The organism is Glaciecola sp. HTCC2999, assembly GCF_000155775.1.
In the GTDB taxonomy this organism is placed as follows: domain Bacteria; phylum Pseudomonadota; class Gammaproteobacteria; order Enterobacterales; family Alteromonadaceae; genus Opacimonas.
On the sequence record NZ_DS989810.1, the window covers coordinates 296683 to 348395 of the forward strand.

Sequence of the window (51713 nt, forward strand, 5' to 3'; positions counted from 1 at the left end):
CGAAGGGGACAGAAACTTTTACATTCCTGTTAGAGATAATCTCTAACCTAGGTACAGTTATTATAACTGCATGTGGCAAATTGGTGGAGCCAGGCGGGATCGAACCGCCGACCTCTTGCATGCCATGCAAGCGCTCTCCCAGCTGAGCTATGGCCCCGTGTAACTAAACTGGAGTACCATGTTTTGTGCTTCAGTTCCGTGACAGCGATGCGCATATTAAGGACATGGACGCAGAGTGTCAACGCTTTTTTTAAGAATTTTCTCTGATTGCAATAAATTCGAGCGCTTTGTCGATTCTTTCGCCGATTTTAGTCTGTTCCATCAGTACTAAAGTCACATCTAACGAAGGTGAATTGCCTGAACCAGTGCACGCCACACGTAATGGCATCCCTACTTTCCCCATACCGACATCCAAAGTTTCAGCCGTTTGGTTTATCGCAGTTTGAATATGTTCACTCGTCCACTCATTCAATGCTAATAAGTTCTCTTTTACTAACAACAATGCCTCTTTGGCTACCGGGCGTAAGTGCTTTTTCGCCGCGTTAGCATCAAACTCTGCAAAGTCTTGATAAAAATACGTACTGATTTGTGCCATTTCTACCAGATTTTTCACACGGTCCGCTTGAATGGCAACAACATCGCTTAATGCGGGTCCTGCATCAGCTGTATTTACACCCATTTGCTCAAAATGCCATGCTAATGCAGCAGCCACTTCTTCACCAGGTAACGTTTTCATGTAATGTTGGTTTAACCAAATCAATTTTTCTGTATTAAAGGCAGATGCAGATTTACTGATGTTGTCTAAAGAAAAGTGCTCTATCATCTCATCAACACTGAAAATCTCTTGGTCACCATGAGACCAACCTAAGCGCACTAAGTAATTTAATACCGCTTGTGGTAAATAACCTTCATCACGGTATTGCATAACACTTACCGCGCCATGACGCTTAGATAGTTTTTTACCATCATCGCCTAAGATCATCGATACGTGTGCATATTCGGGGATCGGTGCATTTAACGCTTCAAGGATATTGATTTGACGCGGGGTATTATTAATATGGTCTTCACCGCGAACCACATGCGTTATGCCCATGTCCCAATCATCCACTACGACACAGAAGTTATATGTCGGAGCACCATCAGTACGCATGATAATCAAATCGTCCAACTCGGTATTACTGATGCGTATTTCACCACGTACGTGATCTTGAATGACTACATCACCGTCTAATGGGTTTTTAAACCGTACAACGTAAGGTGCATCAGCAGGATGATCAGTACGATCGCGCCATGTACCAGGGTAGCGCGGTTTCTCACCCGCTTGTTCTTGGGCTTCACGGATCGCGTCTAATTCTTCGACACTCATAAAACATTTATAGGCTTTACCTTCGTCCAGTAATTGCTGTATTAATGCTTTATATCGATCAAAACGATCGGTTTGATATATAGGACCCGTATCATGGGTTAAGCCTAACCAGGTCATGCCATCTAAAATGGCTTGTTTGGCTGCATCAGTAGAACGTTCAATATCAGTGTCTTCAATACGTAAGACAAATTCCCCGCCTTGGCTTTTGGCATATAACCAAGAATACAGCGCGGTACGTGCGCCACCAACATGAAGATAGCCCGTTGGGCTAGGTGCAAAGCGAGTCACTACAGACATGAAAGTTCCTAATCAAAATTTTTTAAGGCGCATATTTTAGCAAGAACTCTGCGCTAAACCTAACTAAATTTTTACCGAAATAGAGAGAAATCGGCAGCGCCAAACCGATTCAGATTAGGAAAGACATCATTAATTTCACTGGTTCCTAAACCAAACCACTGCGCAATTTGAGCGCCAAATTGGTCGATAGACGTCGTCGGGATCATGCGTCCATCCCCAAAATCATCAACAGTATTAATCACTTGCTCAGGCATATGCCCAAATATTCGACCACCATCAATCGCATCGCCCATGATAATTTGATGCCCTGCCCAACCATGATCAGTGCCATCTCCATTTGATGTCAACGTACGACCAAATTCAGACTGTGTAAAGGTCACTACATTTTGAGCTATGCCGCGTGCTTGTAAATCCGCATCAAAACCGGCTAGCGCATGAGACAATGTTTGTTGTAGACGTGGAAGCAGGTAAGCTTGATCATCGTGTGTATCAAAACCACCAAGTGAAGCGAAAAATATCTGTCGCGGTTGATTTAATGATGCTTGGGCTTCAATCATGCGGGCAATCATTTTGAGTTGGTCACCAAGATCGCCGGCTTCACGGTAATCGATGTCAGTGTTTGCTACCGAAGATAATCCGCTGTTGAGCAGCGTATTATTAGTTCGCACGTTTTTAAGCTTTTGGGCATAGGTCCTTGTGAAAGGATCATCGGCAGCTTCAAGGACCCGCAGATAATGAGCTATCCGCGTGTCATTCCAACTATGCTCAGGATTAAGTGCACCAAACTGCTCTACCCCGTCTTTATTCATAGCATACTGCTGAGCAATACGCCCACGTTGAAACAAATTGGTCCCGCCCAACGAAAAGCTCAGTGGTAAGCTGGTATCTGTATCCATGACTAAATCAGCCATCCGCCCGCCCCAACCGGACACGATATTGGTATCGGCTAATCCCGATTGCCATAGGGTTTGTTGGTCGTTGTGAGAAAACAGTTGAGGGGGTTGTAAACGCGTATTATTGAGCAATTCAGATTTAGTCGCAGGTGCGATCATCGGCCCCATGTTACTCACCACAGATGCTCGTCCACGATTAAATAAATCAGCTAACGCATCCGCCGATTGAGGAACGCCTAGATGCATCACATCGTTTTGTTGTAAATCAATCAGTTCCTCAAGCGGTATCGCTAAACTTTGGCGCGTCTGCGCATAATTGTTATATTCACCACTAGCGGTCGGCACCAACAAATTAAAACTATCATGACCACCATATAAGAAAATACATACGATAGCTTTGTGATCATTAAAACGTGCGGATGATTGTGCACCTAACGCATTAGCCAGTTGTAACTGTGCCGCCAAACCGGTAGACGTCGTTAATGCCCCAATGCTAGCTAATGATGTTTTTAAGAACCGGCGACGTGAAAATGAAGTTTTAGTAATCATAATGTTCTCCTAACGTTGCACGGCAAATTGCGGTGAACCTGTCACCATAAATGTCATTTCTTTGACCCGTTCAACATCACTCAACCACTCTTTAGCGACCTGATCATAATCCAAAATCGCTTCACGCATCGTATCGTTCATCCCGCCAGATAATAAGACTAAGTCTAAATAATCCAGTAGCTCCGCTGGGTCATTTTGCAACATCGATATAAAAGGAGTGAAATCGATAGTCATGGCTCGTTCATGTCCGGCATCTATCTCTTGAGTGGATGGCGTCCACATCGACCACCAGGCAGCATGATTAGAATTACGTACCATGTAAGTATCATTAATTATTTCTAACTCAGGCGCGACTAACCCCATTTCATTGAGCTCACCGGCAGGAGTAAAGCTATCTGAAAAGAAATTAAATACAGAAGGCGATGATAAAGGAGATTGATTAAACACATAGTCATACCATTGTGGTTTATGTGTGTTAGGTTCATAAATCCCAAAAGCACGGATCATTTGGATCCCACGAATTAATGGCTCTTTGATTTTACCAAACTCTGGAGCTTGGTCCGCAAGCGGTTGCCGCGCTTCTTCATCTAATAATATTTGTTTGACGACGGCCCCTAAGTCCCCTCTTTCTCTGCGCATATCATAAAACTTGAGCAGTACGAGCGATATAGTCAGGCGATGGGTTTGAAGTGACTAAGCGCTGAATTAAATGCCGCGCCACAAAGGGCCCAACATTAGGATGTTCAAACAAACTATCTAAAGCCATCTGCATGGCCCTTTCACCATCTGTTCCTGCCTCGACAACCACGCCATTGAGCAATGCTTTACGGACATCTTGAGCATGATATTCAGGGACCAATACCATCTGATTACGAAAATTACGATTTTGCCACCAATTATCCCAGGTATTGTAAGTAGTGCCATAAAAGTGCCATCCGGTAAACACATGCGCATATGCTTTGACAGTATCGATATCATAGGTGGGGATCGGTTGTCCGTCTTGGATTTTGAGGGAACCATCGAGATGGAGTTCATCGAGACCAATCGTAAATAATTGCATGACTTCACGGGCAAAGTTTTCATCCGGGCGAATGTTGTTGTCCTCATCGGGTTTTTCATTGCCGAGCATATTTAAATACACGCCCATCGCCGGAGATAGCGTTACAAACTCAAGTAAGTCGCGATAATTCCCAAAAGCATAATCCGCTAATCCATCATAATACGTGGCGATGTCTAAATGACTATTATCCAACGCACTTTTATCAGATATAACAAATAACTGACTCAGCGCAAACGCCACACGTTGGCGCAATTGATCCTTACCATGCAAGGCAATCTCAGACCAAGCAGCGTAACGATGACCGCTCCAAGGTAATTCTGCACCATTCTCAATTCGTGCATTATCATCAGCGTTGAATATTGCCAACGTCTGCGCCCGATGATGGCTTTTTGGTGCATCAAACTGCTCTTCTATCCACATTTCTATGCCTTGGCTTGCGACAGCATCAATTTCCGCTTTGGTGGGGCCAAAGGTCGCCTGAGTCAATAACCGCGCAGCATCTTGCGGGGTCGTAGAACGATCAATGGGCGTAGTGGGAGTCGTTGTTGGTGTAGTGGTTGGTGTAGTTGATGGTGTGGTATTAGGGCTGGTAATAACGTTACTAAGGCTAGTCGAGTCGCTACTACCTCCCCCTCCGCAGCCCCACAGCATAGATGCAAACAAACAGACCCAAATTGCTTTCATATAAATCACTCAACATTACTTTACCCGTTAAGTTTAGCCTTTATTAACTTAATTACAACATTTGCAGAACACCGCTAGTGATATCGGTATATTTTGTAGTCATTTAAAATAAAATATTGACACCACTCCCGTCATGCCTATAATACGCACCACTTGTTACACAGCTTAACAAGTTTAGTTCCAAAACGGTCGCTTAGCTCAGTTGGGAGAGCATCGCCCTTACAAGGCGAGGGTCACTGGTTCAAGCCCAGTAGCGACCACCACTTTCTTCACACATCATCCATTATTAATACCAAACAACTGGTTCAAGTCTTTCAGACCGAGTCACAGTAGCGACCACCATTTTTCCTCACACATCATCCATTATTAATACCAAACAACTGGTTCAAGTCTTTCAGACCGAGCCACAGTAGCGACCACTATTTTTCCTCTTTTATATCAATCACTTACTTACATAAACTCAATAATGACACCCGCTTTAAGCAGGCTAACGTCCTTATTTATCGTCTAAAATAATCATATCTATACAAATTAATAATTTAAGAATTCATTATGCTCAAAATTCATGCGATTTTTCGAGTGTCGCCTTTACATATTTAACAAAGTGCGTCGAATCGGTGACGAATCGGTGACGAATATGCGCACAAAAAAATCTATAACCCTTTATTTACAAGGTCTACAGAAAGATTTTGATGTTATTGAAAAAACACGCTAAGTGTTTGAGGTGATGTCTTACCACCCTCGAACTCCCCCAGTTCTACAATACTTTTTTACTTTATCCTGATATTTCGTTGGTATTGTAGACTGCCACCAGAATTATAGACACTCTTAAGCTATTATTTTTGCATAGGAGAAACAAAATAAGTAATCAAAGATACAGTCCAGAATTTAAAGATGAAGCGGTTCGTCAACTCGTCGACCGAGGACATCATATTGTGATTTTCAATGTACCAGGTTAAATTTAACTTAAAGCAGCACAAGAATACATTCAATCTAAATCTCCCTCGGATCTATTAGATGACCTATTTGAGATATGCTTTGGATCTACTTTGAGTTTTATTTGACTAGATTTGATTAAAATAAACTTAAATCATAGTAATATAAAAAAATAAATAGATTTAGGAATCGATAAAACATATGTACAGCAAAACAGCCACTTGGAGCCAACTCACATCGCTATTAGTGCTCGTCAGTTTATGCAGTGTGTTTAAAGCGAATTCAACTACAAAAGTCGACTATTTTAGTGACAACGCATTGGGTAATTCGGTAGCAATTATACAGCACCCTGCAGGTGAGTACATAAACGGAGTAACTTATGTTAGTTATCAAGGGCCTGAAGTCGCACCTTATGTAGCAGCTTATCATCACAAAACTCAAGAATGGCGAGGGCCATTTAAAGCGGGTGATAGCGATTTAGGTCAACTAATCATCGACAAAGGAAAAGTTGATAGCCATGGCAAACCCACACTGCTCATTGATGATTTAGGCTATATTCATATTTTTTATGGCGGCCATGGTGCCGGCACAAAATATGGCCCTAACCCATATGGCCGTGGCGGCTTAGGCCGTAATAAGCATTCGGTATCTAAACGTCCTTACGATATTAGTGAATGGCAAAGTTTAGACAATGTTTCAATATTTGGTACTTATAATCAAGCGATTAAAATGGATAACGGTGACATCTATTTAATCTATCGACATGGCGCACATCGCAGTGATTGGGTATATCAAAAATCAACCGATCATGGTCGTTCTTTTGCTCCAGCTGTCCCCTTCTTAAAAAGTAAGGCTAGAGCCGATATTAAAGCTACAGATAGCTGGTATATTTGGGCAACAAAAGGTCAAGGTGACGATATTATTTTGACGTATGATTACCATGTATGCTGGTTTAGAGGTGAAGGCCCAAGAGGTCGAGGACATATCACTCAGCGGCATGATCTTTATTATATGATATTAGACACCAAAACCGGAAAGTTGCGTAATATTAATAATCAACCTATCGCGATGCCCGTCACTAAAGAAATAGCCGATAATCAAACGCTCGTTGCACGTACCGGCAAAGATTGGACATTTAATGGCTCTGCTCATTTAGATGATCAAGGCTTTCCGCATATTGCTATCAATATAGGTAAAGACTTAGGACAAAATACAGGCGGTCCTAAACAAACTCATTATTACTTCTGGGATGGTACAAACTGGCAAGGTGGTGAACCTGTAAATCTTAGCTCAAACTTAGTTAATACAGATACCCGAGGTGACTTTTTTATAGATAGTAGTACTAAACAAACTACCTTTTTATTAGGCTACCAAGATAAACAAGATGGGGTTATTGCTACATTTACGCGTAAAAATAACGCATCGTCATTTGAAAAAAAACAAGAGTTGTTACGTCGACCGGATGCATCGTGGGCTATTACGTCATTAATTAAAAACGCTCACCCAGAAGCAAGACTCATTGTAGCTGAAAAACTAACAGGCCAAAAATGGCATAAGATGTATTTGCTAGGTGATAAGGGACCTATTCAACGACCCATGAGTGGGGCTAAAATATTGAAATCAACTGAATTGGCGCAGTAACTATTTAAAACAACTAGGTGCTAATTAGGCTATTCAGAAGGGATTCGTCCATACCCGCCATCTGATGTTGAGCCATCTTTTTTTAGTCTGGGCGGGTTTACCAACAAGTCGAAATTGGTAGTTAACCCAGATAACAGAATAGCGGACAAGGATGCAGCAGTTGCTATAAATTTTTTATCATAACGTTTTAATTTCAACTAATTTAAGTCATAAGTAATCATTTAAAGTCAAATTAATGTATTATCATATAGTCCAAGTAATTTACGATTTATGCTATTAAAGACTCACAATTTACCTGAATTGATAACAAAGAAGTTAAAACGCCATTTAATAAAATTTATATAAATAGAGATAAGTAAAATGATTAAAAAAAGAATAGTGATGCTTTCTACAATGGCACTGAGCATTTCAGCATGTGGTGGAGGTGGTTCTCCTGAGCAAAAGCCTGTGGTTAATACAACACCTCAACCTATCACAAATGTTGTAGGTTCAGTGACAATTCAAGGTAACGCACAGCAAGGTCAAATATTAAAAGCTAATGTATCGGATGAAAACAATGGTGTAGTCACAAATTCGCCAAGTTATATTTGGTACGCCGATAGTGAGGTGATCGAATCGCAAACACAATCTCAGCTTGAAATAGCAAGATCTGCAGTTGGGAAAAAAATTACAGTTTCGGTGAGTTACACCGATGGTGACGGTTTTAATGAGAACGTAACATCTGCTCCAACAGATACCGTTATTAAAATTCCTAACGCAGAAGGTAGCATTGCCATTTCAAATGAATTAGGTGAAGAGCCCGAACTTATTGTTGCTTCGACCCTAAAAGCTAATATTACAGATGCAAATGGGATATCAGGCGCAATTGAGTATTTTTGGTATGTTAACGATGAATTAATCTCTGAACAAAACCAAGCAACTTATACTTTAGTTGAAAGTGACGTAGGCCAAAGTATTTTCGTCAGAGTCGAATATCAAGACGCCGACGGATACAACGAGTCGATAACGTCAACAAGCACAAAACTGGTGGTATCGAATTTACCAGTTACTAACGGTGAGGATTTTCCTGTAGGCGCAAGTATTCCGGGTAATACACCTATAGATCGTAATGCTCCAGTATCTGAAGAATCATTTGAACTTGGTGGCTGGAATGCAGGTACAATTAATGGCGATTATAATCCTGGACGTGATTCGAGCATTCCGAAACAATTCCGTTTCACCCAATTTCAAAACCCTGACTCGTTCAGTGCGGAAACAACTATTACTCGATTTGGCGATTATTCCGCCAAATTATATTGGCAAAGTGGCGACCCTGCAAAATGGAACGACGATCCCAATACAATAGATAATGTCGACCGCAAAGCCATGTTACATGGCAGAAATGCCAATACCATTACATCAACGGTTTGGCATGGTTTTAGTGTCTATTTTCCAAGTGAAGACATAAATCTGGTCGAAGGTGAAGACCCGTTATTCTTCCAATTACATGGCGCGCCAGATCCTGGCGAACCAGGTCGTCAACCACCACTTGCGCTGACCATACAAACCGACGGGTTTTATGTTGGCTATGGTTGGGATGCTAGAGAATTCAATACATCGACGGGCGGACAAGGTCGCGATAAGTTCCACATTCCACTTAACATGGCGGATTACCAAGATCGTTGGTTGGACTTCGTGATCGAAGTCAAGGCAGACCCTTTTGAAGAAAAAGGTTTTATCAAATTATGGATCAACGGCAAACAAATGGCTGACATTACCAATATTCAAATAGGTTACAACGACGCCAAAGGGTTGTACCCTTCTTGGGGCTGGTACTTCACCGGTACGACTAACGTGACACGTAACAACGACGGTACATTGTACCTTGATGAAATTCGCCACGTGGAAGCTGCTGACGCCAACTACTTTGACGTTGCGCCGGGTTATTTTTCAAAATAAGGCTCAGGCACTAATAAGCTCCTTTAACGAAAAGGAGCTTATTACCCTTAAGTCAACTTACGTACTTTAATACCTAGAATATCAGCCAGTTTTTCGAGTTTATTGGATATATGTCCAACGCCTATTGCGCAATGATGAGATGGACCTCCACGTGACCACTCGTTCATAAATTCACGAGCGCCCATCGGAAATTTATATCGGCTATTAGTATTACCAATCTGAAGCACTGGACCTGGTACGGATTCCCCTTCACATACTTGTAAAAACACACTGCCATCTCGACGAGTAACGACTGATAGAACAGTCACAGGCCCATGTTTTACGGTCATTTGAATTGATAACCCTTGACCTGGTTTTCCGTGGTAAATAGGCAGTGGCACTAAACCGACACTGCCCTCTGCAATAGCAAAGTGCGCTGGTCCATCGTGACCCAAATACACTACATCATCTTTAAAATCGGAAAGGTAAAACTCTGAGAATGAACCACCTACACCAAATAAGTCCATGATCTTCATGGCTTGCACGTTCTTAATTTCACACTCACCAGCAATTGGCGTGTTCGCACCTGTTAACAATGTATTGCCAGCGATGACAGAGGTTACGATATTTTCGTATTCGCCCGATCCTTCATAATAATAAGCCATTGAGCCTAAATTATGTTTTTTGATCAATTTATCTAACGCGACTGATGTCTGCGCCGCTCGTCTTATTTCTGAAATTTCACATTCTTCTGAGACGTCAAACTTTTGCTTAAACTCATCGACTTTTGTTTCGATTTCTTGTTCAGTAACGGCTTGGCGTAAGTCGAATAACTCACACATTTCTAATATTTCAAAATGGTTACCAAACGTAGCGGATTGTTGGGTTAAATCGCTATAAACGTCTAACATGCCATTATAATAATGACCTAAAATACCAACACGATTGTTACGCATGCCTTCTGCAACTCTCGCAGCGTCAACCCAGTTGTTAATTTCCTGCCAAACATAATCCTCCTGCATGTAACCCGAGACCACGTGATAATCAATTCCTGAACGATTAAATACACACGCAAGTTCAGGCAACGAACAAGACTGACAATGCTCTAACCAATACCCTGTCATCTTACCCTTGTCTCCCATTGCATTAAACTTTTCATAGTCGAGTTGAGCCACAGGCTGAATATTTAACATAACTACAGGCACTTTTGCTTTTTGTACCACAGGTAAAACGGTTGATGACAAGGCGTAGGTAGAAATAAACAAAAAGATAATATCGACATCTTCTGTTTTAAATAACTTGGCAGCCTCTTGTGCTTTTTCTGGCGTGTCAACCATGCCCGCATCAACTAAATTCGCGCCCATACCTTGTAACTTATTACTGATGTGATAGTGATAGCCATTTAAATTATCTAATAAACCGTCAAACTGAGGCCAATAGGTATCTAAACCAATTGAAAAAAGACCTGTTTTCATCATTCTTCCTTATTTATTCTTCTTATTAACTTTTATATTCGTGTCGTGTTAATTATCTAGATGGAATGATATTAATGAGCTGCGCCAGAACCAGCGAGTGTATTGCCCCAACCAATAACCACCATGCTTAATATCAAGACGGCTAGGCCAGATAAATTCCATCGTTGTGTAACGACACTAGCGCCCTTCCATTCTTTCAGTCCTAATCCCCAAAGCGTGCTGAAGACGATGATACTCGCCATGTGCAGTGTCCAACTCGAAAACTCATACGCGCCCATCATGGTTGTGCCCATGCCATAAAAGAAAAACTGCAAGTACCATGCACCACCTGCGATAGCACAAAACATAATGTTCTTTAATTGAATAAAATGATCCGATGGGTGTAATGCAGTGTCAATATCTTCAATATCAGTCAATTTAGAACGAGTTAACTCAATCCAACTATTATTTTTAGTCGCCAAAACAGCGCACCAAATAAAGTTAGTCACAAAACCACCCGCCAAAATCACAATCAAAACAGGTAAATTTTGCCATAGTGCAGGTGAGCCTTGAGCCATTGCTATGTCTGCAATTGGTTTCCCCGCTGCAAATGCATACGCCATAAATGAACTCATCACGCCAGAGAATAACGCAAGCGCTAGTCCTTTACTGAAATTAAATTCACTGACGGTTACTTTTTTATCTTCCTCTGATTGTTCATCCTGTTTGCTTGTCCCTGCTTTGCCACTTAGTGCTATTCCACACAAACAAATGAACACACCAAGCAACATGACTTGCCCTGAACTTGATGACGCTATGGTTAATAACTTACCTTCAAATAAAGGCGGCACTAACGTACCTATTACCGCGCTAATACCGAGTGCTAACGAGTAACCAAGCGCGATCCCCAAATAACGCATCGTTAAGCCAAAGGTCAAGCCACCAACGCCCCACAATAAACCAAAAGCGAATGTCCACCCTAAGCTTGAAGTTGATGCGTCTGCTAAAATTTGAGGGGTTTGCGGTAAGATCAAAAGCGCCAACAACCAAGGCGCAACGACCCAGCTGAATAGCCCGCCGATCATCCAGTAAATCTCCCACGACCAAGCTTTTACTTTTTTGTATGGGATATAAAAACTGGCCGCGGCTAAACCACCGATAGCGTGAAATAACACACCTGTGAATGGGTTTTCTTGCACTTGAAATAGATCAAACATCTTAATACCTGTTGTTATTGTTTTTTAATGATTACATCAGTAATTGAATTAGAGCCCTGGGCCGATTTTTCCGTCATACCAAAGATAAAGTCGACGGGCCTTACCTTTTTTATAAGCATCGTAGACCGTTTGAAATTCTGTATATTGCCGCCCTTAATTTATTTATTAAGACTCAGCGCTGCAAGATCCTGACAGGCCCAATCAAGCCCGATGGCACAAGTGCGTCGTCTTTACTCCAATGTTTCCACGTTGAAAACGTATTTCGTTTGCCTGGTTGTTTTGGTGTTGCCCCTGTTAACCAGTTTGGAAAATCAACCAGTTGCGAGCCTTGATAACCGTTGACTTTCCAGTCAGCGGTATCACCATATTGGCGCTCATCCCCAATCAAACGGTTCGGCCATAGATTAGTGACTTCAACTTCTAAAAGGTTTGTGCCTGCTTGCAGATCCGCTGATATATCAAATTGATAAGGACGCCACATTTGCACACCTAAATCTTTACCATTTAGGTACACACGTGCAAATTGATGCACTTCACCTAAATCCAAGACGTATGACTTACTAGCACTAGGCTTAAACTCAAACGAGGTTTGATAACGCGCTGTGCCAGAAAAATATTGAACGTCTGCCACGCTGTGATCTTTAAGATCAATGAGTTTATCCAACGAGATCGAATCTGGCGTATGAACTCCACGAACAAAGTCGATATTCCAAGGTTGTTTTAACGTTTTTGCGGTTTTAAATGTACGTGATTGAACGGTTTGTGATGTTGTCGCCTTCTTAGTAAAAACAATGAATTGCGATTCAATACCTTCTAACGTTAATGGAATAATGGTTTTTCCATCACGCTCGCGGTAGTTAATAATTCGCTTTCGCTCACCCGTCAATGGATTCCAAAGTTCAGGAGTTTTATTGCTAACTCTAAAGTGCGCGTCGAATTGCGATTTTTTCTGTTCGATATTACTGATGAAATAGAAATCTTTATCTTCACTTTCAACATAATGATGACGCCAGATAATTTCAGTGTCGGCATCTACCAATCTCACGTCTGGTTTGATATCAAGTGCGTCTAAAGCATCAACAAGTGTACTAAATACTTGATTTTTATATTTGCCTTGCCAAATCTCTTTTATCAAACGACTTAGTTGTTGTTCTGCGACTTTTCCGCCTTGCAAACTTGGCGAGTGTTTCGGTGCCTGTCCGACTATAATCGCACCTTGGCTGAGTAAGTTTTTCAGTTTTTTCAACACCACTGGACGCATGGATACATCGCCAGCCAACGACAAAATGCTGTATTGACGACCCGACGAATAAGCAAGTTTTTTATCGTTGTTGACGTACAATTTATTCAATAAACCGTGCGTGCTGATAAATTCAAAATCATAACCTGCAAGCATTTTGTCTTTATGAAACGCTTTGTCTGCACGTGTTGCTGAATCGTCCCCCAAGTAATGTAATACATCGAAGACTGGCTGACCTTGGCGCAACATGGCAGAGGTTCGCGTTAAATACTGATTCCAAGTTGCAATTTCGTGCCACCAGGTTTGAGTGCGTTCAAAGTGTAATCCCCAATAACCTAACGTCATACCTGGCTCGACTGTTGTCCAAGGCTGATGAGTAAATAAATGATGGGTTACTTGCGTTACACCTGCGGCAAAATCTGAGTCTGCGTTTGGTTTATAATATTGTGGATGATTTAGCCAACGGTTAGCTTCTGGTAACGCGGTAAAAGACTCTGAGCTAACCATACGATCATAAATAGAACCCGCCGATGCCGTCATTTTTGCGGTCATGTATGAATTTTTTCGATTACGCTCGTTTTTAACAGGATCGACATCTCTGAAATTATTGTTGGCATAAACGATGTCCGCTTGCCCAAGCGCATGCAAATTGTCGATAAATGGTTTCATTGATTGCGCTGAGTACTTAATGCCAAGCGCATTAGCGCGCTCTCTCATGCCACCGTAAAAACGCTCGGAAATTAAATCCGCGATGGTTTTTCGCATATCCCATAAAAAACGTTCGGTTTTATCTTCTTGATCAATGACATAACCTAAGGTTGCTGGTAAAAACTTGATCAGTGAATAGCCACGTTTGTCTTCAAAGGCTTGCGGGAAGTCTTGCGTCCAGTTTTGGCGTCCTACTTCCCAGCTGTCGGTGTGCGTGCTGAAAAGCGCTTTGCCAGTGTGTTCGCCTGCCAGTTGTTTTATCTTTTTGATGTAACCATCAAATTGAGCGTCTAACGCGTTAACGTTCATCTTATCAACTTCTAAGCCTTCACCACCTTCTGATCCTGGGCGATTTATCGCTTCTGTTGAGGAATAGCCAAATCGAACAATCGTCCAATTGTCGCCTGCTTTGTGATCCTTTGGTGGCGTCCAGTTTAATCGACCGTTAACATCCAAATATTCGCTGACATCAATAATTGAATCAAAATCAATGCTGTTGTTTTTGTCGATGGTTTTGTTGAAAGTGGTTCGTTCTGCTTCGTCTCTGAAAAACGGAAATGCATGGGCCGCTTTTTTACACCACAAATCGACGCGCGGACGATTATCTAGCTCAATGTCTCGAACCGACACCGTTACTTTCGGCATTGCGGTATAAAGCAGTTTGTTGTCGGTGTGTTTAAACACAAATTTAACATGGCGTGTTGTCACGGGTTCGAATTGAAAACATCCAATGTCATCGTAAATTTGTCCACGTTTATCAAAAGCGACTTCTCGATAATTAACACCATCGTCAGACACCATAACGTAGTTACGTCCCATCATGCCGTAGGCAGCGAACTTAATGAATGCGTTGCGGAAAGTATAATCTTGTTCAAAGTCGAGCTTGATATAAATCTCACCGGTCTCTGGATCTTTTGTCGGGGAAATCTGCGTATTCCAGTCTTTATCAATCACAGCCTTAGTTTGAGCTGACGCGTGAGCACTTGGTAAAGCATAGCCTGATACTTCGACCTTACTTACTAATTGATTAAAATTTGGTTCGATAAAACCTGTTGGGGTAGGAAAAGCCAGCGTAGCTATGTCATGGTAATAATCTAAAGGCGCATGCGGTTTAGGAAATTGAATAAGTTGATTTCGACTTGTGGTGTTTATTTCACTCCAAGTCATTTCTTTCATACCTAATTCTGGCGTAATCCAAGGTCCACCAGCCACCGACCAACCTTCACCATTGTATAAATTAATTTGTAAATCATACTCAGCAGCCTTTTCAATCGTATATTTCATCAATGCTTTATATTCTTCAGACATAAAGCGAACAGGTCCTTCTGGGATCATGCCGTGTTCATTTATATGCATTAACAACACACCGCCTAGTCCAGCTTCCGACATTGATTTTAAATCGGCGTGAATCCCTTTTTGAGTAATATTGCCATTGATCCAATACCAAAACGCCCAAGGTTTGTATTGATGTTTCGGAGAATCAAACTGCTCAACTATTGACGTACTTGACGCATTAAAACTCGCCAATGAAGCAGAAAATAACAAAGTGAGGCATAACGCCGCTGATAACAATGACTTTGGCATGATGTATTTCTTACATGGTTTAGGAACTCGTTTATCCACTTTGCTTAATCGCAAAACGTTTAATAATAATATGTTCAGCTATAAATTCTCTGCTGTTAATAGCAAACGAGTTATTCATATTAAATATTAAAAAACACCCTGCCCAGGCAGAGTGTTTTTGGTTAGAAAGTGACTAATTTTTTAATACTTTACGCTCTTTAACTGGATACCAATCTTCAAGCTTGGCCATTAATTTTTTAACTAGTTTAGGATGTTTGTCTACTAAATTATTTTTCTCGTGAACGTCTTCTAGTAAATTGTATAAACGAGGGCCACTAAGTACGTCTTTATGGTATTTCTGGTAACTGACATTTTCACCGTCATAACTCAAAATCAGTTTCCATTTTCCAGAAATCACCCAACGATACATCAACGTACTTTCTGGGTTATCTAAATCAGCCATATCGTGAGCAAAGCCTTCTCCAAAGATGGCGTCACGATCGATTGGAGTCTGTTGTTTAAAGTTTTCCATGAGGTTTTTACCAGGTAAGTCTGCTGGAATATCAAGACCAGCCGCCGCTAATATAGTTGGTACAATATCAATACTGCTTACAGCTTCTGGACGCATTTGTGCATCGAACTGATTTGGTAACGAGAACATAATTGGTGTACGAACACCACTTTCACCAGGGCTTTGTTTTGATCGAGGTAAGAAACGATTAGCCTGACTTGGATTAGTCACCCAACCGTTGTCTGACACATAAACGATCATGGTATTGTCTTTAATCCCTTTTTGCTCAAGATAACCCAATAATTCACCGTTAGTTTCATCGAACCATTCAATCATCGCGTAATATTTAGCAATGGATTCAGGTAAACCTAAGTTAGAGTATTTTTTATAAATACGAGCTGGCGGCGTGTGTGGCGTATGTGGCATATAAGGCGCATACCAAACTAAAAATGGGTTACCATCCGCCGTAGATTTATCAATGAAATTAGTGATAATTTCAATGCCTTGACGACCTATTGTTAAACCATCATCACCATGACGTCCGCCTTGTTCAGGAAAACCACGGGTCATGCCTTCATCAAAGCCACCGCGTTTAAAGTTACCTTCCCACCATTTACCGGTTTGAAGAGAGACATAACCTTTTTCTTTTAATAACTGAGGCAACGTATCGACTTGATCTATTTTTGCAATGATTTCTCCACGTTGCTTTTGGTATTCATTACCTTTTTTCCCACCTGGTAATTTTCGTGACGGATTGTTACCTGTAATACCGTGCTGTGACGCATATAACCCAGTTGCTATAGTTGCTAACGAAGGACGACATAATGACGTTGGCACGTAACCACGTGTGAAGGTAACTGACTCGGCCGCTAATTTATCAAGGGAGGGCGTTTTCACAATATCGTGCCCCATGAAACTATAATCATTCCATGCGTGATCATCCGATAAAATAAGTACAATGTTGGGGGGCGTTTGTTTTTCTTTTACTCCGACTGCGTTTACTTCGTCATAATCTACCCCTGTCATACTGCAACCAGAAATGAGTAATATCGACAAAGCACACAACGACTTTGTCTTGTGTTTGAGTTGTTTCAAAGTATCAAGTCCTATTGAACTATTCATATGTGTAAACCTTTATAATTTTTTATTTATTTTTGAAAAAAGACCTATAAAAACAAAGTGAATAAAAGCCTTTTCGTTAAAGTCATTAAAAGAAGTTAAGGTAACTCAAAAGTTAAACTGTATTGACCTGCATAATATTTTTTAGGATCGTTCTGATCTAAGGTTGGTAACGTTACATAAGCGGTTGAATTATTAGGCACAGTAAAGTTCCAAGTCACTTTATTTCCTTCACGCTTCCAACTACTTTGAATTTCGCCATAACCCGTTTTATATGACACTTCAACACTATCTAAACCGGATACAAATAAAGGTGCAAGTTCAAAGTCCTGATAAGCAACGGTGTCGACCATAGGACGAATACCTCCTAGACCTTCATAAAACCAACCGTCATAACCACTGTGGAATGGATGGTTTAACGAACGACCTGGTTCATTTTCATAACCACCTGACATTGAGCCGGGGATAAAACCGCCTTTACGTTCCCATAATGTTGTCGCGTTCAACTCATTGATTAAATAGGAATATCCTGGATAACCTTCGGCTTTAAAAATGTTAAATGCAGTGTCTGCATAACCAAAATCACTCAATGCGCGATACAAATAAGTTTGTCCTAATGCGCCAACTGATGCGTGACCTTTCCACTTATTCACAACGTCATCATTAATTACTTTAGCAATCGCCGCATGTTTCTCTTTCGGTGCGATACCAAACATTATGGCCATTGAATCAGCTGTTTGACTTCCGTAACTGTTACTTTCTTCGTTAAACAACTCTTGGTTGAACCTTGCGCTGATTTGATTGAACAAGTCACTGTAATGCTTTTGCTGTGCAGGTTTATTTAAGACTGCAGAGATTTTCGACATTAAATTAGCTGTATGAGCAAATAATGCCGAACTAGTTAATGTCGGTGTTGTACGTTCTGAAGCACAACGACCATTAATACGATGTGGGCCACGGGTAACCACAGGATCACACCAATCCCCATAACCATTGCGTATCATTGAATTATCTAACTGGGACTCTCCGGCGTTCATATATTCAACCATGCTTTCAAACTGCTCAAAAAGTAATTGCTCATTACCATGATGGCGATAATGTTCCCAAGCAATCATAATTTCTGCTGCAGCCCAATCAAGCTTGCCACCATGACTTCGTTTACCCGGTACAACCGCTGGAGCAATATGAGCAGACGTTTGGAAGTCACCTAGATATTTGTCCCAAAACTTATCCATATTGTAGTTATAGTTACCTGTGATCAAAGCAGCATGTGCATCACCCGTCCAACCGGCTCTTTCACGAATTGGGCAGTCCATTGGCAGTGCCATCAAGTTACTTTCATAACCCCATAGCGCCATATCGTGTACCTTGTTAACAAGTGGATCAGAACTTTTGAATTGACCAACAATTTCAACGTTACTTCTCACCAAATGAGCGGTAATTGAATCAAGAGAAGGCGCGTCATCCAAACCTCTAACTTCGACATATCGAAAACCGTGCCACGTGAAAATTGGCGTCCAAGTTTCTGTCTCATCACCAGAGGCGATATAACCATCAACTTGTTTTAATAATGGCGCACCGCCACCACTTTTTTGGCTAATTTGGTTTTTCGAGTTAACCCACTCCGCATAACGAAAATAAATTGCTTGTCCTTTTTTAAGGCCTAACTTTTTAATATCAACAGTTGGAATACCCGTAAAGTTTTGCCCAAAATCGAATACCCAAACTTTAGGCTCAGGATTAAAGACTTCGACAGGTTTGACTTCTTTAACGGCTTTGATTGGAGGTAACATTTGTGGTTCAAGTTGCTTTGTTGGCCATTGGTTAAGTACAGTTACTTTTTCCCAGTTATTAAGATTAAGGTTAGTACTTTCATTCCACCCTTTTATCTCAAGGTTTGCGTCATATAACTCGCCTGAGAACACCCCTTCTTTTAAAATTGGTGATTTATGACTTAACCAGTTTTCATCACTCACAATAATTTGCTTAGTACCATCCTCAAATGTGATTTCTAATTGCGCGATAAATGTGGGTTGTCCATAGGATAATGAACGTTTTGTTTTTGAACCTTCTTTCGCGTCTGGGTTTGTCCATTTGCTGAAAGCAATATCTTCATCGTACCAACCACTGCCTAGATGTACTGCTATAGTATTTTGACCTTCGGTAAGGAAGGATTGAACATCATCTGTGTTATATAAAATTCGCTTATCAAAATCTGTTTGTCCCGGGTCCATGATACGGTCATCGATATTTTTGCCATTTAAATAGAGTTCATAATATCCAGCAGCAGTGCTATGTAATCTTGCTTTGGCTATTTTCTTGTTGCTTTGGATAGTAAATTGATTCCTGAACAAAACAGCGGTTGGTGACACTTTTAATTGTTCTAACACGCGTTCTTGGGTTTTACGCTTACTTTTCTTTATTCGTTTATCTTCTAAGTTTGCCGCAAATCGCATCCATTGATTAACAGCTGGCGTTATTTTTGCAGTTTCTTGTTTTGCAACTTGCAACCATTTTGCTTGCCAATCAGCCTTAACAATTAGCCCCATTTCCCAGAAGTTAACTTTACTCCATTCATTTGGTTGCTCGGTATCAGAAGCCCAAACTCGAACACGCCAATAAGCCACATCACCAACTGATAAAGGTTTACCCTGATAAGCAACGTTAACTGAACGTCTATCTGCCACTTTTCCAGAGTCCCATAGATCTGGTTTATTCTGTTCTAATAAGACATCGCTACTCGCCACCTGAATTTGATAAGCCGCTTGCGACTTAACATTTGAATACCAAGATAAATTTGGCATTAACCTATGTACATTGAGTGGTTGAACATTGCCTTCAACCAATAAGTTACTTGCAGCTAGGTTTGATGGTGATTCCTGCTTATTACTCTCACAACCACTAACGATACTGACAAACATCAGTACCATTGCGGCAAACAAAGCGTTGGTCATTTTCTGTTAACTCCTTTGAACGGACATACTTTTTTTAATCCACAAAATTTTCAATACTTAGACTTTAAAACGTATAAGCGATTAATTATGAGGATATCGGTTATTACGATATAAAAATAACATTGCAAAACTTGCTGGACTGGGGATAGCACAATAAATAGAGCGCATATTATGGATTTACTTTGCACTTTTTATTCGGAACAAACTAAAAACTTAGTTATATCACTATATTTAACTGCTTTAATAATAGAAGGCTATGTATGTCTTACCCTACTGACCCAGCAACTTTAATTGTTTTTTGATCTATTGTTTTATATTTTATTAATAAGTTTTTTACAAATACATACATTATCAAATATATAAAAACAATAAAAGAAAAAATGAATAATTTTGATTTGTTATGACCTAATATGATTTAAATTGCTTTTATATCGAAACATAATACAAAAGCAAAAATATGCCTCATCTAAGGCTCAATATAGCTACAAACTAAAATATAGAATTGCACAATATTAGTAGCAATTCAGCCCCTTAAAATTCTCAGCCAATAACGTGGTTTTTACAATTGGTACGTTGCTATCTCTTTCACAACATCCGAAGAACCTAATAATACAGGGGTTCTTTGGTGTAACGATTGAGGGGGAATGTCTAAGATTGCTTGTGTCTCATCATAAGCAGTCCCGCCGGCATTTTCTACTAACCACGCCATGGGATTTGCTTCATATAACAGGCGTAATTTACCGTCTTCCATATTATCGCGTTTGTCACCTGGGTAGAAATAGACACCACCACGCGTAATTACACGGTGAACATCACCGACCATCGCAGCATTCCAGCGTAATACAGGTGCTTTATCCGTTTGGTTATTCACAAACAAATGACCAAAAAATGATTGGTATGGGGCGTTCCAAAACGGATAATTAGCCATATTCAATGCGTATTCATTAGTTGCTGTAGGAATAGTAAATTCAGGGGTCGTTAATAGGAATCCACCATGAGTAGAATCAAGTGTAAATCCACGCGTTGGACCGCCTGTGGTCATGACTAATAAAGTCGAAGGACCATACAATACATAACCGGCGACTAATTGTGCACGACCACCTTGTAAAAACTGAACAGGGCTATCCGCAGGCTCATCTGGTAATGTGGGATAGATTGTAAATATCGTCCCTATTTGACCGTTGACATCAATGTTAGATGAACCATCAAGTGGATCAAACGCAACATTATATATCCCTTCTTCATGGCCAATAACGATTTCATCTTCTTCTTCAGATGCGATGGAACGGACACTCGCATCAGATAACAAGATGTCTTTTAACATCTGATTGGTAATAACATCGAGTTTCTTTTGGGTCTCACCTTGAACATTTTCAGTCAAGGTCGAACCTAAAACACCGGATAACTCACCCTGACTAACACGGAAAGTGATCTCCTTGCACGACGCTAAGATGGAACGAATGAGTAAAATCAGATCGATATCGACGTTATCTTGTTTAAGTACAGATATAAGACGCTGCATTATGAACACCTATTCAAACAGTTTAAATCACCAAAGCACTGTTCTAAGCGATTGACCATGGAGACTTCTCCATGACGCAACCAAACGCGAGGGTCATAATATTTTTTATTTGGCTTATCGTCACCATCAGGGTTGCCAATTTGTCCTTGAAGATATCCTTCATGGTCGCCGTAATAAGATAAAACACCTGACCACGTCGCCCATTGTGTATCGGTATCGATGTTCATTTTCACAACACCATACCCGATCGATTCTTCTATTTTTGCTTGTTCAGAACCTGAGCCGCCATGGAAAACAAAATTGACCGAGTTAGCAGGCAAATTACATTTATCACTGATCAGTGTTTGTGAATCTTTTAAAATAGTCGGTGTTAGTACCACATTACCAGGCTTATAAACTCCGTGGACATTACCAAATGAAGCAGCAATGCTGACATTAGGACTAATAGACGTCAGTTCAGTATAGGCAGCTAGCACTTCATCTGGCTGAGTATAAAGCTCAGACTGGTCCATATCGGTATTATCAACACCGTCTTCTTCACCGCCAGTACAACCGAGTTCAATCTCAATCGCCATATCTAACTGAGCAAACTGCGCTAAATATCTACCTGAAATAGCAATGTTATCCGCTAGGCTTTCTTCAGATAAATCCAGCATGTGCGAAGTAAAAAGAGGACGTGCATTGGCAGCATAATACGCTTTACCGGCTTCAATGAGTCCGTCAATCCAGCCAAGTAACTTTTTAGCTGCATGGTCGGTGTGTAATATGACCGGCACTTGATACACTTCAGCAGCCATATGCACGTATTGCGCAGCGGCAATAGCCCCTTTAATTGCAGTCGTTTCTTTGTCTTTGGTTGCCGTTTTCCCCATAAAGAATTCTGCACCACCAAATGATAATTGAATAATGACTGGCGAATTTACCTTTGCAGCTGTCTCTAATACGGCATTGACTGAATTAGTGTTAACGACGTTTACTGCGGGTAATGCAAACCCTTCTTCTCTTGCTTGTGCAAATAGCGACATAGCCTCTGGGCCATTAAGTACACCTAATTTCATGACATTTACTCCTTAAATGATAATCCGGTTTATTGCATAATACCTGCAGCTTTAACGCCTGCAGCAATATCGTCTGATTGAATGATAGGTAGAATACGTTGTGTATCCATGATTTGAGAAAATGAACTCATAAAAATTCCTTCAGGCTAATCATGATTAGCCTGTATTTGTGATTGGTTTCTTAGTTGTGAGCACTCAGTGGGATAATCGCCCCAGGATGCTGTATCACAATACCCGCCATTGCAGCACCGGCTCGAACAGACTCTTCAATCGGTTGACCATTCATGCGTGCCCCTAAATAAGCACCATTAAATGAGTCACCCGCAGAGGTGGTGTCGACGACATGTTTGACAGGAGTGATCGGAATCAAATAGGTTTTCCCTGAATGGATCACTTGCACCGTATTAGCGCCATCTTTGATGATTAACTCTTCAATATCAAACTCGTCAAAGAATGCGACGGTATCATCGGCGTTATCGATACCATAAAGCATTTCCATATCTTCGATACCCGGTAATGCGATGTCTGCATAAGCAAATGCTTTTTTTGTATTCGCTGATGGTATCTTCAACAGAGGACCAAATTTGCGGACGGTAGTTTGGATCAAAAACAATCTTTACACCGGCAGCTTTCATATTCTTTACCATTTGCCAAAATGCATCGCGCAATGACGGCTCTGTGATGGCTAAGGAGATACCAGAAAAGAAAAACATATCGGCATTGGCTAACAGCTCTTCGTAAGCGGGAGTTACATGCGCGACATTACACTTAGCTGCAGAGTCACTTCGCCAATAGGTGAACGAACGTTCACCTGCGGCATCCGTATGGACCCAGTACAGACCAGGTATTTTGACTGTGTCTTTTATTACAAGATCAGTACTGATATTTTCTGCTGAAAATGCATTCAGCATAGCGTCGCTCATTTTGTCTTGTCCAACACAAGTCGATAATGCAGCATCGATATTAGGACAAGTACGTTTGAGATATACCGCGGCGTTGTAAACGTCACCTGCGAATGATTGCGCAAGGCCACCATCCGCAGTTTGACGCATTTCTATCATGCACTCACCAAAAAATATGATTGATTTATTCATGATGCAGCCCAACTATATTTCTTTAACGGTTCAATACAGATGCAATTACCTGATTTTAATAATTTTGTTTGATTGTTATCCATGACTTCAAATTTACTTTGAACTACATAAGATACATGCGAATGAAAGTGGTCATAAGCATAATCAATTGCGCCTTCATCAAATAAAAAGGGTGCACTTCGTTTCATGTTATTGGCCTAAAGAAATGATTTAATATTTGTAGTTCTTGCTAACCTAAAAGTAAGGGTTGCTATTTAGTTATGACAGGCGAGGATAAGTCGATACCCTTAACCATATAGAGATCATCATATCGAAGCCCTCCATTCCCGAAAGGCTCTTCGACTGGTCCACTATTACATGTTGCCTGGAAATAAATAAGAGGCTGTTCTCTTTTTATACGAAAATCGGCTGCAGTATATACTTTCTGCTGTAACGGGAACTCTGTTCCACCACGAATATAAATATCATATCGTTGTCCCCCTTCTGATTTTTTTCTATTGTTGATTACTAACCAAATTTCATACCAGATATCAGTATCAAAAGGTTCGATATTCTTACCCTTTTTGGCATTAAAAGCGATGTCATACCAAGGATTATTTCGTACTTGAATTGCACCATTATTTTGGTAATTCACGTGAGGATCAAAACGGTCTGTTATTCTTATAGATGGTTCAAATGCTTCATAGGCCTTTTCCATTATTCCTGCTGGTTGTAAATTAGTTAAACCAAAAACGTGATTATTTGAATAACTATCAACGTTCAATCGAAGATATAGTGTATATGTATCTCCAACTTCTATTGGTTTAGGTAATTTCCTAAAGCTCAAGGCTTTACGGTTGCCAAATATGCCATCTGGACCAGCCTTTTTGATTAGATATCGATTGGAGCTTATATTGTTTGAGAGTTGCTCAACTCTTATTTCTGTCACTTGTGGATTTTTTATGTATGGGTCGGTTTCGTTTTGTGCATCATATTTTGTCCAATCGCTTAACGGGTTTTTCGATTCAAAATCATCTATCTTAATCCACAATTCTTTTTGACCTATGATATCTTCCGCAAATGCTAATCGCGTACACATGATAAGAACCACTAAAAAAAATATTACATAACGACAAGTATGGGTATTAATCATTGGTTAACCTAATTTATATTATTTAACTGCTTATTAGTGAGCAACACTAAAGATTTAGTTACACTCACGCTCTTTTTCCTAACATGGACTTCAATATAGAGTGTCTGTTCAGTAAGTACTCCACTTTTAATATTGAGCTTAAGATTCCATAAGGTTGCTATCTAAAAAACTTATTAGTAACTTCACTAGCATTTTCTAAAACTTGAGTAACATAAATATAATCAGTTTGTATCGCATTAAAATCAGAAACATTGACTATCACCTCTGTTGAGATTTAGAGGTTTTTCGAGCTCAAAATTATTACCGCCATAACCATCAAGTGAAAATCCTGTGTAGTTTAATAAAATGCCAAGAATTTTGAAGTATTCGCATTTACCGATAAATTAAACATAAAATACAAAGCAAGTGTGCAAATCATATAAAAAGTTTTCACGAACAATCGTTTTTATTTAAAATAAACCTTATCATAAAATCCGCCCACAAAAAACCAAATTCAATCACAATCAATCAAATAATTTCACCTCGAAGAACATCACGGTATGAATAGTTGATAAACTTAAACAAAAAACCCCACTTTTTACCAGCGGGGTTTTTTATTTGTAGCTTAAAATATTCGCTAATTAAAACATATCTTATAAATTAGCTTAATAACGATAGCTTGCGCCTAGTAAGACTCTTCTATCTGTCAAACCTTGGAAACAATTTAGACCACCTTCATTCATACATGACTGAGGTGCGTCAGATTGTGTGATATTAATACCTTCAAGCCCAACACTAAATTGCTCATTAATATCATAGTTGATACTTGCGTTTAATTGCCCACGAGCATCGTTAACACGTGGTAAACCAAATTGGAAAGCATCGTTAGAATTGATATAAGCTGAACGCCAAGTATATCGGGCTCGAGCACTAATTCCATACTTCTCATAAAACACGGTAAAGTTATAAGAATTTTTAGATAAATTTTCAAGTTCTACACGGTCTTTAGCGTCTTCCTTAGGAATACCTAACGCTTCTAATATTGCCTGACCTCGACCATTTAAATTTCTAAAATCGTCACCACTACTTGCTGTCTGGTATGTATAGTTAGCGATAATACCGAAACCAGAAGCCCAACCCAAATCATCTTCAAACTCAGAAAGGTTATATTGGAACGCTAATTCGACACCTTTTTGAGTAGTATCACCGTTACCATTAAAAATAGACTGGAATGGCACACAAATACCTTCACCTGGGATAGGGTTGTTTATATTTCTATCTGCAACAGGGTTAAATATACCACCGTCTTCACATGGAGCCGTGATATCAATATTTAACACACCATCTACCACATTTCCTGGTGGATCTTCAGTAAAAGGTATATGCAAGTCTTTACGTTTCTTATAGAAAACGCCTGCAGTCACCACACTTGATGGCGCGAAATAATATTCAACACCTAAATCTAAAGATGTAATATCTTCTGGTACAAGTGACGGGTTACCTGCCTCAACAGCTGCGTTAGCGTTTGAAGTAAAACGAGTAGACGTTGATAAGTCGTTAAAATTAGGACGTCTAATATCACGGCCTAAACCTGCACGTAAAACCACATCATCAGTTAGATCTGCTACAATATTTACACGAGGTAAGATAAAGTCATAATCGCTTGTTTCAACACGCTTGGTATCATCATCAAGTAAACCAATAGATGATAGCTCTGTATTAATATAGCGAACACCAAAGTTGCCTCGCAACATATCAGTCTCAAAATTAGCTTGTAAATATAATGCTTGTGTTTTTTCTGTAATACTAAAGAAAGCATTATTATCTCTGGTTATTTTACCTAACATTTCACCTGGGTTACTAGGATCATCTGTTGTCGCTAAAATAGCTCCGTTAATTTTATCTACCACTAACTGAGGATTACTGAAAGCAAGAGCTGGATCAGTTATTAAAAAATCACGTACAAACAATCTGCGACCATCTGCAGCATTGAAATTAGGTGAGCCTGCAACAATAATATCGGAGAACATACTTGCTCTTGGTCTATCAAACTCACTTGTAGAACTTGTTAAGTTTACCCGTTCAGTTGCATTATTATCTCTAAGAGTAGACGTATCACTATAACGATAACCAGCATCAACTGACTTGATAAACGGTATGATACCATCAGTAAAATACGTAAAGTCAGTTCGGAAAGCAACTTCAGAGTTTTCAGCTAAATTGCGGCTTTGCTGAGCCTGACTTAAAGCGTAATTAGCAGGGTCAAGCATTTGTGCCCTAGTTGGAGATGAATCCAAACCCTGAGCAATACCAAATTGAACTACACCACCTCGTAAGTCATATTCAACAGGCGTACCATTATCAACACTTCCGCCAGGACCACCAACAGGTTGAGCTGAATTTGGGTTAATGAAATCAAGGCGCGTGTTTAAACTAGGATTGACCGACTCAGATTCAGCGGCTGCAAACTCTGCACTTATCTCAAAATTATCTGCCTCGTAATCACCACCGATGCGAAATACCGAACTTTCAGTTAGACGGGCGCCCGTTAATGATCGAGTACGCACGTTAGGGTTCAGACCGCTTGCTAATGCTGTATCAGGTAGTAAAACACCCGATGTTACCGCTTGGATACTTGGAATATTAATAATGCCATTAGGCGTGTCAATAGCACCTAAATTCACAGTCTCAAAAGTATTGTTTGTTGTTAAATCAACAACATCGATATCAGACACACCCGAAAACTGTACTTCGTTACTTTCTTGAGTCCGACTTTGATCATTATATAGACCGTCTACATAAAATTTAAGGTTATCAGTCGGTGCCCATTCAAATGTAGCTGATAGGTTTGTCGTATCATAAATCAGATTATCATAATCCTGATTAAAAAATTGAATCCGTAAAAAATCGAAGTCTTGTGCACTGCCAATGAGTCGGTCAGATGTTTCGCCATTCCTAGAAGCGGCTGGATAATTTTGATCACTCGTCACTAATCCATCACGGTCAGCTCGTGGTCTAAATGCAGATACATTTTGTTTTGCATAGTTTGCACTGAATACCACACCCATTTCGCCTTTAGGAGCGTCCCAATTAACACCATAGGTACCAGACAGTATGGGTAAATACTCATCATCAACGTCCAAATCGCTATTTTGCATTTTTGCACGTACAGCAAACACGGTCTCATTTAATTCAAGAGGACGCAGTGTACGTAAATTTATAGTGCCACCGACCGAACCTTCAATCATTTTGGCGTCTGGTGACTTCGTGACCTCTACTGAAGATATTAAAGAAGCCGGTAAGTCTTCAAAACTTATCCCTCCTCGACCTGCCCCTGGTCCAACGGTACTAATACCATTTATTTCTACTCTGTTTTGGTCTGTACCGCGTATTTGAACAGCAGTACCAACACCCGCAGTTCGAGTTATTTGTATACCGGTTACATTTTCTAGTACTTCTGCTAAGTTTTGATCTGGTAATTTACCAATATCGCTCGCTTGAATAATTTCTACAAAATTGTTTGCCGTTCTCTTTTCGGCAAGCGCAGCTGTTAGAGACGAACGAATACCTGTCACTTCAATTACTTCTGTATCATCACTTGCGCTAACTTCTTGTGCATAAGCATTACTAGCTACTGACGTTCCGATTATTGTAAGTACAGCAACTGCAACTGCAGATTTTCTGAACTTGAATTTGTTTTCTGTATACTTGTTCAATGTGTATTCCTCAGTTTATGTGTGTGGTCAGTATGTTTGATTCATAGTAAGTAAATAGTAAAATGCTATTTTTATAAAAAGGCATTGCTATCAATTAGCTTTTATTTAACTCACATTATTAAACATTAAACAAACATACTATTAACAAATATACCACCAAATAAATCAAGATCAATCAAATTAAGACATAAAACTACGCAATATGATTAATAAAGTTCATATATGATTGTTTTTTAGGGATTTTGGTAACTATATAACTCAATGCATTAGTTTTTAGTCATGAGTTATTTAAGTGTTCTGTTTTTTAAGAAGATTACAGAAGTATGTGATTAAAAAAATACGAAATATAGTACTAAATTTACAATGGAAACGATGGGTTATTATATGATTATGACTTTTACCGTATATTTTCAATAGAATATAAGTCTCTAGTCTGGTGGCTTCTGGCCTTCAATTCTTTCAGAGCTTGAATTTCACTAGCCTCAAACAAAGAATTGATCATACGTTTAAAATGTTCATGCATTGCGATACGAGATTCTTCAGGTTGATGGTTCTTTAAAGCAATTAATATTTGCTGATGTTCATGTAGGCGCTGAGCATCGTCAAGATAGCAAACGTTTCTATATGCATCACTAATATGCGAACTATTCTCTCTAAGTTCCCAGAACTTATTTACTGCCATAACCATTGCCTTGTTTCGCGTCGAATTAGCGATTACTCGATGGAAATCTGCATCTGCTTTTTCAAAATCCCCCTTTTTCATATCTTCAATACATTGTTCTAACTCTGATAACTCTTCATCGGTAATATTCAGCGCAGCTAGAGCTACTGTCTCACCCTCGACTAATGCCCTAGCTTGAGTCAGTTCAAATGCGCTGATAGCCTGCTCCGATGATTCACAGATAGATTGGTCTAACAAGTAAACACCTTTGTTCGATCTAACTTCAACTTTTCCTAATACTTCAAGTGCAATCATTGCTTGGCGGATTGTAGGACGACTGACTCCAAGTTCTTCTACTAAGATCCGCTCAGACGGTAATCTAGCACCGGCCTCATAAGTGCCATCTTTGATTTTTTCTTCTATTGTCTTAACAACCTTCCAGAAAAGTCTTTTTTTAATCATTCTTTTTCTATTTAAATATTCATAAAACTAAATTAAAAAACAGAAATAATAATTCAATACAAATTCAACTATTGGCATATGTAAAAACATCTACGAAATTAGCATAAACATTGTAGTAATAAATTTACTTTAGTCACAACTTGTTATATCTCCAATGCTCAAACCAGTGTTATACATGGTTATATAAATGCCAGCTGTAGAGTCAAAATTACTGATTTTGTTTAGTATTTAATATAACCCTAATAATTTTGGTAAAAACTCACTAATACTTGGAACATAAGTCACTAGCATCAAAACAATAAACATCGCAATATATAAAGGTAATAACGGTTTAATAATTTTACCTATCGTTGTCTTAGCCACTGCACAACTGACAAATAATACTGAACCTACAGGTGGAGAACATAAGCCAATTGATAAGTTAAGCACAATCATGATCCCAAAATGTAACGGTGACATACCTAACTCAACAGCTACAGGAAGGAAAATAGGTGTAAATATTAATACAGCGGGCGTCATATCCATAAACGCTCCGACAGCTAATAATGTCAGATTTATAATTAGTAAAATCAATAATGGATTTTCACTGAGTAATAATAAAAAATCTGTGATTGCTTTAGGAATATTTTCATATGACAGAATCCACGACATACCTGAAGAAGCACCAATTAATAACATCACTATTGCAGTTGTCTCACCTGCTTTTAATAAAATACTAGGTATTTGTTCTAAATTAACCTCTTTATATACAACAACAGCTAATAATAATGAGTACAAAACAGCTACCGCACCAGCTTCTGTCGGAGTAAATATACCACCAATTATTCCACCAATAATGATGAAAATTAAGAACAGGCTTGGAACAGCCGCAACAATTTTTTCTAAAACAATTTTTAAAGGTAAGCGGGCCTCTGTAGGATAGCCTTTTAATTTAGCGTAACCCGAACATACAATCATTAACGCTACAGCGACGAGTAATCCAGGTAAATAACCAGCAACAAATAAAGCTGCTATGGAAACACCACCACTGGCAATTGCATAGATAATTAAAATATTACTTGGCGGTATAAGCATACCTGTCGTCGCAGCAGCACCAGTTACTGCAGCGCTAAAATTTTTGTCATAACCTTTCTTCTCCATCTCCGGTATCATGAAACTTCCTATAGCACTTGTTGCTGCAACCGCTGATCCTGAGATAGAACCGAACAAAGCACACGACAACACATTAACCAAGGCTAATCCACCTGGTAACATACCAATTAAAGCCATCGCGCACTCAATTAATCGTTTTGCTATACCGCCTTGTCCCATAATCAAACCTGATAATATAAAAAACGGGATAGCCAGTAATGCAAATGTATTGATACCGCTAGCCAAACGCTGCGCAATAGTAACTGCTGACGGTATGGCATCAATGCTAATTAGCATGGTGACCAAGGTCGCAATACCGATACTGAATGAGATAGGTACATTAATGAGTAAAAGTACTATAAACACTACCAGTAAGATTAAACCTGAAAACTCCATTTCTATACCTCTTTAACAACATCGATGCTCGAAGAAAATAACTGAACTATTTTCAACAAACCGAAATAAACTATTAATAAACCAGAAATTGGGATAGCTACATATACATAAGCCATCTTTATTCCCATAGCGGCTGATATCTGAACAGGTTCTAAGGTCAAAGCAACCAACGAACAACCACCAATCACCATAACCCAAATTGCAAACATCAACACAAACAAGTGAGAAATTGCCGCAATTACTTTTTTAAAGTTACCTTGAAGTTTGTTAGTTATAATATCTAAGCCTAAATGTGCATTCATTTGGTAACCATACGCAGCACCGAAAAGACCAATCCAAATAAGTAAAAATCGTGCTAATTCCTCGGTAAATGAACTGGACGACTGTAGTACAAAGCGGGTAAAAACTTGTAAACTCACAATTAATACAATTGCTATCATTTGTAAAATGATGACGTTTTTTAGTCCACTTAATATAAAGTTATGGAATTTATTCATTAGGCACTTCCTGCTCCATTGCTTTAATTTGTTTAATAAATTCACCAATAATGGTCCCTTCATGACTTTTATATAATGATTGTACGGAATCAACAAAAGGCTGTTTATCAGGATAAATCACTTCTACTCCTGCGGCTTTAACCTCATTAAGAGAACGTTCTTCTAATTCACTCCAAAGTCTTTTTTGTAGCTCGATAGAATCGTCAACTGCTAACTGAAGCCACTCCTGTTGTTGTGGAGTTAAGTTCTCAAAGATATGCTTACTCGCAACAATAACGTCAGGTACTGATGTATGTTCATCTAATACGTAATAATTTGAAATTTCATAATGGCGGGATAGGAAAAATGAAGGAGGGTTATTCTCTGCACCATCAACAACACCTTGCTGTAAAGCTGTATATAGCTCACCGAATGAAATGGGTGTAGCTGATCCCCCCATCGTATTAACCATGTTTACAGCACTAGGACTTTGCATAACTCGTATTTTTTGGCCACTTAAATCTGATGGGGTTTCAACACGCTGTTTAGACGTATAAAAACTTCGACTTCCAGCATCGTAATAACCCATACCTGTGAGATGAGCCTTATCAGTAGCGCCAAGTATAGTTTTACCAATGTCACTTTGCAGGACTGCCCAACGGTGTTTATTATCCCTAAATAAATATGGGACACCATAAATTTTCATCTCGGGAACAAAGCCCTCAATCGCTGCTGCAGATACTTTGGTCATTGCCAAACTACCAATTTGTAACAGTTCTAGCATTTCCCGCTCACTCCCAAGTTGGGCATTAGGATAAAGTGAAATTTGCATTTGGTTGTCAGAATAATAAGATAACCGCTCTCCCATATAAACCATTGCTTGATGAACACTATGTTGTTCATCAAGTGCATGACCGATTCTCAGATTAATCACATCATCTTCTGAAGAGCAGCCAGTAATTACCATCAGAATTGATAGTAAGGCGATATATTTTCTAAACATCTGTAGTTCCTATGTTAAAAAACGATTCGAACATATTATTTTTTATGTGTGATAAATCCATTATTTCGGTATAGCTTCATGTAAGAGTAATACACTAGGCATTGAAATCATTTTGTGAGCTCTATCACGATTACTTGGTTGACTGTGTAATGATAAATAAAATTGTCCCGATTTGGCGCTTAAGTCTCCTTTACCTTTAAACACTCTGTGCTCGAAGGGTAAATGGCTACTTTCAAAAAGCATGCGATTAGACTCAGTTGTGATTGTTTCTATTTGTTGTGGATATAAATCAGCATTCTGCACTTCTAGTGTTTCAAGTGAATCACTATCAATCACAAAGCGGAAAATGTCATCTTCTTTTCGAACTAAGACTGATAACGCATTGTTGTTTAATACCTCTACAGTGTGAGGCTTAATAGGGAATCTACCTAAAGAACCCCCTCCTCCGAAATCCCATCTAAAGTTTGTCCACTGACTGATTTGCTTAACCTGCCAATCATTTTGATGACTTCGAGCTACAAACATTTGAGTATTACCATTTTTTCCGTATTTATGATAAGAAATTATTGGATTATTACCCTGATCAAAACCCAATTTAATGTTCCCATTAATCATACCGCCTTTGACACCAACAGGATCCACGATCTCTGCGGTAGAATGTCTAATAGGTAATTGAAGTCGTTTGCCTGTTGAATCTTCCCAATTGACTAAATCTGAACTTCTTGCATATGATAAGCTGTGATTAGTTGACGCGTCGGGTGTATCTCTCCACACCCATATCAAATGAAAATTTCCATCTGGCCCTAGTGTTGGGCCTTCAAAATAACCACTTCTTTTTCCCTCACCATCTAAAAACTGATTGTCATGTAAGCGTCGCCATGTTTTTGTCTGCGTATCATAGATGTTGTATATTTCATTCCCGTTTCCGCTTCCACCATCACGGTATTTCGCTATTAATTCATCATTTTTATTTTTCAAAAAGATGGGGTAAGTCATTTTCCTTTCAACTGCGGGGTCGACCATAACACTAATGCGTTTTAATGAGCGGACTTTAAGCGGTTCTGACATTCGAAAATACTCTATTGCATCCGAATGTAAATTACCTAACACATGCAGATAACCATCTTTATCCAATTCAATAGTCACATAATTATGGCTATCCCAACCAACCCAGCTATCTACCTTATAATAACGCCAAGGTGTACCAATTTTACGATGAGCAATTGTCATTTGACGATTACTATCATAATAGGCTACAAACTGCTCATTTCCTCGAGTTATTAATGCTGGCGATACACGATGTCCAGACCACACATTATCAATTGCTTCACTTTCGACTACTACAGAATGATCAATGTTTGCATGTACTGAAAAGGTCCAAATATATGTTGCTATATTAAATAGCAGTATAAATAGAAGGCGTTCCCGCATTAGCGGTTTAATTGTTCTTGTAAAAAATAGTTCTTTATTAAATATATCCACTAAAAACCCCTTATATCTGATATTCCAAACTTGCAGTTTTAATCATAATAGTGCAATATCGCTCATGATTTATCAACATATAATTAACACTTGTTTGATATAAATATTCATATTTGCTTAATCAAAAGGAAAAAGTTAATGAGATTTAATCGACCATTATTTATTAAAGGCACCTTAAGTACTTTGGCGTGCAGTTTTATGCTGATTGGCTGTCAAAGTGTTACCAATAACAGCGAAATAGATAAACAATCTAAAAATTCGATGTTAAAAAATGAGCAGGTCGTGAAGGCGTATGGTCGTTTTGTACCCGAAAGGCGAGATGATTTCGCATGGGAGAATGACAAAGTCGCATTTCGCGTTTACGGACCAGCAGCCCCATTAAAAGGTCACTCAAGTGGTGTTGATGCATGGTTCAAAAAAGTTGATTATTCAATTATTGATAAATGGTACGCACAGCATATGTTAGGCATCTCGTATCATGTCGATCATGGCGAGGGCTATGATCCCTACCACACAGGTATCAGCCGTGGTGTCGGTGCAACTGCCGTTTGGATTGATGGCCAACCTTATGCAGCACACAGTTATAAGACGTATGAAGTCCATGAAAACAATGGCGATAATGTATCCTTTACTTTGCAATATGAGTGGATGACGCCAATAGGCATCGTTAAAGAAATGAAAACAATATCACTTCCCCTCGGTTCACAATTATTTGAAGTTAACTCGGTTTTTACTCTGGACGGTAAACCTGCTGAGTTACCAATCGCAATTGGCGTTGCAACGCACGATGGTAAAGCGCAAACATTTTATGATCGCGCTAATGGCCATGTTTCAGCGTGGGAAACTATCGACGATTACGGTGTAGGTACAGGTGCGTTAATAGATCCAAGTAAGATCGAAGGTATTGAAGATATTAAGAGTGATGTTAAAGACGAAAGTCATATTTGGATGTTAACTACAACTGATGCAACTGGTTCGCTAAATTATAAAGCAGGCTTTGCATGGGAAGTTGCAGGTGATATCACTAACCAACAAGCATGGGATGCTTATTTGGATAATGTCTCTCTGTAAATAAGTATTACTACCATTTAATTGATGGCGAGGTTTTAACTTAGGAATTTATTTTACTCGCCATTACTTCATAAAAATAATACGGGAATATATAAGTGGAAAAAATTGCTTTTGTCATGAAGCTCATTCCAGGTAATGAAGCAGAATATAAAAAACGCCATGATGAGATTTGGCCTGAACTAGTGTTAGCTCTAAAAGAAGCTGGTGTATCAGATTATTCAATATTTTTAGACACACCTTCCAGTCAGTTATTTGCAGTTCTCAAACGCACTATTCCTAACAGTATGGATGATTTACCTTTAACGCCGGTCGTTCAAAGATGGTGGGCAATGATGGCAGATATCATGGAAACTAACACTGATAATTCGCCTAAGGTAACAGAAATCAATCAAGTATTTCATCTCGATTAAGCTAGGCCATCATGAAAAAGTACTCAACTTTATTTCACTCTGCTCTCATAACGCTCACGTTATGTTTTAGTTATGCAACTCAAGCAGTACAAAAAACCGCTGCGCAAGAAAAACATACACAGCACTATCATTTTAACGCACTCACCGATTTTACCAAATGGGATGTAGGCGATGTTCCTTACTATAAGGATAGACGCAATCAAGCATTAGGTATTGATGCACGAACCCTTGAATATCGAGGTCTATTTGCAACTGCCACAAAAGAATTTACTGGCAAATATGCGACATATGATATTACGATTACAATCATGACAGAAGAGGATGGTGAACCGACCTATCGATTACTAGTAAATAACGAGATCGTTGACACCTATCGAGCACCTTACTTAGGTAAGGGGTCGGCTAGTGATCTGCAGCCGCATAAACATACGTGGCAGAATATTAAACTCGCCCCTGGTGACACAATAGGCATAGCATCCAACGCACATACTAACGGCGAAATACCAGAACATGGAGGAACGGCTTGGGCAAGAGGCAGATGGCAAAGCCTTAATATAAGTCCGGCTGTGAAGCGCAACGCTATTCTCGCTGACTTTAAACCACATAGCGACTTATTTTTAGCGCAATTTGACATCAAACCTGACGTTGATGATATTCACTCTATTGCCGCATTGGGTTCAATGCTAGCCCATCCAGATTTTAATAACATTAATTATGTTGCAGTGACTGGCACTTATGGCAAACAAGAAGGTAGCTATGTCAATGCTAATCCACTGATGACTAACGCCTTTGGCCGCGAAAACTTGCGTTGGTTCGATGCACGTAAGGATATGACAAATGCAGTCCTCAGCATTCGCGACAGAGCGCGTGCAGTCCTTATGCAAGGTGGCAAAGTTTGGGTGCAAGAGGCCGGACAATCTGATTTTACCGCTAAGTGGTTGTATGCGCTTAGTGACAGCGGTGTGCATGATGTACTGATTAAAAACAACATCATCGTTGTGCAACACAGTGCATGGAATGAAAAACACACTACTCCAGAAGCATTGAGCTTTGTCAAAGACAAGGCAACTTACCAAGCTATCACCGATGGCAATAAACCTAAAAAGGTATACAACCAAAAAAATCGCAGAGGCCCGCTAACCCCTATGTATATTGACGCACATTCGCGTTGGTTAAATAGTGCTACTGATAAGCGTAACTCACGGCAGGAAGCGCGCGCTCTATGGCAACAAGCGCAGCTGCTAATTGAGCAACAAAATTTCACTGCAAAATATTCAGTCATCCCTAAAGGGGGAGTCGATTTTTCAGATACCGTTGCTGCATGGTGGATATTTAACCTTGGTCAACCGGTTGTATCAGTACATGCGTTTTGGCAGAAGTATGTTACTGATGTCGTAATAGACTTTATTCAGCCGCCACAAGGTCGTTTAGCTATAGTGATTGACGGCAACTCACCTGACCCTGACGATATTGGGGCTACGCCTGTCATGCTGGCATTACTCAAACAATCAAAGCTTACGGAACGATTAGTACATTTGTCACATTCTTGCGACTTAAATCCATTCAAGAACAAAGGTCGTCAAATCAATGCTACTGATGAAGCACGTCGCCAAGAGGTACTACACACACTTAGCGCAAAAGGTATACAGCTTTTTGGCCCGTTTAATAATTTGCGTGACTATTACAATTGTCGTGTAGACAAAGTGAGGGCTCGCGACGATTTGATCGATGCTATTAATGGATCCACATCACAAGACCCACTGTGGATTATCGAAGCCGGTGAACCAGATTTAATTGGCTATGCCCTTGACCAAGCTGACCCTAAGCGAATTCAGCACGTACATGTGGTATCACATCACCCAGCCAATGATCACAGCGGCGATTTTTTTACCTGGCAACAGATATTAGATTTTGGCGTGACTGAGCATCAAATTGGCGATCAAAATGTGGCTTTACAAACTCCGATGTATCATTGGGACTGGGCTAAAAAACACGAGTTTGCGGGCTATCAACTAATTTGGGACATGCTCGCTTATGCGGAACAAGACGGTGTAGTCCCCTTTCAAACCAATAAATTTGATATCTCTGATGCAGGAATGATTTATTGGTGGATTACCGGTGCAGATGAAGGCGGTAATAACTTTGCGTCACCGGGCGATGTAAAACGGATATTATTAAAGGGTTATGAATAAACTTAACTTAATCATCATTATGGCATTTTCTCACTTGGGATATGCCAGTGAGTTACAGGTGTATCAGGATATTTCTGCCCCACTTAGCCAACCAAGCTATATTGAGCGTAATGGCACAGTTGTGATTGAAGCAGAACATTTTGCGACACAACATCAAACGCAACTTCGTCGCTGGTTTCGCTTTGCCAAAACATCATTGCAACACCCATTTGCTGATAGCGATTCGCTACATTACAGTGATACTAGTAATGGTCAATACATTGAACTACTACCTGATACACGAACAAATCATTATGAGCCATTGATCGTTGGCGAAAACTTTTCTAATACTCCAGGAGAACTCGCGGTATTATCGTATCCTGTCTGGTTTGTAACGCCCGGCACTTATTATGTGTGGGGACGGGCCTACAGCACCGGCTCTGAAGATAACGGATTACATGTTGGTCTAAATGGTACATGGCCTCAATCAGGACGAAGAATGCAGTGGTGTAAAGGGAAACATCACTGGACTTGGTCATCCGCCCAGCGCATTAAAGACAATCATTGTGGAGTACCACAAACCATTTCATTAAACATCGATACTCCAGGTCTACATACGGTAAACATATCAATGCGTGAAGATGGCGTAGAATTAGATAAACTCATTCTCACTTCTAATGCTGAGTTTATACCGTCGGGGAAGTCTTTACCGCCAACCATTTTGACAGAAACGGCATATCCAGTGAAAAACATACTAAAAAATATCGAATCCTACACACGGATTTTTTGGGCCGATATAGATTTTTCGTCTACATCAATAGATAACCAAATAACTGCCAATACTGACATGGTCAAAACTACAATAAGTCGCCGTGATGCAGGGAAACGAGTTATTTCATTAGTCACATTAGGTCAACCTGGACTCAAGGTTAATTATACCATTGCAGTCAATGGCGAGCCCATCGGTACATTTGAGCAAACTAATTCCGTTACAGTCGGACAGGAGTATACGCATCGCACTGCTCCTGTTAATTTAAAAAAAGGCGATGTAATCAGTGTGGGCACCCAAGCTATACCTCACAGCAAGCAAACTCTTGCAGATTCTAATACCAGACAACCACTGTGGCGCGCAGTGGTATTAAGCAGGAACTAAACTTATGAAAATTTCGAGTCATCGACTTAAACACCACATCTTCACAAGCCTGAGCGCAATTGTTTTGCTTGGCCTTACCGGGTGTGGTGTAAATTCTACCGCGTCTACTGCAGCTGAAGTGCGAGCAGATACCGCGCAAACTGCCGCAACCGAGCGTCCAAATATTTTATTTATTTTGGCCGATGATCACCGTTGGGACATGCTTGGCAAATATCACCCAATTGTCAAAACACCCAACCTAGATACCCTTGCCAACAACGGCACGGTATTTAAAAATGCATTTGTTACCACGCCAATATGTGCAACTAGCCGGGTCAGTATTCTCACCGGATTAACCGAACGCACCCATGATTACACCTTTCAACAGCCGACCACTGGCGTGGTCGAATCAGCTAACATGTATCCCAACTTGATGCGTCAAGATGGTTATGAAACAGCCTTTGTTGGCAAATATGAAATGCGTATTGCTGGAGACAATGCCGAACGCTTTGACTATTTTAAACCCTTGCTACAAGCCCGTACCGAAATATATGAGGGCAATGAACTTCCACAAACCTATTACATTGCTGAACTCGCCAACGATTTTATCGAACAATCTTCACAAAACGATAAACCTTGGACCATGTCAGTGAACTTTTGGAATCCTCACGCTCACGACTTTGATACGCAAGACCAGTTTCACTACCCTGAAGAATTTGCAGGTATGTACGATGATGTCGTCATTCCACCTGCTCGCTTATCGGATGATGAGGTTTATGACGCATTACCTGAGTTCTTAAAACGCTCAGTAGCACGTGACCGTTGGAAATTTCGCTTTGCAACCCCTGAAATGTACCAAAAAATGGTTAAACGCTACTATCGAGCTATCAGCAGCGTAGACAAAGCTGTGGGTATGATTTACGACAAGCTAGAAGCAGTAGGACAAGCCGATAATACCGTCATCATCTATATGGGCGATAATGGCTTTACGCTAAACGAGCGACAGCTTGCTGGCAAATGGTTCGGCTGGGATGAGGCCTTGCGTGTACCGTTAATTATTTATGATCCGCGTGTCAAAGCTTCTGCAGGTAATGAGATCAACGAGTTCGCGTTAAACATTGATATCCCTTCTACCATTTTAGCGCTCGCAGGCACCGAAACACCAGAGAGTTATCAAGGTGAAAGTCTGTTACCACTTCTTTATCAGAGCGCTGATTCTCAGTGGCGTAACGAATTCTTTTTTGAGCACATGTATCAACCCTCTCGGGTATACATTCCGCCAACGGTGGGTATACGCACAAACAAATGGAAATATGTCGATTTTTACAAAAACGGCTATGAGCAGCTTTACGATCTCGAAAATGATGCCGGTGAGGAATTTAACCTCATTGACAATCCGCAATATCGTGACACAGTACAACAATTAAGTGCCAAAGTAGACGACTACATAGCGCTATATGAAAGTCAACGCAGCAAAGAAGTCAAAAGCCGCAAGTCCTTTATCAACGTTCGGCACGCCGATAGCACCTCGACACAAGGAACAAATGATGAATAGACGTGATGTTCTAAAAATGGCCACAGCAGTGACCGGTATGGGTCTAATTGCGCCACTCTCCGCTGCACTGTTAGCACAGCAAGAATTAACCTTAGCTAATGGGATGCTTGGTAGTGACAAACCTCAGTATTTTAGCCAAGAACAACTTGGCTTGATCAGCTTAGTCATGGATACAATTTTGCCACGTACAAATTCCCCGTCTGCCTCAGATGTGAATACCCATCTGATTATGGATAACATGTTTGCTCAAGTGTTTAAACCGGCTTACAAGGAAACCTTTCAACAACGCTTTTCAGCATTTCAAAAGCTGTTAATGGCGCAAAATTTTGTATTAGCGAATCCCGCGCACAAGCTCGCATTACTGCAACAGCTAGAAAGCAGTAAACCGGAGCAACGCACAGCGGCATATCAGGCGTATTTTGATATCAAACAGCAAACAATTAGTTACTACCTCAAAACCGAAGAGATTAGCAAAAAGCACCTTAACTACTTACCGATACCAGGCATATACGTACCATGTATCAAAGTATCTGAAGTAAACAACATAGCATGGGCGATTTAAAGATGCAGATTCAATATGATGCAATAGTCATTGGTTCAGGGATTTCTGGCGGCTACAGTGCCATGGAGCTATGCAAAAAAGGCTACAAAACATTAATGCTTGAACGTGGGCGCATGGTCGAACACGGTGATTATCCAACCGCACACCTTGACACTTGGGACATGCCCAATCAAGGGAAAGTCAGTCGCAAAGAAGTTGAAGAACATTACTTTAAACAAAACCGTCTTGGATGGTGGGTCAACGAAGATGTCAAACCCTTCATCAATAAAGATGATGAATACCCGTATGATGAAGATGAACGCTTTGACTGGATCCGTGGGCATCACGTTGGTGGACGCTCCGTTATGTGGGGTAGACACTGTCCACGCTGGAGTGATTATGATTTTGATGCCAATAGACGTGATGGTATAGCTGTAGATTGGCCGATTCGCTACAAGGACATCGAATCATGGTATGATTACGTCGAGACCTTTGTTGGTGTTGCTGGGCAAGCTGAAGGGCTAAAACAAGCGCCAGATGGAAGGTTTATTGCGCCGTTTCCCTTGAACTGTGTCGAGCGCAAAATGCGCGCAGCAGTGCGAGAAAAATACCCAAATCGCGTGGTAACTCCGTGTCGCACCGCTAACCTCAGTGAATATAATCCAGAAGTACATTTGGGCACGCGTGGCCAGTGTTTAGCTCGGAATCGATGTAAACGAGGCTGTCCTTTTGGCGCTTTTTTCAGCACTCAGTCGGCAACCCTTCCGGTGGCGCGTGAGACCGGTAATTTGACCCTTAAATCGGATGCGATTGTCATGGAAATCGTATACGACGAACGCCTCAAAAAAGCGACTGGTGTCATGGTAAAAGATGCCAATACTGGCGAAGTAACCACGTATTATGCGCGTCTCATATTTTGTAACGCCAGTACCGTAGGTACAGCAGCAATTTTGCTTAATAGCCGCTCTGAAACCTTCCCTAATGGTTTAGGGAACTCTAGTGGCGAACTCGGTCATAACTTAATGGATCACCATTACGGTATGGGAGCATCAGGGATCCTAGAGGGCTATGAAGAAGAGTATTACAAAGGCAGACGTCCAAAAGGCTTCTTTATACCGCCGTTCACCAACATTGATGAAAAAACCAAACAAGGCGAATACCTGCGTAATTTCAGCTATCAAGGTGGTGCAAGTCGAATGAATAATGTACCAGAGGGTATGATTGGGTCAGCTCTGAAAGCTGAAATATTTAAACCTGGGAAATGGCGAATCAACATGGAATGTTTTGGTGAGATCTTGCCCTATCACGAAAACAAGATGTATTTGAACTTTGATAAACGTGACAAACACGGGATGCCTATCATTACTTTTGATGCTAAATTACGCGAAAATGAAATTAAAATGCGTGAACATGGCGTCAAGTGTGCCATCGAAATGCTCGAAGCGGCGGGGTGTACAAATATCAGAGGTCGCAATAATGTCACTGCAGTCGGTGCCTGTATCCATGAGATGGGCACTGCCCGCATGGGACACGACCCTAAATCCAGTGTACTTAATCGCTGGAATCAAATGCACGATGTTCCAAATGTATTTGTGACCGACGGTGCTTGTATGACGAGCGCCGGCACGCAAAACCCAAGTTTGACTTACATGGCGTTAGCCGCACGTGCAGTTGATTATGCGGATAAACAAATCAAAGCTAATAAACTATGAAAACTATCCTATAGAACTATCACGGTAATAGATTTACACAACCTTTACACTGCAATAAATATAACCTATTTAAAAAAGTGCTAGAATATTGACTATAATCTGGCACTTTGAGTATATGGAACTAAAATGAAAGCAATGATCAAAATAGTCACTTCTACATTTTTGACGTGGTCAACATATTTCGGACAACCCAGTTAAGCAACTTTTTGTAGTTTTACCATTTCCTGCTCATACTGATTTGGGCTTTGATACCCCAGATATGAATGCAGTCTATAGCTGTTATAGAACATCGTGATGTAATTCAAGATATCCTGTTGTGCTTCGTATCGAGTTTGGTAGTTTCGCCAATGAACCCGTTCGTTTTTCAAGCTGCCGAAGAAACTTTCAGCAACGGCATTATCCCAACAATCGCCTTTTCTGCTCATGCTGCCAACTAGGCCATGAGCGTTAAGTAATTTACGATACTCGTGACTGGCATATTGCGAGCCACGGTCGGTATGCACAATTAATCCTTTCTCTGGTTTTCGCTGCCATATTGCCATTCTCAGCGCGTCAATTACCAGCTTTGCTTTCATCCTTGAGCTCATGCTCCAACCAACGATTTTACGCGAGTACAAATCAATCACGATGGCTAAGTACAACCAACCTTCTCGCGTCCATATGTAAGTAATATCAGAAACATACGCTTTGTTAGGCGCATCCACAGTAAACTCACGATTGAGCACATTATCAAACAACGGCTTGTTATGGTTACTGTCTGTTGTCACCTTATATTTCTTGCGATAACGAACCCACACCTTGGCTTCAAGCATTAGCTTCTTCGCCTTTTGGCGACTCACTGGATAGCCTAAACAATTCAGGGCATGCTTCATTCTGCGGCTGCCATACGTGTTATCACTAGCGACAGCTATCTTTTTCACCCACTCGATCATATCAGCATGAGTAGGGTCTATTTCTTGTTCTATCTTCGCCCAACGGTAAAAGCCGCTGCGCTTCACCCCTAACAATTGACACATTCTGTCAACGGGATAGGTCTTCTTATTTTGGGCAATGAAGCGGTACTTTACTTCATTTCTTTGGCAAAAAAGACCGTTGCTTCCTTTAAAATGTTTTTGTCCATTTCAAGCTGGCGAACCTTTGCTCTCAGTTGCCTAATTTCTTCTTGCTCTGGCGTCAGCTTGCCATTACCACGAAACGCCTGACCATCATTATCTTGTTCGTGTTCTTTCATCCAACGGGTAATCAGATTTGGATTAATCTCCAAGCTTCTTGCCGCTTCAGCTCGACTGAACTTCTGATCAACCACTAGGCTGATAGCGTCTAACTTAAATTCTTTTGAATATTTTTTTCTAGCATTCATAATGCACTCCAGTTTTGAGAATTATCTCTTATCTAGAGTGTCCGAATCAAATCTACCACCTCATTTTGACTATTTACGCTACATCTGCATTAAGCGCTGATATTTTTTATGCCGATAAACAGTTTACGCAGCACAATTATGCAAAAGCACTATCTGCTTACAAAAAAGCGACTGAAGTAGGTAACCCGCATGCATATTACCAACTTGGCAGCATGTATTTACAAGGCTTAGGTACTGAAGCTAACATTTTAGATAGTATAGCGTTCTACTCTTTAGCTGCTGAACAAGACTTTTATAAAGCACAAATGATTTTAGACCAAATTATTAGTGAATTACCTATTGAGTCTCATCCAAAAATCTTATTATTTATTGAAGAAATTAGTCAAAAATATAGTTATAGCAAGATTCGGGCTAAATATTTTCCTGTCATTAAAATCTCCTTGTTAGATGATAAAATCATGTTTGATGGTAAAGATTCATTGCAAACAGTATTTCACCCAGAAGATATTGATTTAGAAAGTCTCGAAACGAGTAATTCAGCGTCTTTTAGTTTGGACGATGAAGATTCAGATTTTGGCGGTGTTGATGACCCCTTTGGCACAATATTAACACAACAAACGACGCCCTTTCTTATCATTGATCATGACATAAAAAAAGATGGTTCGATTCACAATGTAAACGATGTCCAAAAGTTTGGGTTACATATGAATTTACTAAATGAATTCAAACTTTTTCCATTGCCTAAGCCTGAATTTCAGAATCAACCTACTGAATTTCCTAGTCGTTCTTATTTAGGAGCTGCTTCATTTAGTAAGTTCACTATGTTACGTGAAAATGAAAGAATGTACCGTACCATCGTCAAAAAGAAGCAATTCTTTGCTAAACAGAATACGTTAAATGATCAGTTTAATCTCGCTATGCTATTGTTGAATTTTCCATGGTTAGGTCAAGACGAATATGATGTTGAAAGCATTCTATTAAATCTTGCTGAGCAGGGACACTCTCCAGCGATGTATGAGTATGGAATGAAATTATATCGTGAACAAAGAAAACTAGACCAAGCAATTGACTGGATATCAGAAGCAAGTAAATATGGTCTTTCCAGAGCAGAGTATCGATTAGGCACTATCCTAGAATCTAGTCCATGGGTAGAAAATGACGAAAAAAAGGCGCTTTTTTGGTATTCATCGGCTTTTGAAAAAAACAACACCTCAGCAGGTATGAGAGCGACGAGATTATTACTTAACGCTGCAGAACCATCATTGCATAATGTTGACCGGGCAATTGAGTTTCTTGAACGACTAGAAGAAACTGAGTTAAATAACCCTGAATTTTATTTTTTAAAAGCCTTAGTACATAGAAAGGATAAATATAGAGATATAAGTCTAACAGTGAAATATCTAAGAGATGCCATTTTTAAAGCTCAGATAGCAAACTGGGAAACTAATGATTGGGAAGAGTTATTAAATCGAATAACTCAAGGTACTATTTATGTTACAGATGAGAACTAACAAGGTTAAACGTTAGCTCTCATCTAATAATAAAAGTTATAAAGTCACTTCTATTTGATAGCGCCCTGGTCCAATGTTTTGCATTTCACTCATATACGTCTCTTGTCCATTAAGTTTAAGTATATGTGAGTCTAATATTGGTAAGATAATTGTTGCTGTAGTATTTTTTGGTATCGTAACTTTTAAACTCAATGTTGAATTCAATAATGTCCAGTCAACACTTACCTTACCTTGAGGGGTGTTATACGAACCGCTGGCGCTTTTTAGTTGCTCTCCAAATTGAGGTTCGATACTAATACTTTTAAAACCTGGCGTGATAGGCTTTATTCCAAGTATGCCTTCATAGAACCATCTAGATACAGTACCATAAGCGTAGTGATTTAAAGAGTTCATACCCTCAGGATTAAAGCCATCCTTTATTGTATAGCTATTCCACCGTTCCCAAGTAGTCGTTGCACCATTATTTATAGAGTAAAACCATGAAGGATAAGTCTCTTTAAAAAGTAAATCATAAATAATATCGCTTCGACCAGCTTCTTGTAAAACTTGTGTTAGTAGTGGTGTACCTAAGAACCCAGTACGCAGATGATTATCTGCTAGTTCAATTAAGTCAATTAATTTATCTACAGCTAACGCTCTTTTCTCTTTTGGAAACAAGTCGTAAGCAAGTCCTAATAAGTAGGTTGTTTGCGTAGGTTTTGCTGAAAGTAAGTTCAATTCATTATCAAAAAAAGTCGTTAAAAACGCGGTTTTAATATTTTGATGTAATTTCTGCAAACGACTAATGTCAGCTTCTTTACCAAGTACTTTAGCAGTGTTAAGGGTTAATGCTACAGAATGCGCAAAGTAGGCAGTACCAATCAAACTAAAATTAGTATCTCCACGGTTTGCACCCTGTCCATCTTCTGATGCAGGTGCTGAGTAAGGCTGTAACCAATCGCCAAAGGTCGTCATATTAGAAACATACCCTTGGCTTTTCTTTTGGTGATACCCGACCCATCCTAGCATCATCTCATAATTATCTGTCAGGACTGTTTCATCCCCAGTCATCATGTAAAGTTCCCAAGGAATAATTGTGACCGCATCACCCCAACCTGATGATGCAAAATTAATCCACTCAACAAATGGAACATATAAAGGGATTTTACCGTCATCCCCTTGCTCTTCTCTAATACTTTGCAACCACGCTGACCAAAAGCCATATACATCCGCCATATACATTGAAGGAGTGACAAAAACTTGTGCATCACCAGTCCACCCTAACCGTTCATCACGTTGTGGACAATCTAACGGAATATCATAAAAATTACTGCGTAGGCCCCACGTAATATTCTTGCTTAACTTGTTTAACTTTGGATGAGAACTCGAGAAATTAGCATGAATATTCACATCCGAATGCTGTATCTGTGCAGTTGCCCAGTCCTTAGTAGGTTGCTTAGTTTGATCATAGCCAGATATTTCTATGTAACGATATCCATGATAAGTAAATGTCGGTTCATATTCGACAACACCATTTTCACTGGGCATAAAATGGTTAATTGATTTAGCACTACGATAGTTATCAGTATAAAATTCACCTTTATGCAAGGCCTCAGCATAGCGAACCGTAACCTCTTGACCTACTACAACAGGGATCGATAACCTTGGAACACCGACCATATTTTGACCAAAATCAAATATGACCTTACCTTCATTAACCGAGACGATTTCATATACTTGCATTTGTTCTGTAACACGTATTGGTGCGTGTCGTTTTGGTAATATTTGAATATCATCTGTTAACGGTTCAATAATAGATGTCGCCCAGTGAGACGCATCAAAATCACTCGTATTCCAACCTTTAATTTCTTTGCCTTGGTCATATTTCTCACCGTCATAAATACTTGCGAATCGGATTGGACCATCTTGGCTAACTTGCCAACTATCATCAGATACAACGGTTTGTTTTGAGTCATCGGTAAATGTGATTTCTAGCTGTGTCAATAAACGAGCAGGTACTTGATGCTCCGTATCTAAAAATTTATACACACGGGTTGAATACCACCCCCCAGCTAAACTTGCACCAAGTACATTTTCTCCTTGTGTTAACATTGATGTCACGTCATACGTTAATGACTCAATACGGGTATCATATGGAGTCCAACCAGGGAGCATCACATCGTTAGGTGCTACTTCCTGACCGTTGAGATAAGGTTTAAAAATACCTTTAGCACTAATGTATAAGCGAGCATGTTTAATTGGTTTATTAATAATAAAAGGTTTTCGTAAGTATTGAGGTGTAGCTAGATTGGACTGATTAGGCGAAATGTCATTACTATTTTTCGTTGTATCAGGATGTCCTATCCACTGCCCTAACCAATCCGCATTGCTTAATAAACCTAATTCTATTGATGCGGGCTTACTCCAATTTGACACTTGCTCTTGTTCGTCCCAAAAACGTACTCGCCAATAAACTTTTTGTCTAGTATTTAACGGGCTACCTTCATATCGAACCCAACTAGTTTGTTCGCTTTGCACCTTTAGCGTATCCCAATAATCAGGCACAGTATTAAACAATAAAATATCGCTAGCCACTTGAATTTGATAAGCAGTTTGCGATTGAGCTAGAGCTCTGTCATCTATTTTCCATGAAAAACGAGGTTGTGATTCATAATATCCTAAAGGATTTTCAAAACCTTCACCTACAATTAAGTTTACTGGGGCATCAGCTAAAGCTCGGTTTGTTAAATGTTGGCTATCATAAATGTCAGAACAAGCTACCATTGACAGAGACGCTATACTCAGACTGATAACTAGTATTGTGAAATTGGATTTTATTTTTGATAACATATATCACTCTTAACTAGATTACTAAAAACTATCACACCATCCTGCATTAAAATCAAAGCAAAAACAATCATAATAAGTCAATAATTATCATGCCTATTTATCCGATAAAAGTTTTACCTATCAGAAAATAACTTCTTTCACAGAACCTGAAACGAATGAAGGGGTAGAAAAAGATACAGCTAATGTTAAGGGATGTTACAACCTGAATTGTTGCAATAATTAAACTGATTAAGTATCAATCGTAGAACAGAAACTTGATAAAGTCTGATCTAATTGTGGGAATCATCAATAAGTAGATTTTTTCTTATTGATGACTAAATTAATAATGATTCTTTGTATGAGTCAACCTGAGGAAACACAATAGCAAGTTCTTCATCGGTGAATCCCCAATGCTGCTGTAAAATACTGCCAATCCATCCAAACGTATTGGTTGTCGGCATTAAATCTCGATTTTCATATAACTGTTCGTCAGCTAATCCTGGCCATTGACCTTTTACCATCCCTCCTTTCAGGCTTCCTCCAGCTAAAAACATAGCATTACCGGTTCCATGATCGGTTCCTTTTGTACCGTTTTCTCGGGCAGTACGTCCAAATTCAGTGGCAACAATCACCACTGTATTAGACCATTGCTCTCCCAGACCTTTTCTCAGTACGTCAATTCCAGTATCCAATTCAGCTAATTTTTGATTTAATCGACTCGCTTGTTGATTATGCGTATCCCAGCCGCCTAGCTCTAACATAGCACAATCCACATTATCCGAAGATGTCAGTAACTTAGCGCAATCCTTAGCAAGGTCTTCGAACTTACCCAACCTACCTTTTTTATTACCTTTCGAATTAACTATCCCTTTTAAAGCGAGTCCCTTGTTCAGATGCATCGATAGCAATTCATCATCTTGATATAGTTTTTCCAAAGCTAAGTAAATATCGTTATCCGCATCATTAAGACGAGAAGGAAACCACGTATTGACTTTAGAACTGCTTCTTAAGCTGATAGGAACAGCTCTTGAAATAGATAACGCTTTTTTATGTTTCACATCAATGGCTCTTGCTAACCATCCACTATCATGGTCAATTATCCCTTTACCACTTTCTAAAAAGTCTTGACCATCAAAATGTGAACGTCGTTGATATCCCGAAGACACAGCAACCACAGGTATAAGCTGTTTTGTTTTAAATAAACCATGCATATTTGACATTGCAGGATGTAAACTAAATCCCCTATCTAGAGGTAAGACTGGAGACGTAAAGCTTTGAGACAAACTAGGTCGTAATGTCGGATAGTGTTTATCAAAGCTTGGTATCACGGTATGTAATGAATCCAAAGCCCCACGTAATACTATCCATACAATTTTCGGTGATGATGCAGGAGTGTTAATAAGCATACTCGCTGACGCTATGCCAGGAAAAGAGAGAGCTGCTATGCCTGTACTCGCTAACTGAATAAACTGACGACGGGTATAACCGTTATTAGTTGTATTTGACATGGATTATCTCCGCAAAAATTCGGGGCTAAGGAATAATAGTGCAAGCGCCTGATGGCGGCTCTCAGCACGAATAACAGATAAATAAGTTGGATGATTGGGTATTAATCCTAATGTGTTATTCATCAGATTCTCTGCGTTAACATTTTTTAATGTACCAGTAAGCCTGTAGATCCAATCTATTCTAGACACTAATGCATTTGCACCTAACCAATCATCTATTTTATCACTATACCCAGCTGGCGTTCCCGCTTTAAAAGGTTGCTGACCGAGCATGCGGATCCCTGATAACAATATATTATCTTTTACCAATTCAGTGCCTAAGCTTCGGTAAGTAGAAATAATAAATTCACGAGGTGTTTTAAATTTTTGTGGCGATATTAACCAAGCATACTCAGATTCAAACATACTATGCATCACTGCTTTGATACTACCATTTGTCGCCTTCCAAGCATTATGCATCGAGACCAATAGTTTATCATCTGGTGTTTCACTCACGAAATGACATGCAATTTTACGGCAAATATGCGCGATGGTTTGTGGATGATTAGCAAGTGCAGACAACATCATCTGACCTTGCGCAATACCAGTTTGAGAATATCGCTTACCTAATAGTGTTCGTGTACCGGGTTCATGTGCATTTTTTCTAAATCTAAAGCCTGCGGAATCATCATTGGTTGATTTATCAATGCTCCAGCCACTGATCCCTTTAGCCAGCTCAATGACATCGGTTTGTTGATATCCCCCATTTACACCCAACGTATGCAGTTCTAATATTTCCCTGGCGAGGTTTTCGTTTAACCCCTTGGATTGGCGCTTTTTAGATATCTTAGAATTTGGGCCTACCGATTGTTCATTATTAAGATAAATAATCATAGCAGGATGCTGTTCGACAGCTAAAAGCATATCTTCAAATGTACCTAATAAATTACTTGCTATTGCCTCTCTTTCTAAAGTCGGTGCTAAGCCAGTCATTAGACGACCGGTTGCTGAAACACTGAAATGATTAGAAAAGAAATCGAGTAAACGCCAACTGACACTATGAGGGGATTTAATGGCTCGTTTTAATGAGGCTAAAGAAAGTTGGCGAACCGTTTTTCGGGCTTGCTCTTTGTTAAACATCGCTTTACTAGAAGCGTTTGTAGAATCTTCTTGGAGTAGCTTTCTATACTCTCTATAGCGCTCATGCTCGGCTATCATAAATGACGAATGTGGCAAGCCATCATCAAATGTCACAGGCTGAAGTTGTTGTTTTACCCATATAACAGGGTCCAATGTAGCATGCTGAAGATCATTAGCAATAGCACCATAACCGAAACGATTAACTGCAATATTTGCCAATGACCAGCCTGTATTTTTTCCACTTAACATTATTTATTCAACTAAATGATTTACTCTACTCAAATATAGATTACGTCTAAATTTGTAAGAATAACATTTAATTTACATATCTTTACATTTTAAATATCAAAGATTTGTGGAACGAACAAAAGGGCGAGATGATGATTGATCTTCTGTTGGAAAATCATTTGGTACTGGAATGGATACTGTACCAGTAGCAACCCATTGTACACCTCTTAAAAAGGTAGTGATAAACCCAACACTTTCATATGATTCTGATTGATGACCTAGCGTAGTATGAAAAATTCGACCTTGCCCATATGTTAGTACCATTAATGCTGGTTCATGTTTACCAGTACCTCCTTGTGATACTGA

At 39.8% G+C, this 51713-nt stretch carries 36 protein-coding genes and 2 tRNA genes; 11 read left to right on the forward strand and 27 right to left on the reverse strand.

Annotation, left to right across the window (positions count from 1 at the left end):
* Nucleotides 1-81: 81 nt before the first annotated feature.
* The 5 genes from G2999_RS01390 to G2999_RS13735 all read right to left on the reverse strand — a co-directional run bounded on the left by G2999_RS01390 (nucleotide 82) and on the right by G2999_RS13735 (nucleotide 4849).
* Nucleotides 82-157 (reverse strand) — tRNA-Ala (locus tag G2999_RS01390).
* Between the two features lie 93 nt (nucleotides 158-250).
* Complete coding sequence (gene gltX / locus G2999_RS01395; RefSeq protein WP_010177975.1) at nucleotides 251-1663, reverse strand: glutamate--tRNA ligase; 1413 nt, start codon at nucleotides 1661-1663, stop codon at nucleotides 251-253.
* 71 nt (nucleotides 1664-1734) lie between these two features.
* On the reverse strand, nucleotides 1735-3105 hold the full coding sequence (locus tag G2999_RS01400) for a DUF1501 domain-containing protein (protein ID WP_010177977.1): 1371 nt from the start codon (nucleotides 3103-3105) through the stop codon (nucleotides 1735-1737).
* Between the two features lie 9 nt (nucleotides 3106-3114).
* Entirely contained in the window at nucleotides 3115-3744 is a 630-nt protein-coding gene (locus G2999_RS13730) for a DUF1800 family protein (protein WP_050751003.1), read from the reverse strand.
* Nucleotide 3745: 1 nt separating this feature from the next.
* Complete coding sequence (locus G2999_RS13735; RefSeq protein WP_156780181.1) at nucleotides 3746-4849, reverse strand: DUF1800 family protein; 1104 nt, start codon at nucleotides 4847-4849, stop codon at nucleotides 3746-3748.
* Nucleotides 4850-5036: 187 nt separating this feature from the next.
* Between G2999_RS13735 and G2999_RS01410 the strand changes: the two genes are divergently transcribed.
* The 3 genes from G2999_RS01410 to G2999_RS01420 all read left to right on the forward strand — a co-directional run bounded on the left by G2999_RS01410 (nucleotide 5037) and on the right by G2999_RS01420 (nucleotide 9364).
* Nucleotides 5037-5112, forward strand: a tRNA-Val gene (locus G2999_RS01410).
* Between the two features lie 874 nt (nucleotides 5113-5986).
* Nucleotides 5987-7426, forward strand: coding sequence for a BNR-4 repeat-containing protein (locus G2999_RS01415; RefSeq protein WP_010177979.1), 1440 nt, complete (start codon nucleotides 5987-5989; stop codon nucleotides 7424-7426).
* A gap of 381 nt (nucleotides 7427-7807) precedes the next feature.
* A complete protein-coding gene (locus G2999_RS01420) occupies nucleotides 7808-9364 on the forward strand; it encodes a heparin lyase I family protein (protein WP_198006071.1) in 1557 nt (518 codons plus the stop codon).
* A 47-nt stretch (nucleotides 9365-9411) separates the two neighbouring features.
* On the opposite strand, the gene G2999_RS01425 is transcribed toward G2999_RS01420, so the two are convergent.
* The 17 genes from G2999_RS01425 to G2999_RS01505 form a co-directional block, all read right to left on the reverse strand.
* Nucleotides 9412-10818 carry an L-fucose/L-arabinose isomerase family protein gene (locus G2999_RS01425; RefSeq protein ID WP_010177983.1) on the reverse strand — a complete coding sequence of 469 codons (1407 nt, stop codon included), beginning with the start codon at nucleotides 10816-10818 and terminating at the stop codon, nucleotides 9412-9414.
* A 71-nt stretch (nucleotides 10819-10889) separates the two neighbouring features.
* Nucleotides 10890-12014 (reverse strand): L-rhamnose/proton symporter RhaT, encoded by a 1125-nt coding sequence (locus G2999_RS01430; protein ID WP_010177985.1) that lies wholly within the window; start codon nucleotides 12012-12014, stop codon nucleotides 10890-10892.
* A 172-nt stretch (nucleotides 12015-12186) separates the two neighbouring features.
* The gene (locus tag G2999_RS01435; RefSeq protein ID WP_010177988.1) at nucleotides 12187-15546 is read right to left on the reverse strand and encodes a glycosyl hydrolase; all 3360 of its coding nucleotides are present in this window, start codon (nucleotides 15544-15546) and stop codon (nucleotides 12187-12189) included.
* A gap of 172 nt (nucleotides 15547-15718) precedes the next feature.
* Nucleotides 15719-17158, reverse strand: coding sequence for a sulfatase (locus G2999_RS01440; protein ID WP_050751005.1), 1440 nt, complete (start codon nucleotides 17156-17158; stop codon nucleotides 15719-15721).
* Nucleotides 17159-17253: 95 nt separating this feature from the next.
* Nucleotides 17254-20109 (reverse strand): alpha-L-rhamnosidase, encoded by a 2856-nt coding sequence (locus G2999_RS01445; protein WP_010177993.1) that lies wholly within the window; start codon nucleotides 20107-20109, stop codon nucleotides 17254-17256.
* A 559-nt stretch (nucleotides 20110-20668) separates the two neighbouring features.
* Nucleotides 20669-21631: a class 1 fructose-bisphosphatase gene (locus G2999_RS01450; RefSeq protein WP_010177996.1), complete on the reverse strand. Its 963-nt coding sequence runs from the start codon at nucleotides 21629-21631 to the stop codon at nucleotides 20669-20671.
* On the reverse strand, nucleotides 21631-22689 hold the full coding sequence (gene fbaA / locus G2999_RS01455) for a class II fructose-bisphosphate aldolase (RefSeq protein ID WP_010177998.1): 1059 nt from the start codon (nucleotides 22687-22689) through the stop codon (nucleotides 21631-21633). Before fbaA ends, G2999_RS01450 begins: the two co-directional genes overlap by 1 nt.
* Before the next feature lie 181 nt (nucleotides 22690-22870).
* Nucleotides 22871-23188 carry a carbohydrate kinase family protein gene (locus G2999_RS13800; RefSeq protein WP_369769853.1) on the reverse strand — a complete coding sequence of 106 codons (318 nt, stop codon included), beginning with the start codon at nucleotides 23186-23188 and terminating at the stop codon, nucleotides 22871-22873.
* The gene (locus G2999_RS11540; protein WP_369769854.1) at nucleotides 23163-23783 is read right to left on the reverse strand and encodes a PfkB family carbohydrate kinase; all 621 of its coding nucleotides are present in this window, start codon (nucleotides 23781-23783) and stop codon (nucleotides 23163-23165) included. The genes G2999_RS13800 and G2999_RS11540 overlap by 26 nt, the downstream gene beginning before the upstream one ends.
* Complete coding sequence (locus G2999_RS11545) at nucleotides 23780-23971, reverse strand: hypothetical protein (RefSeq protein WP_010178002.1); 192 nt, start codon at nucleotides 23969-23971, stop codon at nucleotides 23780-23782. The genes G2999_RS11540 and G2999_RS11545 overlap by 4 nt, the downstream gene beginning before the upstream one ends.
* A 62-nt stretch (nucleotides 23972-24033) precedes the next feature.
* A complete protein-coding gene (locus G2999_RS01475) occupies nucleotides 24034-24915 on the reverse strand; it encodes a hypothetical protein (protein ID WP_010178004.1) in 882 nt (293 codons plus the stop codon).
* Nucleotides 24916-25559: 644 nt separating this feature from the next.
* A complete protein-coding gene (locus G2999_RS01480) occupies nucleotides 25560-28610 on the reverse strand; it encodes a TonB-dependent receptor (RefSeq protein WP_010178005.1) in 3051 nt (1016 codons plus the stop codon).
* A gap of 397 nt (nucleotides 28611-29007) precedes the next feature.
* On the reverse strand, nucleotides 29008-29733 hold the full coding sequence (locus tag G2999_RS01485; protein WP_010178008.1) for a FadR/GntR family transcriptional regulator: 726 nt from the start codon (nucleotides 29731-29733) through the stop codon (nucleotides 29008-29010).
* Between the two features lie 228 nt (nucleotides 29734-29961).
* Complete coding sequence (locus G2999_RS01490; RefSeq protein ID WP_010178010.1) at nucleotides 29962-31260, reverse strand: TRAP transporter large permease; 1299 nt, start codon at nucleotides 31258-31260, stop codon at nucleotides 29962-29964.
* Between the two features lie 2 nt (nucleotides 31261-31262).
* Nucleotides 31263-31757 (reverse strand): TRAP transporter small permease, encoded by a 495-nt coding sequence (locus tag G2999_RS01495; protein ID WP_010178014.1) that lies wholly within the window; start codon nucleotides 31755-31757, stop codon nucleotides 31263-31265.
* Nucleotides 31750-32739 carry a TRAP transporter substrate-binding protein gene (locus G2999_RS01500; RefSeq protein WP_010178016.1) on the reverse strand — a complete coding sequence of 330 codons (990 nt, stop codon included), beginning with the start codon at nucleotides 32737-32739 and terminating at the stop codon, nucleotides 31750-31752. The genes G2999_RS01495 and G2999_RS01500 overlap by 8 nt, the downstream gene beginning before the upstream one ends.
* 60 nt (nucleotides 32740-32799) lie before the next feature.
* Entirely contained in the window at nucleotides 32800-34221 is a 1422-nt protein-coding gene (locus G2999_RS01505; RefSeq protein WP_010178018.1) for a BNR repeat-containing protein, read from the reverse strand.
* A gap of 138 nt (nucleotides 34222-34359) precedes the next feature.
* Between G2999_RS01505 and G2999_RS01510 the strand changes: the two genes are divergently transcribed.
* From G2999_RS01510 to G2999_RS01540, 7 genes are all read left to right on the forward strand, one after another.
* A complete protein-coding gene (locus G2999_RS01510) occupies nucleotides 34360-35292 on the forward strand; it encodes a DUF4861 family protein (protein WP_010178022.1) in 933 nt (310 codons plus the stop codon).
* 95 nt (nucleotides 35293-35387) lie between these two features.
* On the forward strand, nucleotides 35388-35702 hold the full coding sequence (gene rhaM, locus G2999_RS01515; protein ID WP_010178024.1) for an L-rhamnose mutarotase: 315 nt from the start codon (nucleotides 35388-35390) through the stop codon (nucleotides 35700-35702).
* 11 nt (nucleotides 35703-35713) lie between these two features.
* On the forward strand, nucleotides 35714-37894 hold the full coding sequence (locus tag G2999_RS13655) for a hypothetical protein (RefSeq protein WP_010178026.1): 2181 nt from the start codon (nucleotides 35714-35716) through the stop codon (nucleotides 37892-37894).
* Complete coding sequence (locus tag G2999_RS11560) at nucleotides 37887-39026, forward strand: hypothetical protein (RefSeq protein WP_010178028.1); 1140 nt, start codon at nucleotides 37887-37889, stop codon at nucleotides 39024-39026. Before G2999_RS13655 ends, G2999_RS11560 begins: the two co-directional genes overlap by 8 nt.
* 4 nt (nucleotides 39027-39030) lie before the next feature.
* Complete coding sequence (locus tag G2999_RS01530) at nucleotides 39031-40560, forward strand: sulfatase (RefSeq protein WP_010178030.1); 1530 nt, start codon at nucleotides 39031-39033, stop codon at nucleotides 40558-40560.
* The gene (locus G2999_RS01535; protein WP_010178032.1) at nucleotides 40553-41122 is read left to right on the forward strand and encodes a gluconate 2-dehydrogenase subunit 3 family protein; all 570 of its coding nucleotides are present in this window, start codon (nucleotides 40553-40555) and stop codon (nucleotides 41120-41122) included. Before G2999_RS01530 ends, G2999_RS01535 begins: the two co-directional genes overlap by 8 nt.
* Before the next feature lie 2 nt (nucleotides 41123-41124).
* Complete coding sequence (locus G2999_RS01540; RefSeq protein WP_198006072.1) at nucleotides 41125-42813, forward strand: GMC oxidoreductase; 1689 nt, start codon at nucleotides 41125-41127, stop codon at nucleotides 42811-42813.
* 194 nt (nucleotides 42814-43007) lie between these two features.
* Here G2999_RS01540 and G2999_RS01545 read toward each other — a convergent pair.
* Nucleotides 43008-44173 (reverse strand): IS3-like element ISApr1 family transposase gene (locus tag G2999_RS01545; protein WP_076611658.1). Its coding sequence is split into 2 segments (ribosomal slippage): nucleotides 43008-43927 and nucleotides 43927-44173, totalling 1167 coding nucleotides; the frame shifts between segments, so codons are not numbered across the junction.
* 65 nt (nucleotides 44174-44238) lie between these two features.
* Here G2999_RS01545 and G2999_RS01555 point away from each other — a divergent pair.
* Nucleotides 44239-45684: a tetratricopeptide repeat protein gene (locus G2999_RS01555; RefSeq protein WP_010178043.1), complete on the forward strand. Its 1446-nt coding sequence runs from the start codon at nucleotides 44239-44241 to the stop codon at nucleotides 45682-45684.
* A gap of 36 nt (nucleotides 45685-45720) precedes the next feature.
* On the opposite strand, the gene G2999_RS01560 is transcribed toward G2999_RS01555, so the two are convergent.
* From G2999_RS01560 to G2999_RS13425, 4 genes are all read right to left on the reverse strand, one after another.
* The gene (locus G2999_RS01560; protein ID WP_010178045.1) at nucleotides 45721-48447 is read right to left on the reverse strand and encodes an alpha-L-rhamnosidase; all 2727 of its coding nucleotides are present in this window, start codon (nucleotides 48445-48447) and stop codon (nucleotides 45721-45723) included.
* Between the two features lie 380 nt (nucleotides 48448-48827).
* Nucleotides 48828-50000, reverse strand: a complete 1173-nt coding sequence (locus G2999_RS01565; RefSeq protein ID WP_010178048.1) for a DUF1501 domain-containing protein — start codon at nucleotides 49998-50000, stop codon at nucleotides 48828-48830.
* A gap of 3 nt (nucleotides 50001-50003) precedes the next feature.
* The gene (locus tag G2999_RS01570) at nucleotides 50004-51368 is read right to left on the reverse strand and encodes a DUF1800 family protein (RefSeq protein WP_010178050.1); all 1365 of its coding nucleotides are present in this window, start codon (nucleotides 51366-51368) and stop codon (nucleotides 50004-50006) included.
* A 96-nt stretch (nucleotides 51369-51464) separates the two neighbouring features.
* The coding region (locus G2999_RS13425) for a ThuA domain-containing protein (RefSeq protein WP_010178052.1) at nucleotides 51465-51713 on the reverse strand (249 nt) is incomplete at its 5' end.

Bases quoted from the DNA above. Each gene is read 5' to 3' on its own strand.
- gltX (WP_010177975.1), bottom strand. From the start codon at position 1,663: ATGTCTGTAGTGACTCGCTTTGCACCTAGCCCAACGGGCTATCTTCAT.
- G2999_RS01400 (WP_010177977.1), bottom strand. From the start codon at position 3,105: ATGATTACTAAAACTTCATTTTCACGTCGCCGGTTCTTAAAAACATCA.
- G2999_RS13730 (WP_050751003.1), bottom strand. From the start codon at position 3,744: ATGCGCAGAGAAAGAGGGGACTTAGGGGCCGTCGTCAAACAAATATTA.
- G2999_RS13735 (WP_156780181.1), bottom strand. From the start codon at position 4,849: ATGAAAGCAATTTGGGTCTGTTTGTTTGCATCTATGCTGTGGGGCTGC.
- G2999_RS01415 (WP_010177979.1), top strand. From the start codon at position 5,987: ATGTACAGCAAAACAGCCACTTGGAGCCAACTCACATCGCTATTAGTG.
- G2999_RS01420 (WP_198006071.1), top strand. From the start codon at position 7,808: ATGCTTTCTACAATGGCACTGAGCATTTCAGCATGTGGTGGAGGTGGT.
- G2999_RS01425 (WP_010177983.1), bottom strand. From the start codon at position 10,818: ATGAAAACAGGTCTTTTTTCAATTGGTTTAGATACCTATTGGCCTCAG.
- G2999_RS01430 (WP_010177985.1), bottom strand. From the start codon at position 12,014: ATGTTTGATCTATTTCAAGTGCAAGAAAACCCATTCACAGGTGTGTTA.
- G2999_RS01435 (WP_010177988.1), bottom strand. From the start codon at position 15,546: ATGCCAAAGTCATTGTTATCAGCGGCGTTATGCCTCACTTTGTTATTT.
- G2999_RS01440 (WP_050751005.1), bottom strand. From the start codon at position 17,158: ATGAATAGTTCAATAGGACTTGATACTTTGAAACAACTCAAACACAAG.
- G2999_RS01445 (WP_010177993.1), bottom strand. From the start codon at position 20,109: ATGACCAACGCTTTGTTTGCCGCAATGGTACTGATGTTTGTCAGTATC.
- G2999_RS01450 (WP_010177996.1), bottom strand. From the start codon at position 21,631: ATGCAGCGTCTTATATCTGTACTTAAACAAGATAACGTCGATATCGAT.
- fbaA (WP_010177998.1), bottom strand. From the start codon at position 22,689: ATGAAATTAGGTGTACTTAATGGCCCAGAGGCTATGTCGCTATTTGCA.
- G2999_RS13800 (WP_369769853.1), bottom strand. From the start codon at position 23,188: ATGGAAATGCTTTATGGTATCGATAACGCCGATGATACCGTCGCATTC.
- G2999_RS11540 (WP_369769854.1), bottom strand. From the start codon at position 23,783: ATGAATAAATCAATCATATTTTTTGGTGAGTGCATGATAGAAATGCGT.
- G2999_RS11545 (WP_010178002.1), bottom strand. From the start codon at position 23,971: ATGAAACGAAGTGCACCCTTTTTATTTGATGAAGGCGCAATTGATTAT.
- G2999_RS01475 (WP_010178004.1), bottom strand. From the start codon at position 24,915: ATGATTAATACCCATACTTGTCGTTATGTAATATTTTTTTTAGTGGTT.
- G2999_RS01485 (WP_010178008.1), bottom strand. From the start codon at position 29,733: ATGATTAAAAAAAGACTTTTCTGGAAGGTTGTTAAGACAATAGAAGAA.
- G2999_RS01490 (WP_010178010.1), bottom strand. From the start codon at position 31,260: ATGGAGTTTTCAGGTTTAATCTTACTGGTAGTGTTTATAGTACTTTTA.
- G2999_RS01495 (WP_010178014.1), bottom strand. From the start codon at position 31,757: ATGAATAAATTCCATAACTTTATATTAAGTGGACTAAAAAACGTCATC.
- G2999_RS01500 (WP_010178016.1), bottom strand. From the start codon at position 32,739: ATGTTTAGAAAATATATCGCCTTACTATCAATTCTGATGGTAATTACT.
- G2999_RS01510 (WP_010178022.1), top strand. From the start codon at position 34,360: ATGAGATTTAATCGACCATTATTTATTAAAGGCACCTTAAGTACTTTG.
- G2999_RS13655 (WP_010178026.1), top strand. From the start codon at position 35,714: ATGAAAAAGTACTCAACTTTATTTCACTCTGCTCTCATAACGCTCACG.
- G2999_RS11560 (WP_010178028.1), top strand. From the start codon at position 37,887: ATGAATAAACTTAACTTAATCATCATTATGGCATTTTCTCACTTGGGA.
- G2999_RS01530 (WP_010178030.1), top strand. From the start codon at position 39,031: ATGAAAATTTCGAGTCATCGACTTAAACACCACATCTTCACAAGCCTG.
- G2999_RS01535 (WP_010178032.1), top strand. From the start codon at position 40,553: ATGAATAGACGTGATGTTCTAAAAATGGCCACAGCAGTGACCGGTATG.
- G2999_RS01540 (WP_198006072.1), top strand. From the start codon at position 41,125: ATGCAGATTCAATATGATGCAATAGTCATTGGTTCAGGGATTTCTGGC.
- G2999_RS01560 (WP_010178045.1), bottom strand. From the start codon at position 48,447: ATGGTAGCTTGTTCTGACATTTATGATAGCCAACATTTAACAAACCGA.
- G2999_RS01565 (WP_010178048.1), bottom strand. From the start codon at position 50,000: ATGTCAAATACAACTAATAACGGTTATACCCGTCGTCAGTTTATTCAG.
- G2999_RS01570 (WP_010178050.1), bottom strand. From the start codon at position 51,368: ATGTTAAGTGGAAAAAATACAGGCTGGTCATTGGCAAATATTGCAGTT.